Source organism: Comamonas sp. 26, assembly GCF_002754475.1.
Taxonomy (GTDB): Bacteria; Pseudomonadota; Gammaproteobacteria; order Burkholderiales; family Burkholderiaceae_C; genus Comamonas.
Genome location: NZ_PEFL01000003.1, coordinates 682,111 through 738,704 on the forward strand (window position 1 = coordinate 682,111; position 56,594 = coordinate 738,704).

The window sequence follows — 56,594 nt, forward strand, 5'->3', positions numbered from 1 at the left end:
TGTCGCTGAGCCATGAAAAACTGGTTGTGCTTGTGCTGCTGGCTGCACTGCCATCCGCCAGCAATGTCTCCTTGCTGACCGAGCGCTACGGCGCTCACAGCGGCCGCATCGCCAGAATCATCTTGGTCTCGACCAGCTTGGCTTTTCTGACCTTTTCTGCCGCTGTGGCCTTGATGATCTAGCAAAAACAATAGCGGCTTGCGCAAGTAACACCTGCGCAAGCCGCTGTTTTGACCTTTAACCTGAAATAACGCATGGCCCAGCAAAGAGGCAGCCAGCAAGAGCCGCCTCGCGGCAAAGGCTGCCGTCCCCTTGAGGGGGAGGCGCGCTAGCGCCTCAGGGGTGGGCTCAATACTCCCAGAACATCCGCTGCAGTTCCTGGGTGCTCGCGCCCTTGGTCAGCGCCAGCATGGTCAGCAGGCGGGCCTTTTCGGGGCGCATATCGTGGGCGACGACCCAGTCGTACTTGTCATCAGGCTGCTCGGCGTTGCGCAGTACAAAGCCATAAGGCACGCGCGATGAGCGAACGATGAGCGTGCCCTTGGCGCGCGCATCCTGCAGGGGCTTGACCATGCGGTCAGCCACCGAGCCATTGCCGGTACCTGCGTGAACAATGGCCTTGGAGCCTGCGGCCACCAGCGCATTCACCGCCGTGGGCTGCACGCTGCCGTAGGCGTAGACGATGTCGACCTGAGGCAGTTTGTCGATGTTGTCGATGTTGAACTCGGAGTTATTGGTGTGGCGCTTGACGGGCGCGCGGAACCAGTAGTTCTTGCCCTCGACTACCATGCCCAGCGGGCCCCACTGGCTCTTGAAGGCACCGGTCTGGATATTGATGTCCTTGTTCACATCGCGGGCGGTGTTGATCTCGTCATTCATGGTGACAAAGACGCCCTTTCCCTTGGCATCTTTGGAGCCCGCTATGCTGACGGCGTTGAGCAGATTCAGCGCACCGTCTGCAGACAGGGCCGTGCCCGGGCGCATGCTGCCGACTACGGCGATGGGTTTGTCGGTGTGCACGGTCAGGCTCAGGAAGTAGGCGGTCTCGGCCAGCGTGTCCGTGCCGTGGGTGATGACGATGCCGTCTACATCGGCCTGCTTGGAAAGCTGCGAGACGCGCTTGGCCAGGGTCAGCAGGTTGTCGTTGGTAAAGCTTTCAGAGGCGATCTGGAAGACCTGCTCGCCGCGCACATTGGCGACTTGCGCCAGCTCTGGCAGGCCGGCCAGCAACTTGTCCACAGGTACCTTGGCAGCGGTATAGGTGGCGCTGTTGACGGTGGAAGCACCTGCTCCTGCAATGGTGCCGCCTGTGGCCAGCACTACCACATTGGGCTTGGCTGTCTGGGCTTTGGCGGCCTGCATGGCTGCAGGAGAGGCATCCTGGGCCAGCGCTGCGCCGGGTGCAGACAGAACGCCGAGAACGGCAATGGTGGCGGCCAGCAGTGTCTGGCGGAAGGCTTGTTTTTGCATGAAGTAGTGCTCCGTGATTGAATGAAACGGCCTCTTGTGGAGCCGAGCTTCACACCATGCAATAGCCATACCGGCTTGCCCATTCGCGCAAATCCCGATGGATTTGCCAAGCACCTGTAATTTATATAAATTGATAGCTGTAAGTGCTTATAGGTAAAGGGCTTAAGACTTAAAACCCTTAAATTTCTAGAGGCATTTAAATGCTGAGCGGATCCACATCCACCAGCCAGCGTACCAGCGGCCTGTGCTCTGGCAGTCCGCGCAGCCAGTGCATATATTGCTGCCATGCGTTCAGAAAGCGCAGCAGGGCGCTGCGGTTGGTGGCTTCCAGCAACATCTGGGCGCGCTCCACATTGGCCACACGCTGCACGGCCATGGGGATGGGGGGTAGATGAAAACTTCGTCCAGATAGGGCAGGTTTGCATCGCGTGCCACCTGCGTGGCGGCCAGCAGAAAGGCCTGCGCAGCTTCCTGCGTGCGGGCGTCGGCGCGCACTATGGCTTGAAAGGCATAGGGCGGCATGCCGGCATCCAGCCGCTCTTGGAGCTGCTGCTTGGCAAAGGCCGGGTAGTCGTGTTTGCGCAGCGCGGCGTAGACGGCGTTTTGCGCGTCGTGGCTTTGAATCCACATCTCAGGGTGGCTGTCCTGCGCCGTCACATATTGCGCATCGCGCCCGGCGCGGCCAGCAGCTTGCATGAGCAGGCAAAACAGCCGCTCTGGCGCGCGGTAGTCGCTTGAGTACAGGGCGCTGTCGGGCTGCACGGCGGCGACCAGTGTGATGCGCCTGAAGTCATGGCCCTTGGCCACCATTTGCGTGCCGACCAGTACATCCACATCGCCGGCATGTACCTGGGCCAGTTGCTGTTCCAGGCTGCCCTTGGCCTTGGTGGTGTCGGCATCAATGCGGCCCACGCGGGCAGGGTTGCCATCGGGGCGCTGCACATTGCGCAGCAGGCGTTCCAGCTCTTCCTGAAGCTGCTCCGTGCCTTTGCCCAGCGGCATGATGTCAGGGTTGCCGCAGCTGGGGCAGGCAAAGGGTACGCGCTGCGTAAAGCCGCAGTGGTGGCAACGCAGGGTGCGGTCGCCTTTGTGAAAGACCTGATGCGCGCTGCAATGCGGGCAGTCGCTCTTCCAGCTGCAGTCTGCGCAAAACAGCACGGGCGCAAAGCCACGGCGGTTGAGCAGAATCAGGCTTTGTTCGCCGCGCTTCACGCGCTCGGTAATCGCGTCCAGCAGCGGTGGGGAGAACACCGCACGCTTGGGCTGCTGGGTCATGTCAACCATGCGCACCCTGGGCAGGCTGGCCGAGCCAATGCGGCTTGGCATATTGAGACGCAGGTAGCGGCCCACTTCGGGCGTGCTGGCATGCCAGCTCTCAAGCGATGGCGTGGCGCTGCCCAGAATTACCTTGGCACCCACCGCGCGACCACGCCACAGGGCCAAGTCGCGGGCGGAGTAACGCGCGCCTTCTTGTTGCTTGTAGCTGGCGTCATGCTCCTCATCGACGACGATCAATGCCAGCTGCGGTACGCTGGCAAAGATGGCCATACGCGTGCCCAGCACAATGCGCGCGCGGCCGGTGTGGGCGGCCAGCCAGCTTTTCAGGCGCTGCGGGTTGGTCATGCCGCTGTGCATGCTGACCACGGCATCTTTGCCATATTGCGGCGTGAAGCGGGCGACAAAGCGCTCTTCCAGCTGGGGCGTGAGATTGATCTCGGGCACCATCACCAGCGCCTGCGCTTGGGGGTTGGCATCCAGAACGGCCTGCACGGCGCGCAGGTAGACCTCGGTCTTGCCACTGCCGGTGCTGCCGTAGAGCAAAAATGGGCCAGATTGCTGCTCGATTTGCTCAAAAACCAAGGCCTGCTCGGCGCTAAGTGCTACCAAAGAGATAGTGGCTGTTGTGGCGACCACCTCGGCAACGGCCACGGTGGTTTCTTCTATGGTTTCGGCCTGCGCCTTTTGGTTGCGGCTTTTGGGGTTTGTGGCTTTGGTTTTTGCGGCCTTGGGCGGAGCCAGCCGCCGCGCCAGCTGCTCGGGCGTCATGTCGCGCAAATGGGGCGGCAGGGCGGATACGGCAATCTCGCCCACGCTGCGCTGGTAGTAGTGGGCGGCAAAGGCCACCAGCCGTCGCCAGTCCTGGCTCAGCGGTGCAATGCCTTCCAGCACCCCGGCAATGCCGCGCAGCTCAATGCCTTCGGGAATGGGCTCTGCGCTAGCGGGCTGATCCCAGACTACGCCCAGCATCTCTCGCTTGCCCAGCGGCACGCGCACCAGCGTGCCGGGTGTCAGCTCCTCATCGCTGCGGTAGCTGAGCAGATCGCCAACGGCACTGTGGGCAGGAGTCTGGACGGCGACGTGAACGATGTGGGACATGGGCGGGAAGAAGGGTTGGGGGTCACCGGTCTGGCCGATGTTCTCAGAGCTATAGCAGATTTTGAGGCCTGCAAAGGCTTTTCAGTCTGTGGATAACTTTGTGAGGAAAAATAGGCCGAAGGCGATGCTCAGAACTTAGAAGTCGGAATTTAGTCAATCTGCAACAAATCCGGTGAATTTAAAAATATATATAAAACAAACACTTATGTTGATTTTTGGCGTTGCTTAAATCTTTGGTGGGCCAAGCGCTTACAAGAAGTCTGCTTTGCCACATCTGTGCATAAATCAGGCTTGGCGCTGCTGTCAACCGAGAAGCTCCCTAAACCTAAATGTGTGCAAACTCCTGCGCAAAGTCTGCAACTCCTTAATAAATAGCACTAATCCAAGCCCTTGCAAGGGGTCGTACCGCTTTTTGCGCGATGCGTGTGGATAACTTTTATCTATCAAGCAAGAGCTACAAGAAAAAATAAAAAAGCGCCAAACCTTGTTGGCGCTTCATTTTTCAGGGTTTGAAATTTAATTCTTTTAAATCAAAGACTTGCTTGGATTTTGTTGTGTTGGGAGCAGGTGATTGTCGCGCAATAACCTTTTGGCTGACTGCGTCGTTAGTCCGGGAAAATCGGGCCAATAGCTCAGAAAGTTAGCAACAAGTGTCATTTCGCGATACACGTAGGCACTTGTTGCTGGTTGGGTTTAGCCCTGTGTGCGCAGCAGGCGCGAGTGGCTATGCACTGCCTCGACCAGTGCGGCCACATGCTCAGGCGGGGTGAACTGGCTGATGCCATGACCCAGATTGAAGATGTGGGTGGGGCCGGTAGTGCTGCGGTCTGTGTGGGGCTTGCCAAAGCTATCGAGCACGGCGCGGGCCTGCGCGGCGACTTGCTCTGGGGCTGCAAACAGCACGTTGGGGTCGATATTGCCCTGCAGTGCCTTGCCGGGGCCGCCGACCTGGCCGCCGACGATGGCGCGGGCCTTGCCCAGATTGGCAGTCCAGTCCAGACCCAGCACTTCGCAGTCCAGATCCTTCATGTCATCCAGCCAGATGCCGCCGCCCTTGGTGAAGACCAGACGGGGCACATCTGTGCCGTCAACGCCAGTGCGCTTGAGCTGGGCCAGCACGCGCTTGGTGTAAGTCAGGCTGAATTCCTGGAAGGCGCCGTCGGCCAGCACGCCGCCCCAGCTGTCAAAAATCATCACGGCCTGAGCGCCTGCGTCGATCTGGGCATTCAGGTACTGGGCCACGCTGTCGGCGTTGACTTCCAGAATGCGGTGCATCAGGTCGGGGCGCGAGTACATCATGGACTTGACGGTGCGGTAGTCGTCGCTGCCTTTGCCTTCGGTCATATAGCAGGCCAGAGTCCAGGGGCTGCCCGAGAAACCGATCAGTGGAACGCGGCCATTCAGCGCCTTGCGGATGCTGGTGACGGCATCGAACACATAGCGCAGCTTGTCCATATCGGGCACGGCCAGTGCGGCCACGGCGGCCTCGTCGCGCACGACCTTGGCAAAGCGCGGGCCTTCGCCTTCGGCAAACGTCAGGCCCAGGCCCATGGCGTCAGGCACCGTGAGGATGTCGCTGAACAGAATGGCGGCATCAAGCGGGAAGCGCTCCAGCGGCTGCAGCGTCACTTCAGTGGCGTAGTCCACATTGGTGGCCAGGCCCATGAAGCTGCCTGCCTTGGCTCTGGTGGCCTTGTACTCGGGCAGGTAACGTCCCGCCTGGCGCATCAGCCACAGGGGCGTGTAGTCAGTAGCCTGGCGACGGCATGCGCGCAGGAAGGTGTCATTGGTCAGGGGGGCGAAGCTCATGACTCGATTGTCGCCCACTCTGGCTTTTCTATTCACCACATTCCCGAGCAGCAATCCTCACCTCTGGGTGATGCAGCGTTTTCAGACCCGCGAACACAAGCCTTGATTCGTCGTTGCTTCGCCTGCCCGTACTTTTGTACTGTCTGCGGCTTCACGGATCTCAGGAGTTTTCACGCAAACGTCATGCAACTGCCATGCAGGCTTCATCTGCGTTTTTCACAATGAGGGCACGCAGACATACCGTGTGGCACAGGCAGGCCGCCGACTGCGTCCAACATTGAGAGGTAAGCAGGCATGAGGCATCCCGAGATACTTGAGGCGATTACCACATCCCAGGCTTCGGCATCGAGATCGCCGCTTGCTTCTCTGCCCAGTCCCGCGAATGCTGCAGCGCCCGCTTTGCGCTTGCAGGTGCGCTGGGCTAGACATCTGGATGAAGTGAGGCAGGCCCAGCGCCTGCGCTACCAGGTCTTTGCCGAGGAAATGGGCGCTGTGCTGCAGACGCCTGTGGCTGGCCACGATGTCGATTTTTACGACGACTTTTGCGAGCACCTGATGATCTGCGATGAAGTGCAGAACAAGGTGATTGGCACTTACCGGCTGCTGACGCCCGCTCAGGCCCGACGTGCCGGTGGTCTGTACAGCGATCAGGAATTCGATCTGACCCCCATCAACGCTTGGCGTGACCAGATGGTGGAACTGGGCCGCAGCTGCGTACATGCTGAGCACCGTCAGGGCGGCGTGATTCTGGCGTTGTGGGGGGCTCTGGCAGAGTTCATGCAGCGTAACCAGCTCGAAGCCATGGTGGGCTGTGCCAGCATTCCCATGCAGTACCCGGGCCTGGCCCATGGTGAAGGCCCGGCACGTATCTGGCAGCAACTGCGCCAGACCCATCTGGCCGAGGCTGGGCTACAGGTTCGCCCGCGTGTGGCCCTGCCTGAAGAGCTGGCGCACATCAGTGATGTGTCGGTCGATGCTTTGAAGGTTGAGCCGCCGGCGCTGATTCAAGGCTATCTGCGTACTGGCGCCAAGGTGCTGGGGGCTCCGGCCTGGGATTGCGACTTCAACACGGCAGACTTGCCCATCATGATGCGCATGCAGGATTTGCCATCGCGCTATCGCCGCCTGTTTGGCCGCAACCAGAACTGAGAGCAGTTTTGAATCAAAACAAGCCTGCGGAAGTCACCGCAGGCTTGTTGGTTCAGACGCCGTTGATTTCAGGCCGCAGGGCTTTTCTCATCCTCCATGCCTTCTGACAGCTGGCCTAGGGAGCTGATCACCAGCCCCAGCATCAGGAAGGCATAGGCCGCAATCGCCAGCAGCAGGCTCATGCTGAAGCCCCATTGCAGAACGGAACAGGCCCATTCCCATGACTCGTACAGTGTGGTGCACTGGTTGCTGGCGGGCATGTGTACGTACCAGGTGATGGCAATCCACATCAGCACCAGCATCAGCACCACGGTGCGCAGCTTGTGGCTAGGCGTCTGCTGCAGGCTGTGCAGCAAGACCAGAGGAATGGCTGCGCCCCAGACAAACATCATCAGCCAGCTGGTTGCAGGCATTTGTTCAAGCATCTGCTGCAGCCAGTGCATCTTGGGCATGCTGTTGATGGCGGCAAGAAAGTCCCAGACAAACGGCAAGGCGATGCCCGCGATGGCCAGACTCGCCAGCGCCAGAGCGCGCAGCAGGCATTGGCGTTGATGGGGCGACGAATGGAGCAGACTGAGATGCATGGCTGACCTCCTGTGCAGTTCAGGCGGGCCGCAGTGGACAAAGCATGCAGGGCTAGCAGAGGCTGGAAACTGCGGTTGAGCCTGGCTTGTGGGCAACTCCAGTCTAAAGCGTTTACCCTGTTTGTGCCATAGGGCTGCTGCGCTTGAGGCAGCCTGCAGCGTGCGGCCGATGTGCGCAGTCGTAAAGTTGATTGCACCCAGTTCATTCGCCGGGCTGGCTCTGGTGCCTGCGCAAAGCCGGGGCTAAGCTTGGCTTGCTCGGCTCAGGGCCATGATCCCGCAGCGCTGGGCAAAGGAGCATTTATGCTGAGCCATTCCGCTGTGACGACGATGCTGCCGGTCATCGATATGGTGCGCGCCCGCGCTTTTTACGAAGAGTGTCTGGGGCTGCAACCGGGGGCGCTGCGACCCGATGGGAAGTTTGTCTATCAGGTTGGCGGCAGTGCCCTGGCCCTGTTCCATAAGCCGGGCGGCACCAAGGCCGAGCACACGGCCATCAGCTTCCAAGTCCCCGATATCGCTGCGAGCATTGAGGCGCTGAAAGGCCGGGGTGTGGTCTTTGAGGACTACGACTTCCCGGATTTCAAGACCGTCAACCATGTTTGTGTGCTGGGGTCCGAGAAGGCAGCCTGGTTCAAGGACACGGAGGGAAATTATCTCTGCCTGCACGAGGAACTGGTGCAGGCCTGAGAAGGCCGGCTGGCTAGATTTTCTGCAGTGCGTCCAGCACCTCGCTCTTGGACAGAAGCTCGCTCATCACCACGGGCGGCTTGCCCGGTACATACAGCACATAGACCGGTACGCCGCTACGGCCCAGCGCATGCAGAGCCTGGGTAATGGCCGGGTCCTGTCGCGTCCAGTCGGCGCGCAGCAGCTGCACCTTGTGCTGCTCAAACGCGGCCAGTACATCCGCATGGCTGAGCGTGGTGCGCTTGTTGACCTGACAGGTCACGCACCATGCGGCGGTGAAGTCCACAAACACTGGCTGGCTGGCCGCTTGCAGAGACTGAAACTTGTCAGCCGACCACGGCTGCCATAGCTCCCCTTCGCCGCTTTGCGCCTGTGCTTGCTCGGTCTGCGGCGCGGTGATCAGCGGGGCTGCGTAATAGCCCACACCAGCCACCAGCAGCAAGGCGATGGCGCTGAGTGCCAGGCGACTTTTGCCGCTCAGGCCCAGTGCCCAGATCAGCGCGGCCAGCACCAGCAGCAGGGCCAGCAGGGCGGCTGCTGCGTCCATGCCGCTCTGGTGGCCCAGCACCCATACCAGCCAGACCACGGTCGCAAACATGGGGAAGGCCATGGCGCGGCGGAAAGTCTCCATCCACGCGCCGGGTCGGGGCAGCCAACTGACGACGGCGGGCGCAAAACTGGCTAGCAGGTAAGGCAGAGCCATGCCAACGCCCAGGGCGGCAAATACCGTCAGCGCCTGTGCGGCGGGCATATCAATCGCAAAACCCAGAGAGGCACCCATGAACGGGGCTGTGCAGGGCGATGCAATGGCCACGGCCAGCACGCCAGAGAGGAAAGAGTCCAGCACCGGGTTGCGTGCCTGCGCACTGGCGATATGGCTTGGCAGCAGGTTGCCGAACTCAAAAAGCCCTGCCAGATTCAGCCCCAGCACGGTGAACAGCGTCGCCAGCAGAGACACGACGATGGGCGACTGCAGCTGAAAGCCCCAGCCCAGCTGCTGGCCCGCAGCGCGCAGACCCAGCAGCAGCGCGCCCAGCGCCATAAATGACAGCACCACACCCGCGGTATAGGCCAGGCCGCTTATTTTTTGAGCACGGCGATTCTGGCCGTGGCCCGCAAAACCCAGCACCTTGATGGCCAGCACGGGAAACACGCAGGGCATGAGGTTGAGAATCAGCCCGCCAATCAAGCCGCCCAGCAGTGCGGCCCAGATACCGGTGTTGCTGGTAGAGGCCGGTGCAGAAGCCACATTTTTGTTGGCTTCAAGCGCTGCGGCCAGCGCGGGGGAGACGCTGGCCAGCGTGGCAGGCGTCCATTGCCCTGCTACATCCAGAGTGCTGCGCCAGGCAATGGGCTCGCCCTTGTCCATCGCTGTGGCGCGGTCCTTGTCGGCTAGCGCGATGACGATGGCCAGTTGCTTGGGCGTTTCGCCACGCATGTCAGACAGCGGCATACCCTCTGCCACCCACACATTGCCATCCCAGCGCTGCTGCCAGTCCTTGCCGGACTCGGCGGCGTGGTTGAAGGTTTCGGCGTTTTCGGGGTAGAACTCCAGCGCCTTGCCCTGAATGGCGGCTGGAAGGCCTGTGACGCGCAGGCTGATGCGGTCGTCCAGCACCGTGCTCTTGGCTGCATTGGCATCGGCTTGAATGCTGGCCTTGCCGCTATCGCTGAGCGCTACAGGTTGCTGGGCTTGCGCTTTGAAGAAGTCTTCACTATGGGTGGCGGTGGTGCCGCCCACGGGAATCTGCAGCGCGAACTCGCCGCTTTCGGGAATGCATTCCACGCGGCAGATCAGCCAGCTGGCGGACAGGCGTACCTCCACCATGCCGGATTCAGGGGCCTTGAAGTCGCTGGCAACCTTGACCGGGATGGGCAGCAGCACGGTGTTTTCATAGCCGTAATTGACCAGCGGGCCTACGCGCAGGGCATGGGGCGTGGGCCAGTCAATGGCTCCGGCGCTCAGGCCAGCGGGCAGTTGCCACTGCAGCTCGGTGGGCAAGCCGGAGTCACCAGCGTTCTTCCAGTAGGTATGCCAGTCGGGCTCATGCGCCAGCTTGAGGCCCAGCCAGAAGGTCTGGCCTGCGGCAATGCCATCGGGCGCTTGCGCCACTATTTCGGCGCGCACGCGTGGCGTCTGCACCACGGCGGCCGAGGTGCTGGTTTTGCTGCTGGATAAACCCAGGTTGATTTGTGCTTTGGCGCTTATGGGTAAAGCGCTGGCAGCTATCAAAATCAATGCAAAAAACCACAGTGCAAACGGGCTGAGTCTGGGGCTGAGATTGAGGCGGCGGAGGATTGGAAGAGACGACATGACCTGTGTTTGGAGCTGGGTTGCGCTATTTGGTTCCAGTCGGGCAGTATGCGCCGCCAAGGTGAAGGCTGTATGAGCAGATTAAGAGCGACTCATACAACCCTTGATACGTCGCTGCTTCGCCTTGTCTCATACGCAAACCTCTGGTTTGCTGGGTAGTGTTAGCCGCTTTAAGACTTCGCCTGATTGGCTACCGGCCCGGGCGGCTGGCCAGCGACCTCGGCAGGAATGGCCACGCTGTCGCTGGCGGGGGACTGCGCTAGCAGCGCATCGCAGTTCACGGCATGGGTTTCATCTGGCTGAGTTGCTGGCTGTGCAGTGGTCACCATTGCTGTACGAGGCAGCATCTCGGCTTTGCGCCAGTTGCCCCAGCGGTAGTAGGCCAGAATCATGATGACCGAAGCGGCTGAGCTGATGGGGAAGCTCCACCACAGTGCGTCCACACCCAGCACGGGCTGCAGAAACCGGGCCGCTGGCACGCGAATGCCCCACATGGCAATGCCCAGAATGAGCATGGGGGCCAGCACCGCACCCGTGGCACGCACCACGCCAGACAGCACAAAGGTCACGCCAAAGAACAGGAAAGAGCCGATCGCAATGTGGTTGAGGTGGCGCGCCACCTCCAGCGATGGACTGCCGGTGGGCAGAAACCAGCCCAGCACATAGCGATCCAGCAGCACGATGAGGACGATGAGCCCGCCCGTCAGCAGAATGTTGGTCAGCATGCCTGCGCGAGCCGTGGCATCCACGCGCTTCCACAGGCCCGCACCCACGTTCTGCGCGGCCATGGATGAGCAGGCGGCGCCAATGGCCATGGCCGGCATTTGTACATAGGTCCACAGCTGCAGCGCGGCGCTGTAGGCTGAGGCCGTCTGCACGCCATGCTCGTTGACCATGGAAATCATGGCGATCATGGCCAACGAGATCATCACGATTTGCACGCCCATGGGCAGGCCCTTGACAACCAGAGTGCGCACGATCGTCAGGTCGGGCTTGAACAGGCCCAGCTGCCTGCGGCCTATCCACAGCGGGTGACGGCGAAAGCGCAGCCAGCCCAGCAGGGCAAAAAAGCTCACCCCGTTGGCAATCAGCGTGGCCACTGCCGAGCCCTGAATGCCCATGCGCGGTACGGGCCCCCAGCCAAAGATCAGCAGGGGGTTGAGAGCCATGTCCAGCACCACGACGATGAGCAGAAACCAGAACGGCGTCTTGGTGTCCCCCGCGCCGCGCAAAGCGGCCGTCACAAAGCTGAACATGAACAGCAGGGGAATTGCCAGAAAGATGACCTGCAGATAGGCCTCGGCCAGCGGCAGGGCGGCTTCGGGCGTGCTCATCCACTGCATGAGGTGGCGCGACAGCGGCCAGCCCAGCAAGGCGATCAGCAGCGAAACCACCCCGAAAAACGTAGCGCTGGTGCCCAGCACGCGCTTGGCCTGGCCGATGTTGTGGGCTCCCATGCTCTGGGCGATCAGGATGTTGGTCGCCATGCTGATGCCGAACACCGCACCGATCAGCGCGAACATCACATTGTTGGCATTGGCGGTGGCCGTCAGGGCGGCCTCGCCCAGATGGCCGCCGACCCAGATGGCATTGACCGAACCATTGAGCGACTGCAGCACATTGCCCGCGAGTATGGGCAGGGCAAAGACCAGCAAGGTGCTGGCAATGGGACCCTGGGTCAAATCACGGGTTTGCGGTCTGGCCGCTGCCCGGGATGTGTCTGTGGATGTGTTCTGGCGCTGCGCGCTGGTTGTGGCTTCAGGCATCGGATGATTGTGAAGGAGGTCGCCCCGCCGTGCTTGCCGGACTGCAGCCCGAGCGCTGACCCCGCCGTAAGCGGCTGGCGCAGCTACGATGGGGGTATGAGCAATATTCCGTCTTCTTCTGCACGCTGGCCCTCACGCTTTTGGGCGCAGGCATCTGCCTACGACTTTGCCCAGGCACAGACCAGCGGGCTGGCCGCAGACACCGTGGCCGTGCTGCCTGTGGGCGCGGTGGAGCAGCATGGCCCGCACCTGCCGCTGTCGGTGGATGCCAGCCTGATTGATGGCGTGATTGCCCATGCACTGCCGCTGTTGCCTGCAGACTTGCCCGTGCTGTTTTTGCCGCCGCAGAACATCGGTTTTTCCGTCGAGCACACCAATTACGCCGGCACTTTGACGCTGCAGCCCGCCACACTGATCGCGCTGTGGACGGAACTGGGCGCTTGCGTGGCACGCGCCGGGGTCAGAAAGCTTTTGCTGCTTAACGGCCATGGCGGGCAGGTCAGCGTGATGGATGTGGTGGCCCGCGAGCTGCGCATCAAGCACGGCCTGCTGGTCTACAGCGCCAGCTGGTTCGGGTTGGTGGACGATGCCGCCAACCAGCAGTTCTGCGCGCATGAGCATCGTTTTGGCGTTCATGGCGGCGAGGTGGAAACATCGATGATGCTGCACCTCGCGCCCGAGACCGTGCACATGGAGAGGGCGCAGAACTTTGCCTCCACCTCTGAAGTGCGGGCCGGAAAATATCACTTTATCGGCAATGGCCGCAGCGCCAAGCTGGGCTGGGCGATGGAGGATTACAACCCCGCCGGTGCCGCAGGCAACGCTATCGCCGCAACGGTAGAGCGCGGCGCGGCCATGGTGCAGTCATCGGCTGAGGGCTTGGTGAAGTTGTTGGGCGAGATTCACGATCTGCCCTTGAGCACGGTTGAAAACAAGCCGCAGCCCATTTAATAAATGAGTGCCTTACGTAAAAACAGCCTGCATTTGCAGGCTGTTTTGTATTGAAATTCCATTTATTCAGGCGCTAGCTGCTCCTGAAAGCATAGTTACTGCTTAGGGATACGAGCGGTAGTGATGACATCGCCCCAGCGTTTGATTTCGGATTGCAGCAGTTTGGCGGTCTGCTCGGGCGTGCTGGCCTGGGCCTGCACATTCAGCTCGCGCAGCTTTTTGCTCACTTCGGGGCTGTTCACCGCCGCTGTGATTTCTTTGCTCAGGCGCGCAATCACAGCGGCTGGAGTCTTGGAAGGCGCAGCCAGCGCATTCCATGAAGAAGCCACAAAGCCTTTGACGCCAGATTCTTGCGCCGTAGGCACGGATGGCAACAGGGGCGAGCGCTTCTCCCCTGTCACCGCCAGCAGATTCACGGCCTTGGAATTGATCTGGCCCATGATGGGCGTGAGGATTTCCACCGCCGCATCCACCTGCTTGCCGCGCAGGGCGGTCACGACCGCTGGTGTGCCGTTGAAGGGCACGATCTGCGCATCAATGCCGGCAGTGTTTTTGAACAGCTCGGCAGCCAGATTCTGGGTGCTGCCCACATTGATGCTGCCCAGGTTCAGTTTGCCGGGGTTGGCCTTGGCGTAGCTCACCAGCTCGCCCAGGTTTTTGAAGGGCGACTTGGCATCGGTAATCACGCCAATGTCAAAGTAGCCGAGGGTGGACACGGGCGTAAAGTCCTTGACCATGTCGAACGGCAAGTTGTTGAACAGATTGACCGTGACGGCGCTGCCGTTGGACATGAGGAACAGGGTGTGGCCGTCTGGCGCGGACTTGGCCACGGTATCCGCCGCCACAATGCCGCCCGCGCTGGGCTTGTTGTCAATTACCACCGGCTGGCCCAGCTGGGTAGAGAGCCGCTGCGCGACCACGCGGGCCGTCACATCGGCCACACCGCCTGCGCCAAAGGGCACAACGATGCGAATGGGGCGGTTGGAGAGGCCTTCGGCCTGGGTGCTGGCGGCAAACCCGGTCAGCAAGGCCGCCCCCGCTGCGGCGTTGATCAGGGATTGGGTAAAACTGCGGCGTTTCATGCTTGTCCTTCTGTCTGAAACTGGATGGACACAGTGTGCCGCTGAAACCTACCGTCAGGCAGTCACAAGCTGTTCTGCCTGCTATGCCGCAATGGAATGTGAGCTGTCTCAGAGGGGTTGAAAAGAGGGCAGAGCGGCTCAGCGGTTAAGCGCTGGTAATCCAGCTGCGATGCTCTGGGGTGTCCAGATGATTGAGCGTGTTGAAGGTTTGCAGCATCAGTCGCTTGGGGCTGATGGTGAACTCCGTCACGGCAATATTGCGCAGCCGCATATTCAGGGCAATCGTCACCTCGGGCGATGTGCCCAGCACCTGACCCACTGCCGTAGAGATGGGGCCGCCGCTGCTGACCAGCAGCACGTTCTGGCCGCTGTGCTCGTGGCGTATCTCTTCCAGCACCTGATGCACCCCGTCTGAAAAGCCGTTCCAGTCCGGCATGCTTTCTGGGCTGATGGTGCCGCCCATCCACTGCGCCAGTGCGTCGCACAGCAGGCGAAAGTGATGGCGGTACAGCTCGGGCGTATCTGGCCTGGGCAGCGGTGCGGGGTGAATGGCGCGCAGCAGGGCTTCGCTGTCGTATTCATTGAGGCCGGGCCTGCTCTGAGTCGCCGGGATGGCGCCGCCCAGCCCTTGCACAATACCGGCCAGCGTCTGCTGGTGGCGTTTGAGCGTGCCGGCATAGACGGCGTCAAACGTCAGACCTCGTTCGCGCCAGTACTCTCCAAGGCGCAGCGCTTGCGCCTGGCCTCGCTCGCTGAGCTGGTCGTAATCATTCGCGCCAAACGAGGCCTGGCCGTGGCGCACAAGGTAGAGGGTTCCCATGGGGCGGATGTTGGGCCTTGGCCGCTGGCGGCGCTGTCATGCCTGCGACCTGCTGGCGCTTGGGCGACAGCGCGTAGACGGAGTGGTGCGCATTACCGCATCAACCAACCGGGTTGAGAGGCAAGGGCGAAGCCTCCACTCGGTTAAGATGGATGCGAGCGATTCTCAAAAGCATAAAAACACGCTCCGCTTTCGGTACTGGTTCATGGCCCTCTTGCACTTAGCTGGCAGGAGGCCTTGGGGTTCTGAAGCGGAGCGTGTTTTTTTGTGTCTGCTGCTTTCACCCTCTGGAGCCTTCCATGTTTCGACGCCCCCTGTTTGCACTGGCCGCCGTTGCCAGCCTGTGCGCCCCTGCGCTGTCCGCTCATGCTGAGGACATCACGCTCTACACCACACGCGAGCCCGCGCTGATTCAGCCGCTGCTGGCTGCCTTCACCGCCCAGACCAAGGTGGGCGTGAAGACCGTTTTCGTCAAAGACGGCCTGCTGGAGCGGGTCAAGGCCGAGGGCGAGCGTTCGCCAGCCGATGTGCTGATGACGGTGGACATTGGCAATTTACTGGATCTGGTTGACGGCGGCGTGACCCAGCCCGTCAAGTCGGCTGCGCTGGAGTCGGCCATTCCCGCCCAGTTGCGCGATGCGGGCAACCAGTGGTTTGCGCTGTCCATGCGTGCCCGTGTGCTGTATGCCGACAAGGACATGAAGACCGGCAATTTCCGCTATGAAGATCTGGCCAAGCCTCAGTTCAAGGGCAAGGTCTGCTCGCGTGCCGGCCAGCACCCCTACAGCACCGCGCTGACGGCGGCCATGATTGCCCATGACGGCGAGGCCAAGACCGAGCAGTGGCTCAAGGGTGTCAAGGCCAATCTGGCACGCAAGGCCACAGGCGGCGATCGCGACATTGCCCGCGACATTCTGGGCGGCATCTGTGATGTGGGTCTGGGCAACACCTACTACGTTGGCCATATGAAGGCGGCGAAGGAAGGTACGGATGCACGCAAGTGGGGCGATTCCATCAAGGTCATCAAGCCTACTTTCAACGACCCCAAGAGCGGCACGCATGTCAATATCAGCGGTGCATCGGTAGCCAAGCATGCGCCTAACCGCGCCAATGCGGTGAAGCTGCTGGAGTTCCTGGTGTCTGAACCGGCGCAGAACATGTACGCACAGGCCAATTACGAGCACCCCGTGCGCAAGGGCGTGGCGCTGGACCCCGTCGTGGCCCAGAGCATTGGCGAGATCAAGATCGACCCGCTGCCATTGGCTGAAATTGCCAAGCACCGCAAGGCAGCTAGCTTGCTGGTCGACAAGGTCGGGTTTGATAAGTAATCACCCCTGAGCGGCGGAGCCGCTTCCCCCCTCTCTACGCGCTGCGCGCTAGGGGAGGGGGCGACAGCCTCGCTGCGGGGCGGCCCTTGCTGGCTGTCGCTTTGGCGGTGTGTGCTTCATCAAGTGCTGCGTCCTTTGCATGGGGCGCAGCCTTTTGGCTTTTTGGGTGCTGAAGTTCCTTCGTAATTGATGTTTTCTTTTCTTCGTTCAGGGCTGAGGCCCGTCGGGCCGGTGTGGCAGTGCGCAAGCTGGTTGATTGCGCTGGGGGTGTTCGCGCCCATTGCTTCGCTGGCGTGGCTGGCGCTGGGGGCTGATTTTGCGCACTGGCAGAACCTGCTGCGCTATGTGCTGCCCGATGCCGCCATCAACACGGCCTTGCTGCTGACGGGAGTGGGCCTGCTGGTGCTGCTGGTGGGCACGGGCTGCGCCTGGCTGGTGACGGCCTATGATTTTCCGGGGCGGCGCTGGCTGCACTGGGCGCTGCTGCTGCCGCTGGCCATGCCTGCGTATATCGTTGCGTTTTCTTACCTAGATTTGCTGCACCCCATCGGTCCGGTGCAGGGTGCGCTGCGCTGGGTGCTGGGCTATGACAGCCCGCGTCAATGGCGTCTGCCGGATCTGCGCTCCATGGGCGGCGCGATCTTTGTGCTGGGTTTCACGCTCTATCCCTATGTGTATATGACGGCGCGGGCCATGTTCATGACCCAGCCCGCGCATTTGATGGAAGCCGCACGTTCGCTGGGTGAAACCCGCTGGGGTGCTTTCTGGCGCGTAGCCCTGCCCATGGCGCGGCCTGCGCTGGCCGTGGGCCTGAGTCTGGCGCTGCTGGAGACGCTGAACGACATTGGTGCATCGGAATTTCTGGGCGTGCACACACTCACCGTGTCGGTCTATACGACCTGGATTACGCGCTCAGACCTGGCCGGCGCGGCGCAGATTGCCTGCTCCATGCTACTGGCCGTGGTGGCGCTGGTCTGGCTGGAGCGCAAAGGCCGCAGCCGCCAGCGTTTTGGTTCAGCCCAACGCATGCGCGGCATTGAATCGCATCGCCTGCCAGGCTACAGCGCATGGCTGGCCACGCTGGCCTGCAGCGTGCCTGTGCTGATTGGCTTTGTGGCCCCTGCAGCCTATCTGGCTTGGGAAAGCGGCAAGCGCTTTGCGCAGGGCAGCGGAATTTCTGACGGTCTGGTGTCCAGCCTGCTCAATACGCTGGGGCTGGCGCTGGGCGTGACCGTGATTGCCGTGGCTGCTGGTCTGGTGGTTGCATGGTCCACACGCACCGGCATCAGCACCCGTGCGCCATCGCGCTGGCCTGCGCAGGTGGCGGCTCTGGGCTATGCCGTGCCGGGCACCGTGCTGGCCATTGGCCTGCTGACGCCCGCACTGGCGCTGGATGCAGGGCTTGCCAGCCTGTTTGGCGCTGAAGGCCTGCCGCTGATGGGGCTGGGCGTGGTGCTGGTGGTGGCCTGCGTGATTCGATTTCTTGTCATGCCCGTGGGCGGCATTGAGGCCGGGCTGGCACGTATACCGCCCACGCTGGAGCAGGCCTCGCGCCTGCTAGGTGAAGGGCGGCTTGCCACATTGCGCCGCGTGCACCTGCCGCTGCTGCGCCCGGCCATGGCCACCAGCGCCATGCTGGTGTTTGTCGATGCCATGAAAGAGCTGCCTGCCACCTTGCTGCTGCGCCCGGCGGACTTTGACACCCTGGCCACCTGGCTCTATGCCGAGGCCGCACGCGGCACCTATGAGGAAGGCGCGATTGCGGCGCTGTGTATCGTGGTGGCGGGGCTGATCCCTGTCATGCTGCTGGCGCGCTCGCAGCTGTCGAATGTGCAGCGATGAATCTGCATGAAACTGGCCTCAAGCGCTTATGTAAATTGCGCAAGCAGCTATTGAAATTGAAGTAACAGCATGACCGCCTCACTACATATTGCACAGCTGCATCTGGGCTATGAAGCACCCAAGGGTCTGCACACCGTGCTGCAGGGCTTTGACCTGCAGGTGCCTGCCGGCCATATCGCCAGCCTGCTTGGCCCCTCGGGTTGCGGCAAGACATCGGTTCTGCGCGCCATTGCGGGGTTTGAACCCGTGCGTGCGGGCAGCATTCATCTGGGCGAGCGGCTGCTCTCCGGCCCCAGAACCCATCTGCCGCCCGAGCAGCGCCATGTAGGCATGATGTTTCAGGAGTACGGCCTGTTCCCTCACCTGAGCGCCGTGCAGAACGTGGGTTTTGGCCTGCGCCGCAGCAGCAAGGGCGAGCGCGAAAAGCGTGTGAATGAGTTGCTGGCCGTGGTGGGGCTGGCCGATGCCGGGGCCAAGTTCCCGCATGAGCTGTCTGGCGGTCAGCAGCAGCGCGTGGCCCTGGCAAGAGCCCTGGCACCGGCACCGGCCTTGCTGCTGCTCGATGAGCCATTTTCCAATCTCGACGCCGCCACGCGCGAGCGCCTGACGCTGGAGGTACGCGACATTCTGCGTGCCGCAGGCCAGACCGCCATTCTGGTCACACACAACGCGCAGGAGGCCGAAACCATGGCCGACCAGATCTGCGTGATGACGCCTTTTTCAAAAAGTTAGCAAATACTTCTGCTGAGCGGGCACGTACTGGGCTTCACTGGGGGAAGGTTCACCACACTTGTTCCGGTATCCACGCGATTCTGTAAAGAACCAAAAAATGCCATGCTACGCTGTCGGCCTTGCTGCACGGCTTCGCTGTGCGGCACCCTTACAAACTGCCATGGCGCCCTGCCGGTGCCGGTGCATTGCCCTCATGCCTTCTGGAAGGAATCGTCCCGTGTCCACCTCTGCCACCAAGTTCAAGCTGACTGCTTCAAGCCACCCACGCAGCGCCGAAGCGCGCGACAAGATTCTTGAGAAGCCGGGTTTTGGCCTGCACTTTACCGATCACATGGTTGCGGTGCGCTGGGAAAAGGAAGCCGGCTGGCATGATGCCGAAGTGATGCCCTATGGCCCCATCTCGCTGGATCCCGCCGCTGCCGTGCTCCACTACGGCCAGGAAATTTTTGAAGGAATCAAGGCCTACCGTCACGCCGACGGCTCCATCTGGACCTTCCGCCCCACGGCCAATGCCCAGCGCATGCAGCGTTCGGCCAAGCGTCTGGCGCTGCCTGAGCTGCCTGTGGATATCTTTGTCGAATCGCTCAAGCAAATCATTGCGGTGGACAAGGACTGGGTGCCCGGCGGTGAAGAAGCCAGCCTGTACCTGCGCCCCTTCATTATTGGCGACGAAGTCTTTCTGGGCGTACGCAGCGCGCACAAGGCCAGCTACTACGTCATCGCCAGCCCTGCAGGCCCTTACTTTGCCAAGGGAGTGGCCCCTGTGGCGATCTGGCTGTCGACCGACTTTGCCCGCGCGGCCAAGGGCGGCACGGGCGCGGCCAAGTGCGGCGGCAACTATGCCGCATCCTTGCTGCCCCAAGAGCAAGCCTATGAAAACGGCTGCTCGCAAGTGCTGTTCCTGGACCCTGCCGAAGGCAAGTATCTGGAAGAGCTGGGTGGCATGAACGTATTCCTGGTCTACGGCAAAGAGAACAAGCTGGTGACCCCTGCGCTGTCGGGCAGCATTCTGGAAGGCATCACACGCGACTCCATCCTGCAACTGGCGCGCGACCGCGGCATGATCGTGGAAGAGCGCAAGGTCTCGGCCGATGAATGGAAGCAAGGCGTGGCCAGCGGCGAGATCACCGAAGTGTTTGCCTGCGGCACGGCTGCCGTCATCACCCCCATCGGCCAACTCAAGGGCAAGGATTTCTCCGTGGGCGACTTGAATGCTCCCGCTGGCGAGATCACTCTGGCGCTGCGCAAGGAACTGACCGACATTCAATACGGCCGCGCCGCAGACCGCCACGGCTGGCTGGTGCGTCTGGACGCTTAATCAGTCCGCAACGCCAAAAAAGCCAGACACCCGAAAGGTGGCTGGCTTTTTCTTTGAGGGGTGCTGATCTCAGAGCAATACCGCGCCATTGACGACGGTGACCGTGTGGCCACCCACCCAGAGCTTGCCATTGCTGCCGGTCTGTACATGGACTTGGCCGTCACGACCTACGCACACGCCCTGGGCGGCGATATAGGGCGTTTGCAGCAGGCCCTCGCCCGTCAGCCACTGGGCCAGCGCAGCGTTCAGGCTGCCGGTCACCGGGTCTTCGCTGGTGGTTTCGCCAATCAGGGCGCGCACTTCCAGGCTGGGCGATATGGCTGAAGGCTTGCCCTGCGCTGCTTCTTCGGCTTGTTTGGCAAAAGCCCGCGCTTCGCGGCTGGAACGGCCGATCAGCGGGGCATCTTCTTCGGCTTCGTAGATCGCGGCCAGACCGGCTTTGGCATTCAGTTTCTTGAGTGCCGCAAAGTCTGGCTCCACACCCAGCACGGTGTCCGGGTGATCGAGCAGCAAGCCCAGCCACGGCGAGCCGTTATAGAGGCGGCGTGCCATCAGCAGCTGTTCGCGCGCCAGGCCCAGCGCCTGCAGTATGGGTGTCAGTTCTTCTTCGGAAACCGCTTGCGAGTCCAGCGAAGGTGCTTCAAAAAACAGAGCGCCTTGCGCGCTTGCAGTAATGGGTACAAGCCCTTTTTTGCATTCCTGTAACACCTGCTCAGGGTTGCGCGGCTGGCCGCCCTGGGCCAGCCAGGCGTGGCAGCTGCCCAGCGTGGGGTGGCCGGCAAACGCCAGCTCGCCCGCTGGCGTGAAGATGCGCAGCAGATAGTCCGCGCCAGCAGCTTGGCCTTCGGCGCTTGGCTGCATCACAAATGTGGTTTCGGACAGATTGGTCCAGCAGGCAAAAGCCTGCATCTGTGCATCGCTCAGTCCGTCCGCATTCAGCACCACGGCCACGGGATTGCCGAGCAGCGCGGTTTGCGTGAATACGTCCACAGTCATATAGGGACGCGAAGAAGGTGCAATAAGGGCTGGGGCAGACATGGACAGGGATTGTCAGCAAAAAGAAAAACCGGCGCAGGGCCGGTTGATGAGGCATTGCGCATGCCACGGGGTATCAGAGACAGCGAGCAAGAGCCGCCTCGCGGCGAAGCTGTCGTCCCCCTCCCAAAGAGAGAGGAGCGCCTCAGGGGGTGTTATGCATAAGCCTTGATCGCTTCAGCCAGGGCTGCAATGCCTTGGTTGATCTGCTCGGGCGACACGGTCACATAGGACAGGCGCAGCGTATTGGTCTGTGCATCATCCGCGTAGAAGGGGGCTCCTGGCACAAAGGCCATGTGGCGTTCCACGGCCTTGGCCAGCAGCACCTGCGCGTCCATGTTCTTGGGAAGGGTCAGCCACAGGAACATGCCGCCCACGGGGCGAGTCCACTTCACGCCCAAGCCGGCCATTTCGCGCTCCAGCGCCATCAGCATCACGTCGCGCTGCACCTTGTACATGGCACGGATGGTGGGCACATGGCGGTTCAGGAAGCCGTCTTTGATGACTTCGGCCACCACGCGCTGGTTAAAGCTGGGGGTGTGAAGGTCAGCGGCTTGCTTGGCTTGCGTGAGCTTGCCGTAGACGGACTTGGGCGCGACGATAAAGCCGATGCGCAGGCCGGGGGCCAGCACCTTGGAGAACGAACCCATGTAGATCACGCCCTCGGGGTTGCGTGCAGCCAGGGGCAAAGGGGGTTCTTCTTCGTACCAGAGGTCGCCGTAGGGGTTGTCCTCGACCAGGGGAATATTCAGCTCTTTGGCCTTTTCCACCAGTGCCTGACGGCGCGCGTCGCTCATGGTGCGGCCCGTGGGGTTCTGGAAGTTGGGCAGCACATAGGCCAGACGGGCCTTGTCCGCGCCGCTGCCCGCTTGCTTTTCGAAATTTGTAATCAGCATGCCTTCGTCATCGCTGTCCACGCCCACGGCCACAGGCTCCATGGGGGTGAAGGCTTGCAGAGCGCCCAGGTACGTGGGCTTTTCTACCAGCACGCGGCTGCCTTTGTCGAAGAAGATCTTGCCGATCAGGTCCAGCGCCTGCTGGCTGCCGGTGGTGATCAGCACTTGCTCGGGGTCCACATTCCAGGGCAGGAAGTCGGCAATCGCCTGGCGCAGTGGTGCAAAACCTTCGGTGGTGGAGTACTGCAGGGCGGCAGCGCCGTCACGCTGCATCACCGTCTGGCAGGCGACGGTGAAGGCATCCAGAGGGAAGGCCTTGGGGGAAGGCAGGCCGCCAGCCATGCTGATGATGCCGGGGCGGTCGGTCAGCTTCAGGATCTCGCGGATGGCGGAGGAATTCATCTTGGCAGTGCGTTCTGCCAGTGTCCATGTTGTCGTCATAAACAGGTCTCGATCTCTACGGTGCTAACCCCCTGCGGGGCTGGCCAGTGTGTGGTTTCACGCCGTGGTAGGGCATGTGCTGGCGGGAGCTTGGGGCTTTTTGCGCCACAGCGGGGGCGCGGGTAGCGCGGCCGCTGAGCACCAGCAGGTGGTTTTTTATGTCGCGCGACGCTTGCCTGTGGGGCTGGGCGGGCATTGCGACAGGGTAGCCATAGCCCTGTGTAGAGGGCGGCCAAGCAAAATTGATGAAATCAATATACGCCTGAGACCATTACAGTTCCAATACAGACAGCCCCGCAATTATTGCTTCTGTATTGGTGTTTGCATCAATACAGTCCACCGCCTTAAAACCATGTCCATTTCCTTGTCGCGCCAAGCAGCGCTGACCCTGACCCAGCAACTGGCCGAGCGCCTGGCTGAGCGAATCCGCATGCGCCTGCTGCCTGCGGGCGCGCGTCTGCCATCGGTGCGCGAGTGTGCGCGCCAGCAGAATGTGAGCCCCTATACCGTGGTGGCCGCCTATGACTTGCTGCAGGCGCAAGGCCTGGTAGAGGCCAGACCGCAGCGCGGCTTCTTTGTTCGAGACTTTGCGCAAAATCCGCTTCAAACCCAGGAGAGGCAAGCGCTGGAAGCTATCAATGGAAGAGCGCTAGACACCCCGGTCGGTATTGCCTCCGGTACCCGCATCAATGCCACCATGCTGATACGCGGCATGTTTGTGGAAAGCGTGGCCGGCAAACCCCAGCCCGGCGCAGGTGTGCTGCCGGCTGAATGGCTGGATGCAGGCTTTCTGGTGGCAGCCATGCGCAAGGTCACCAGTGGGCCGGCGCTGCGCGAATCTCTGGTGCGCTATGGCGACCCCATGGGCGACAGCAGCCTGCGTGAAGCCTTGGCACGGCGCATGCAGCGCATAGGCATTGCGGCTGCGCCTAGCCAGATTATCACTACCATGGGCGCCACCCAGGCGCTCGACATCGTCAGCCGCGCCCTGCTGCAGCCGGGCGACCCGGTGATGGTGGAAGAGCCCGGTTGGGCCGTGGAATATGCGCGCCTGGCTGCCATGGGTATGCGCGTGCTTCCCGTGCCGCGCGGGCCGGAGGGGCCGGACATGGCGGTCATGCAGCGCTATTGCGAAACCATGGCGCCCAAGCTCTATGTCAGCGTCAGTGTGCTGCACAACCCCACGGGTTACAGCCTGAGCGCCGCCAGCGCTCACGAGGTGTTGCAGATGTCCCAGCGTTACGGCTTTTATGTGGTGGAAGACGATAGCTACTGCCACATCGCCCCAGACCATGCCTCGCGCGTGACGGTGCTGGACCGCCTGCAGCGCAGCATTTATATCAGCGGCTTTGCCAAGGTGCTGGTGCCCAACTGGCGTCTGGGCTATCTGGCCGCGCCGCCTGATCTGGTGGAGAGGTTGCTGGATACCAAGCTGCTCTCCACCTTATCGACTCCTACCCCCATGGAGCAAGCTCTGGCCCTGTGCATGGAGCAAGGCCAACTGCGCCGCCATGCCGAGCGGCTGCGCCAGCATCTGGCCAAGGCCCGCACCCGCAGCGTTGCGCTGGCCCAAGCAGCCGGTTGTCGCTTTGTGGCCGAGCCCGCTGGCATGTTTGGCTGGGTCGATACCGGGGTCGATACCGAAGTGCTGACCCAGCACCTGCTGGATGAGGGCTACATGATTGCGCCGGGCGCCATGTTTCACGCCAGCCGGGGATCGAGTACCTGCATGCGCATCAATTTTGCGACCACGCAGGATGCCGCCTTCTGGCGTGTGTTTGAGCGGGTGGTGGCAAAGATGCGCCAGCAGATTTAAAAAGCTTTTAGAGCGCTTTTACAGGGCCTTGGTGAATACGGCAGTCATTGCGCTGCAGCAGCGCGCCAAAGGCGTCGGACATCAGGTATTCAAATTCCACGGGGCGCTGCTGGCCAATGGCATCGCCTTCGACGATTCCGCTGGCCGGGTGGCACATCAGCAAGCCGCCTTCGGCCATGTGCGGTAGCCAGTTGGCCATTTGCGCGCCATAGGTGGTGGCATCGGGGGCGTCAAAGCCGTAAACACCGCCAAAACCCTTGTTGATGGGAACGCCTGCCTTGCGCAGCCGCCGGGTTGCGGCCCAGCCGCCCAGCAGCGCAATGATGGCGGCTTTGGGGCTGCGCCATAGCCCGGCGGCGGGCGCGGTGGAGCGCACCCATGGCATCTCGTTTGTCGCGTAGCGGGACTGCATTTCTTCAAGCATGGCGTTGCGCAGGCCCGGTAACTGGTGCACATGCTGGTGGCCGTCGATAAAGTCCGGCGGTGTGCCCATGCCTTGCTCAAAGGCATCCAGCTGCTCGCGCCATGCCGCACGCATTTGCACTGGCGACATTTGATGGCAATAGGCCTGGCGGATGACCTGGCCCAGCGCCTGCGCCGTGTGCTGGCCGCCATGATCTTCGGTCAGGTTGAAGTGCAGACCGACAGAGAGCATGGGGCGCATGGGCTTCAAGGCCGGGGCGGCTTGCTGCCAGTGCGGTGATGTGGTCATGCAACTGGTGGCAGACAGGCGGCCCGCGCGGGCCAGTTGCTGCACGGCGTCATCAACCAGCGGGTGCAGGGCGTAATCATCCGCGCACAGCAAGATGGCGCGAAAGTTAGAGGGCGTGTGGCTCATGTGCTGCTGCGTGCCCGGAAGGCCCAGAATTTACTCATGACAAACGTGCCGATGGCGACCAGTACCAGCACGACGGCCAGGCTCCAGAAGTAATGCCAGTGCAGCCAGTGCAGGGCGATGTAGTAGAGCAACTCATTGGCGGCAAAAGACAGGCAGGCCACGGCAAAGAATTTGGCCACGACCGCCCAGCCTCTCACTTGTGCTGATGAAAAAGTGAGCAGTGCGTGGCCGTTGTAGCTGACCACAAAGGCAATCAGAAAGGCCAGCACATTGGCATGCAGCGGTGCCAACCCTGCGAACGCAACAAGCAAGCCGACCACGGCCAGATGCGTGGCCGCCGCTGCGCCGCCCACCAGTACAAACTGAATCAGCTGCGGCAGGCTGCGCAGCTTCTGGAGCAAGGCATTCATCAGGGTTTTTCGCGCAGCGGGCTGCGGTCTTCGTCGTGGGCCACCAGATAGATGGGGCGGCGTTTGACCTCTTCATAGATGCGCCCAATGTATTCGCCCAGAATGCCAATAGACAGCAGTTGCACGCCTGAGAACAGCATGATGCTGGCGGCCAGTGTGGGCCAGCCCCTTAAAGGGTTGCCAAAGAACAGCGCCTCTACAGCAATCCACAGACCATAGGCCAGTGCCAGCAGCGAAATGCTGGCACCCACCATACTCCAGATGCGCAGGGGCAGGGTGGTGAACGAGGTCAGTCCTAGCAGAGCCAGCGAGCCAAGGCGGCGCAGATTGAAGCTGGAATTGCCAGCGGCACGGTCTTTAGGCACAAAAGGCAGGGCCACAGTCTTAAAGCCAACCCAGGCGTACAGACCTTTCATGAAGCGGTTGTTTTCAGGCAAGGCCTTGAGGGCGTCGACCACCTTGCGGTCCATCCAGCGGAAGTCGCCCGCATTGGGCGGCAGCTTGACCGCGCTGCCCGAGTTCATCACGCTGTAGAACAGATTGGTGCCTATGCGCTTGGCACCACTTTCTGCGCCACGGTCGGCAATCACACCATAGACCATCTCGTAGCCGGCTTGCCACAGTGCGTGCATCTCGCTCAGCATCTCAAGCGGGTGTTGAAAGTCGGCGTCAATCAGCAGCACGGCATTGCCGCGTGCGTGGTCGATGCCGGCAGACAAAGCGGCTTCTTTGCCAAAGTTGCGCGACAGGGCCAGATAGCGCAGCGGCAGCTCCTGCGACAGGCGCATGGACAGCTCGTGCGTGCTGTCACGGCTGCCGTCGTTGACGACGACAATCTCGAAATCCGGGGTCAGGGCCTGCACGGTCTGAGCCAGAGCGCGCAGAAACCCGTCGATATTGGCTTGTTCGTTATAGGCCGGCACCACGCAGCTCAGCCGGAGGGGCTGACGCGGCAACTGGGCGGGGGGGGCTGCTGGTGCGTATTCGGCGTGAAAGTCGGTCATGGGCTGATTTTCGCCATTCTTCGGCAGGTTCTTGGGCCGGTAACGGTTTGTGTCGCACAAAAAACCCGTCGCTATACTCACGGCCCTGATTACGTTCTCTGCAATTTTGCCTGTGCCCTTTTCTTTGTAATTGTCTGATGACTGCTGCGCAACGCAAATCCCTTGTTCTTTCTGGCCGGGCTGTGACGGCTCTACTGGTCATCTATGGCGTGATCTGGCTTGGCATCCATTGGGTCACGGCACTGGCTGCACCTGGGGATAACGTGGAGCAGCTGATCTGGATTCGCTCGCTGGAGCTGGGTTACTTCAAGCACCCGCCTATGCCTACCTGGATTGCGGCTGCTGTAGCGGCTGTTGTCGGCCCCTCCATTGGGCTGACTTATGTACTGGGTGGCGTTGTCACTCTGGGCTCACTGGCTATTTTCTGGCGGCTGCTGTGCGGCATGCGCGGCAAGGCTTATGCCACGGTGGCACTGCTGGCAGCCTTGTGCATCACCTTCTATTGTGGGCGGCTGTATTACTACAACCACAACGTGGTGATGATGCTGTGGATCTCCATTGCCGTCGCCCTGACCTGGCGCGTGACGCTGAAGCCATCACTGGCTGGCTGGGCGCTGCTGGGATTGGTCTCGGGCCTGGCCATGCTGAGTAAATACCAGTATGTGCTGGCTCTGGGGGTGATTGGCCTTTGGTGGCTGCGCATTGGCGCTTGGCGTAACCCGGTGCATGTAAAGGGTGCAATGCTGGCCACGGTGACGGGTCTGCTGACGCTGGCCCCTCATCTGTACTGGCTTACGACCCATGACTGGATGCCCATGCGCTATGCAGGGCGCACTTCTTTAGGTCTGCATCTGGATGCGACAGCTCGTATGCAGATGTCCTTGATGTTTGCAGTGGACTGGATCTTCAACCGCTGCATGCCTGCATGGGTAGTGCTCGGTGTAGCCCTTTGGTGGGGTCGCTGTAGTAAAGACAAGGCCGCACCGAAGGCGACGCATGAGCATGTGAGAACAACTGAAGACAAGATGCTGCGCGAGTTCTGGCTGCTTTGGGGGCTGGTTCCGCTGCTCTCCATCCTGGCGCTGTGCCTGTTTACGGGCTCCTACCTGCACTTGCAGTGGGGTACCGCTTTCATGTTCCTGTGCGTGCCTGCAGCGATGGAGTTGGTGAAGTCTCCGGCTACTCAGTGGAGCAGTCCTGCCCGATTGCGTGCTGCGTGGGTGACGTTCGGTGTTTTGCAGGCCTTGTTGCTGGCGCAATTCTGGCTGGCATCACCCATGGGCTTGCCGGGCTACAAGAGCAGCCACCAGAACCATATCCCTGTGGATAAGATCGTGGAGGGACTGGCTCCTGCGGCGCACAAGGCGCTGGGCGGCCCGATCGACATCATCATAGGTCCGCAGGCGCTGGCTGGTCGTATTTCCATGGAGCTGCCAGAGCGCCCGCGTGTGTTTGTGGAGCGCAATCTGCAGTACAGCCCATGGATTCACAAGGAAGAGCTGGCAACAGCCCGAATCATCGAGGTGTTTGTCGAGGCAGATCCGCTGCCCGAAGGTGCTGTACGTGCCTACGAGCGTTGGTCGTGGCGACCTGTGAAGATCAAGCCAGGTGAGTACTGAAAAGAGTACTGGAACAAGAAAGGCGGACTTGAACATCCGCCTTTTTCATGGGTGCCGAGGATTGGCGTTCAGCTAGCCGCGTGATAAATGCGTGCACGGCCAGACTGCGAGGCTCCGCGCAGGCTGCTTACATAAGTGCTGTCGTCGGCTGTGGGAACCAGCGCTTGCGCGCGGCGCTGGTTGAGCACGGTCAAGCGGGCCAACTGATCACGCATGAGTGTGATTTCAGCATTCAGGTGCTGGGCGCGATCGAGCATCGCGGGCGTCCAGTCTTCAGAGGGAAAACGTTTGACGAGCTGGGAGACGGCCACCATGGCGTCCCGCAGTCGAGTGCTGGATTGCTCCAGCGCAGAGGCATCTGAAGATTGCAGTGATGCCGATACGGTCTGAACCACCGCATCCAGCGAATCGAGCATTTCCTGCAAAGTCATTGTGTCAGCCTCAGTTCAATCGCTCAGGCGCGGGCGTGAACCAGAAATTCTTCGGCGTTGCTCAGCAGCTTGTCTGCGATGGCATCGGCGTTGATGCGGAAGCTGCCATTTGAAATGGCTTCGCGCATGGCCTTGACGCGGTCGGCATCAAAGTCGGTGTTGGTGCGGTTCTGGCTGTCCAGGGCGCGGGCCGAGGACGAGAAGGACACGGGCACACCGGCGGCACGCTCGGGAAGACCTTTGGTCGATTCTTCTGCGGCCACCGTGGTTGCGGACTTGGGAGTCTGCTTGGCTGCCGCGGCTTGCGGCAGCTCCGGCTTGTTACCTATCTTCATGCTGGTTCTCCAATCGCCCTGTATCGGCGTAGGGCGCTGTAGCCTTGCTTTCGGCAAGGGCGCGTGAAACTTGAGGAATTTTTGACATGGATCCAGAAAAGTGAGTCATTGCTCTCAATTTACTGAACGTAAACCACGCCATTGGCATTGACCGTGCCTGTCACAAGACGGCCATTATCCATGCGAACCCGAACTTGCTGGCCTTCTCCGGCAGCGGCCATTGCCTTGCCTGAAGAGGAAACACTGAAGCTGCCGCCGTTGACCATGACCTGCACGGGCGAGCCGGCGCTGAACAGCGAAGGCGGGCGCACCATGTTCTGGCGCAGCGCCTGGCCGGAGGTCAATTGGCGAGCTGCCACCATGCCAATAAAGTCTTGTGCATTGGCAAAGACCGGGGCGCTGTCTTCGGCCCAGTCCACTTCGGCGGGGACTGCATCTTCAGCGCTCAAGGTTTTGCCCGCGGGAATATTGCCCTGCACCACCCAGGCCTGGCCATAGGCGCGCACGGTGATAGGTAGAAACACATTCCAGGGCACGCTGCCTTGCACGCAGCGCAGGCCCAGCCGGGTGCGACCCCAGAGGCGGCTGCCCGCAGGCAGATAAGGCTCTACCCGCGCACAGGCCGCCAAGCGCAGGCGTGAATCGAGCTGGCCCATCTGCACTTCCATGCGCAAGGGGCTGCCGTTGCTGGCTTGAGGCGCGTCAGCAGCGGGCTGGTGCAGTGCCGTGTCGATAAACCGCTGCCCGATCTGGCTGAGCTGGGCAACGCCATCTTGTGCCTGCACGCCTGTAGCCAGCAGCAAAGTGCCCAGGCACCATGCCGCAGCCACGCCTTGCATGGGGCGAAGTGTGAGGTGTTGGGCGAGGCGGGCAGGCATGCATCAATCCTTGGGAGCAATCTACAGACACAAAAGCTGCAGACCTTGGCCGCAAATATAGGTGCAGGCGTGCTTTGGTAATGGGCCGAAGTAGAAGCGCAATACAGCTTTCTTCACGCTTTAGTTTTGCGGTGTGATTTTCATAATCCTCGCATGCCGCAGTCTGTGCGACTACGGCGCATTGAATTTCTGAAAGCGAGGCCGCAATGCTGAACAAAATGACTGAACGACTGGACTTCCAGAGCGAGGCGCTGCTGCTGCGTGCCGAGCGCCAGCGAGCCATTGCCAGCAACATCGCCAATGCCGACACCCCCGGCTATACGGCGCGCGACTTCAATTTCCGTGAAGCCTTGATGGCTGCCACCAGCGGCCCCAAGCCTTTGACACAGGCCAGTACCACGGCTGCAGGGCATATCCCCTTGCAGGCTCAGACCTCGGATGAGGCGCTCAAAGCCAAGCTGGGTTACTCGGTCAACTCCCAGCCCAGTCTGGACAACAACACCGTAGATCTGGACCGCGAGCGTGCCAGTTTTGTGGACAACGCCGTGCGCTACGAAGCGACGCTGCGATTCATCAACGGTCAGTCCAAGACCATGCTCAGCGCCATTCAAGGCCAGTAAGCCCAGGAGCTAAACCATGTCGATGTTTTCCATCTTCAATATCTCGGGCAGCGCGGTCAGCGCCCAGTCGCAGCGACTGAACGTCGTGGCCTCGAATCTGGCCAACGTCGATGCCGTGGCTGGCCCAGACGGCAGCGTCTACAAGGCACGTCAGGTGGTGTTTCAGACCGTGCCCATGGGGGGGATGGCAGTGCTGGCGTCAAAGTCAACGCCATCAGCGAAGACAGCACGCCTGGTCGCCGCATTCACGACCCCAGCCATCCGCTGGCTGACGGTGAGGGTTATGTCACCCACTCCAACGTGAGCGCCGTGGACGAGATGGTCAACATGATTTCGGCCTCGCGCTCCTACCAGAACAACGTGGAAGTCATGAACACGGCCAAGACGCTGCTGCTCAAGACTTTGCAAATGGGCCAATAAGCCCGGGAACACACACATGATCAACGGCACAAGCGGTGTGGACGGCACCACGACAACCACCACAGGCAACACCAAGAGCTCGGTATCTGACGCCAATGAAGCGCAGGATCGTTTTCTCAAGCTGCTGGTGGCGCAGCTCAACAATCAAGATCCCATGAATCCCATGGACAACGCGCAGATGACCTCGCAGATGGCGCAGATCAATACGGTGACCGGGATTCAGCAACTGAACCAGACCATGCAGTCCATGTCCAGTCAGTTCGTATCCATGCAGATGCTGCAGGGCACGTCCATGATCGGCCGCACTGTGCTGACCGAGGGCAACACACTGGGCACAGCCGCTGATGGCACGCACACTGCGGCTTTTGACCTGGAAGGCAAGGCAGCCAGTGTCAAGGTTCAGATCACTACCGCCAGCGGCGAGCTGGTGGACACCATTGACCTGGGCGCAGGCGCCACAGGTCGCAACTACTTCACCTGGGACGGTGCCGACAAGTACAGCGGCGACAAATCCCAGCTGCGCTACTCGGTGCAGGCCACCAATGGCGCTACTGCTGTGGCATCCACGCCCCTGTCACCCCACGCTGTCATCGCCGCTAGTGCCAGCAATGGACAGCTGATGCTGGAGCTGGACGACGGCAGTAGCCTGGCCCACTCTGCCGTCAAGGCTGTGTACTGACCCTTTCAATATCAACGTTCTGCAGGAGAACACCATGAGCTTCCAACAAGCCCTGTCGGGTCTGAACGCCGCAGCCAAGAATCTGGATGTCATCGGCCACAATATTGCCAACTCTGGAACCGCTGGCTTCAAGAGCTCGCGCACAGAATTCGCCGAAGCCATGGCCAGTGCTGCCGGCTCCGCCAGCGGTCAAACCGTGGGCATCGGCGTGGACGTTGGTGCCGTTAGCCAGCAATTCAAGCAAGGCAACATCAACGCCACCGGCAATAACCTGGATGTCGCCATCAATGGAGACGGGTTTTTCGTACTGAGGCAGCCAGACGGCAGCATGGCCTATAGCCGCGCAGGCAACTTCCAGCTCGACAAGCAGGGAAATCTGGTCACCATTGCGCGCGACCAGGTGATGGGCTATCCGGTAGACCCGGCCACAGGCAAGGTGCAAACCGGCGTGCAGCCTGTTCCCATGAGCTTTCCATCGGGTCAGCCTATTGCCGCCCGTGCCACGGCCAAGGTTGAGGTCGACCTGAACCTTGATGCCCGGGCCCACGATGCCGTTGGCGACCCCAATGCCACCCCGCCTGTTCCTGCCACACCGCGTGCTACCTATGGCACGTCACTCACTGTCTACGACAGCCAGGGCATCGGCACGCCCATGTCCATGTACTTCGAGAAAAACGGCGCCAACAGCTGGGATGTCTATGACGGTCTGGGTGATCCTAGCGCTACGCCCCCTGTGGTTGCCAACAAGCTCACCACCCTGGTGTTCGATGCGGCGGGCAAACTGGTCAGCGGCAGCCCGGTTACCAATGCAACCATCCAAACCAACAACCCCAACTCGCCCACGCCGGGCTCCATTACCGGCATGAACATCGATTTTTCGGGCGTGACACAGTTCGGCACCAAGTTCGCTGTCTCCGACCTCAAGCAGGACGGCTACACGGCAGGTGTCATGACAGGTATCAATATTGGCGGCGATGGCTCCATCGTGGCCTCCTACTCGAACGGCGTGTCGCGTGCAGAAGGCATGCTCACCCTGGCCTCGTTCCGCAACCCGCAAGGACTGGCTGCCACGGGTGGTAACAAATGGGTGGAGACATCCGACTCGGGCCTGGCCGTCAGCGGCCTGCCGAAGACGGGAACGCTAGGCACGCTGCAGGCCGGCGCGCTGGAAGACTCGAACGTGGACCTGACCGCTGAGCTCGTGAACATGATGACCGCCCAGCGCGCTTACCAGTCCAGCGCCCAGGCCATCAAGACGCAAGACCAGGTGTTCTCCACCCTGGTGAATCTGCGCTAAGCCAAGCGCTGGCGTGAACTAAGTACCGAGCAGAAAAAGGAAGTCTGGCATGGATCGCATCATTTACACCTCGATGACGGGCGCCAACGCGGCGGCCCAGCGTCAGGCTGTGCTGGCGCACAACCTGGCCAATGCGGGCACCAATGGTTTTCGTGCCGAGATGTCTACCTTCCGCTCGGTCCCTGTTCAAGGCAGTGGTGCGAGTACACGCGTGTTTGCGCTGGAAGCGACTTCTGGCTATCAAGACACGCCCGGCCCGGCCCAGCGCACCGGCCGCGCGCTGGATGCCATGGCCATGGGGCGCGCCTGGTTTGCCGTGCAGGGCATGGATGGGCAGGAGGCCTATACCCGCAACGGCATCTTCGAGGTCTCGCCTGAAGGGCAACTGGTCAACAGCAATGGTCAGGCCGTGCTGTCCGATGGTGGTGCGCCGATTGATATTCCGCCAGAGTCCTCAATTTCGCTGGGCTCGGACGGCACGCTGACGGCCAAGACCGGCAACCAGCTGCCCGTGGCTGTGGCACGCGTCAAACTGGTTACGCCACCCGTCGATGAGCCGCTGGTGCGCGGTGATGACGGCTTTTTCCGCGCAGCCCAGGGTGATGCTTTGCCCAATGACGAAACGGCGCGACTGCTGTCGGGCTCTATCGAAGGCTCGAACGTCAATACCGTCGAGACCATGGTCGGCATGATCGCTGCCTCGCGCCAGTTCGAGCAGCAGATGAAGTTGCTGCAGACCGCTGAAACCAATGACAAGTCTGCCAGCCAGTTGCTGAGCTTGAACGGCTGATAGCCAAAGGAATTCCCCATGATTAATTCGCTGTTCATCGCCAAGACCGGTATGGAAGCCCAGCAGACCCAGCTGGACGTCATCTCGCACAACCTGGCCAACGTTTCGACCACCGGTTACAAGCGTGCCAACGCGGTGTTTGAAGATCTGATTTATCAAAATCTGCGCCAGGTCGGTTCGCAGACAACCGAACAAAACCAGCTGCCCACAGGCCTGCATCTGGGTCTGGGTGTGCGCACCGTGGCGACCTCGCGCAATTTTTTGCAGGGCAGTCTGCAGCAGTCCAGCAATGCGCTGGATGTGGCCATCAATGGCAACGGTTTCTTTGAAGTCAATATGCCCGACGGCACCATTGCCTATACCCGCGATGGCTCGTTTGAGGTCGATGCGCAGGGCCAGCTGGTGACCTCCAGCGGCCTGCCTGTGGCCAATGGCATCACCATTCCTCAAGGCGCTACCAAGATTTCGATTAGTCATGACGGCGTGGTCAGTGCCACCATGCCCGGTCAGACTGCACCGCAGCAGGTTGGCAATATTGCGATGAGCCAGTTCATCAATGCAGCCGGTCTGGAGCCGCGAGGCCAGAACCTCTATGTGGAAACAGCCGCATCGGGTCAGCCCCAGCAGGGCACACCCGGTACCAACGGCCTGGGCACGATTCAGCAAGGCTATCTGGAGGCATCGAACGTGAACGTGGTGCAGGAACTGGTGACCATGATCCAGACCCAGCGTGCATACGAGATGAATTCCAAAGCCATTCAGACTTCCGACCAGATGCTGGCCAAGCTGGCACAGCTCTGATTGATCACTATGCATTAAGGAGCTGCTTGCGCTTGCTGTGTTTGATTTTTGAATGAAATCATTATTCAAACCCATAAAAGACAAGCGCTAGAAGCTCTGCTTTCAATAGCGTGCATCGCGCACGCCAAGGGCAAAAGGGCCAAGCACCTGACTGCCAAGGACTTGTTGCCATGTTCAAAGCCACTGTTTCAAATCTCTCCACCGCAAGCGCCATCGCAATGGCATTGCTGGCGTCCGGCTGTGCTCTTTCGCCCAACGCGCCGCCGCCGGTGGATATGCCTGTGGCCACCACGCCGCCCGTGCTGCAGCCGCGCGATCAGGTCGCGCAAGCGCCTTCTGGCAGTCTGTTCAATGCCTCGCGCTATCGCCCGGCGTTTGAAGACCGGCGTGCGCGCATCGTTGGTGATCTGGTGACGGTGCAGATTGTGGAGAGCGTGACGGCGCGCCAGAATCAGGACTCTGGTGTGGCGCGCAAGAACAGTCTGGGTGCAGGGGTCTCTGCGCTGCCTTTCTTCAAAGGTGGTGCAACTCAAACGATCAAAGACAGCCTCAATGCAGAGCTGAGCAGCGATGCAAGCTTTAGCGGAAAAGGCTCTACCAGCAACGTCAATACCTTCAGCGGCACCATCAGCACCACGGTGGTCGATGTGTTGCCCAACGGCCATCTGGTCGTTGCGGGTGAGAAACAAGTGGGCGTGAACCAGAACGTGGATGTACTGCGCTTTACGGGCACGGTGGACCCGCGCTCGCTGCGCCCTGGCAGCATGGTTGCATCCAATCAGGTGGCCAACGTTCGGGTGGAATCACGCGGGCGTGGACAGGGTAGTGAAGCCCAGTCAATTGGCTGGTTGTCACGGTTCTTTTTGAACGTTATGCCGTTCTGATTCTTCCGAGAATGGGCGGTATGAAAGTACTGTCCACGCTCCTGTCACTGCGCTCGGCACGCACTACCCTGATGGTGGTTGCCGTCCTGGGTGCTTGCGGGCTCACCCTGCCTGCACATGCCACACGCATCAAAGAGGTTGCAGCCATCCAGGGCGTGCGCAGCAACCAGTTGACGGGCTATGGCTTGGTCGTTGGCCTTGATGGCACGGGCGATCAGACCACGCAGATGCCCTATACCAAGCAGGCGCTGGCTAACTATCTTGAACAAATGGGCATCTCGCTGCCCGCTTCAGGCAACGCTGCGCAGCTGCAGCTGAAGAACGTTGCCGCGGTCATCATCACCGGCGAGTTGCCTGCCTTTGCCCAGCCGGGCCAGTCCATCGACATCAATGTTTCATCCATGGGCAATGCCAAGTCGCTCAAGGGCGGCACCTTGGTTGCCACGCCACTGCGTGGTGCGGATGGTGAGATTTACGCGCTGGCACAGGGCAATGTGGTGGTCGGCGGCGCAGGCGCTGCAGCCGGAGGTTCCAAGGTTCAGGTCAATCACCTGAGTGCGGGTCGCGTGCCAAGGGGCGCGCAGGTCGAGCGTTCGGTACCTAGCCCCATCAATGAAGGCAACAGCATCACGTTGGGGCTCAATCAAACGGATTTCCAGACGGCTGACAAGGTGGTCCGCGCCATTAATCAGCGCATGGGATCGGGCACCGCTACGGCGCTGGATGGACGCACGGTGCAGGTCAATGCGCCGGCAGACCCCGGTTCGCGCGTGCGCATGATTGCCGAAATTCAGGAAATGCCCATCGAGGTATCGAAGCCTGCGGCCAAGGTCGTCATCAATGCGCGCACCGGCTCCATCGTGCTCAATCAAGCGGTGACACTGGGCCCCTGCGCCATTGCGCACGGCAATCTGTCCATCACCATCAGCACCACACCGGTTATCAGCCAGCCTGCACCGTTCTCGCAAGGGCAGACTGTGGTGGCGCAGAGGTCTGATATTCAGGTCAAGCAAGAGCCTGGCCAAGTTATCAACATGCCTAACTCGCCCCAGTTGACGGATGTGGTGCGGGCGCTGAATTCTCTGGGCGCTACGCCCCAGGATTTGCTGGCAATCTTGCAGGCCATCAAGGCTGCAGGTGCCATGGATGCCGAGCTGGAGGTGATATGAGCACGTCTTTATCTCAATCCTCATCTTTGGCTGCGAATAATGCGCTGGCCGTTGATGCACGCTCGCTCAATGCTCTTAAAACTGCAGCAGGCGAGAACAACCCGCAGGCGGTGCGCGAGACGGCCAAGCAGCTTGAATCGCTGTTCATGCGCGAGATGATCAAGAGCATGCGCGAGGCGACCATGAAGTCCGGCTTGCTTGATAGCGCGCAGGGCAATCTCAGCACCGACCTGCTCGATCAGCAGCTTTCCGTGGCCATGGCCGGCCAGCCCGGTGGGCTGACGGACGCGATCAGCAAACAGCTGGCACGCACCATGGGTGTAGAGGCGGCGGATGATGCGGAAATCGCTGTCCCCTCGACCCTGAGCATGAGTCGCAGTGCCTGGCGCAATGTGGGCAGCAACGGCGCATGGAGCGGTAGCCGTGCACAGGCCACGCAGTCCGTGAACGCCTATGCACCAGCGCCCAAGGGGCGCGATAACTTTGTGACGGCGCACAACAGCGCCGCGCAGCGCATTGCCAGTGAAAGCGGCATTCCTGCCCATTACATGATTGGTCAGGCCGGACATGAAACCGGCTGGGGCAAGAGCGAAATCCGCAACAAGGATGGCAGCAACTCCTTCAACCTGTTTGGCATCAAGGCCGGGGGCAGCTGGACGGGCAAGGTGGCCGAGGTCACGACTACCGAATACATCAACGGTGCGCCCAAAAAGATCACGGCCAAGTTTCGCGCCTATGACTCGTTTGAAGAGTCGTTCCGTGACTACGCACGCCTGATCGGCAGCAGCCCGCGCTATGAAAAAGCCATGGCCCAGACGGGCTCTGCACAGGCTTACGCCAGCGAGCTGCAAAAAGCCGGCTACGCCACCGACCCGGCTTACGCACAAAAGCTCAGCCGCGCCATTCAGAGCGTGCAGCAGGTCAATGTCGCTGCAGCCAATAGCAATGTGAACAGCGCTGCCCAAGTTGCCAGCCGCAGTAGCGTCGGCATTGGTGGCAATCGCGCTGCTCCGATCAACAAGATCAACGAGAACCAGTCATGAGTCTTCTGAATGTGGGCGCGCGCGCCCTGATGGCCAACCAGCTTGCCCTGCAGACAGCAGGAAACAATATTGCCAACGTCAATACCGCAGGCTACTCGCGTCAGACGGTGGCGTTTCAGACAGCGGTCGGCCAAAACATGGGCAATGGCTATATCGGCAATGGTGCCGATATAGCCACCGTCATGCGCAACTTCAGCGAGCTGCTGAATCGTCAGGCCACGGCTGCCAAGGCGGTAGGCGCTGCTGATACGGCTCGTTCGCAGTCGCTTAACCAGCTGCAGGAAGTGTTCTCAGGCGGTAGCAATGGTCTGGGCGCAGCGATTAACGGCATGATGAATGCGTTCGCCGATGTGAGCAGCGCCCCCACCGATTCATCGGCGCGCCAGGTCGTGCTGACACGAATGAACGAGCTGGCCGCACGCTTTCGCTCGGCATCAGCCCAGCTCGATGAGATGGACTACAGCACGCGCCAGCAGATGAGCAATGACGTGAATGTGGTCAACAGCCTGTCCGAGCAGGTGGCGACCCTGAACGGGCAGATAAGTCGTGCCATGGCCACAGGCCACACGCCCAACGATTTGCTGGATCAGCGTGACCAGTTGGTGCGCGATATCAACAAATATGTGCAGACCTCGCAGGTCGACGGGGGCGATGGCTCCATCAGCCTGTTTGTGGGCGGCAGCCAGCCGCTGGTGCTGGGGCTGGATTCCGCCAAGCTCAGCATGCAGGAGTCGACCCAGTACCCGGGCAGCGGCAAGATGAGCCTGTACTTTCAGCAGCAGGGCGGCCAGCCGGTAGAGCTGACGCCTGCCATGACCGGTGGCGGTGAAATTTCGGGTCTGCTGCAGTTTCAGAACAACGATCTGGCCGAGGGCCGCAACCTGCTGGGCCGCATGGCGATTGCCATTGGCGATACGCTCAATACGCAAAATCAGCTGGGTTTGACCTTGTCTGGAAAGCCGGGTGGGGCGCTGTTCAATATTCCGATGACGACGACGGGTGCCACCACGGGTGCTCAGTGGGAGCAGCCCAATACGCCCACGGTCACGGTCAAGGACTCTAGCCAGCTCAAGGCGTCTGATTACAAAATCGCGTTTGGTGCCGATGCGCCCAAGGGTCAGGTCGTAAGACTGTCCGATGGACAGTCCACTGCCTTCAACGATCTGGCTGACCTCAAGAGCAAGAGCATTGATGGTTTGCAGTTTGACCTCAAAAATGAAGGTCTGGCTGGTCAGTCCGTGCTGTTCAGCCCCGTGGCAAAGGCTGCGCATGATATTCAGTCGGTGGTGCACTCCGGCAATGATCTGGCCGCGGCCAACCCCGTGTCGGCCAAGATCAATTCGCTGGGGGATGCAGCATTGCGCATGTCCAGCCTGACGGTGGAAAAAGGCTTTTCAGGCGCTCTGCCGACAGGCACGACCCTGTCTTTCTCTGCTGGTGCCAATGGCTCGGTCACTTACACCATCAGTCCAGCACCGACAGGTGTGGCGGCCACTGGCACTTATGTGTCGGGTCAGGCGATTGCGCTGGCACCGGGTCTCAAGGTCACGCTTAGCGGAACCCCGGCTATCGACGGCTCCAGCAGCGACAGCGTGAGTTTTGCGCCCAATACCTTCTACAGCTCGGACACCGGCAACGCCAGCTCCTTCCTGTCCTTGCGCGATGTCGTGATTTTTGATGGTGCCACGACGCTCAGTGATGGCTTCTCGACCACCATGGCGCAGATTGGTACGCGCACACAAAGCGCGGCCTATGCCGCCAAGTTGTCGGAAACCATTGCCAAGAATCTGGAAAGTGACCGAACAGCGGTATCGGGCGTCAATCTCGATGAAGAGGCCGCCAAGCTGCTGCAGTTTCAGCAGGCCTATCAGGCCTCGGCCAAGATGCTGCAGGTGGCCCAGGGCATTTTTGACAGCGTGATTCAGGCCGTTGGCCGTTAACCCATGACCACTGGAGAACAGGCATGAGCATTAACCGCATTGGCACGGCCAATATGTATGACAGCACCATCAGCAACCTGGGCTCGCGTCAAAGCAGTCTGGTCGATCTGATGGAAAAGACAACGGCTGGCAAGCGCGTGCTGCGCGCCAGCGATGACCCTGTTGCAGCAGCACAGGCTGAGCGTGCGCGCACCCGCATCACCCGCTCTGAAAACGAGCAGCGCGTGCTGGGTTCCCAGCGTGACGTGATTGCTCAGGGCGAATCTGAGCTGGGCAAGGCCCATGGTGCCTTGCAGGACTTTCGGGATCTGCTGCTTCAGGCCGGTAACGGCTCTTACGATCAGGTGGCCCGTGATGCGCTGGTGCAGCAGATGGAAAGCCTGCGCGATCAGATTCTGGGCTACGCCAACGCCAAGGACTCCAATGGGTTGCCCATCTTCCGTGGGCTGGGCAGCTCCGATACACCTTTGCAAAGCGTTCCACCGGGCGCACAAAGCTCGCTCAACCCCGGACAGAACACCGGCAGTGACAATGGCCTTCCTATTTCGCTGGACGGCCATGCTGTATGGCTCAACGTACCTACGGGTAACGGCGTTTTTGAAGTCGGTAGCGGCGCATCCAACGCTGGCAAGGCCTGGGCGGATGCGGGATCGATCACCGACCCAAGCAAGGTGACGGGCGACAGCTATACGCTGGTGTTCACCAAGGATCCCACGTCTGGAGCGGTCAGCTATGTGATCAATTCCAGCGCTGGTACGTCCACACCTTCGGCCGCCTACAAAGCGGGTGAGGCGATCACCATCAATGGTCAGCAAATCGTTCTCAAGGGCGAGCCCGCCAATGGCGACAGCTTCACCATGGCACCCAGCAAGCGCACCGATATCTTCACGGTGCTTGATCAGGCTATCAGCACAGTCAAGAGCGGTACCAACGGATCTGCAGCGCTGCAGCAGGGTCTGGGGCGCGCCATGAGCGAGCTGGACTCTGGCATGAACCGCGTGCAGGCTGTTCGCAGCTATGCGGGCGATCAGCTCAAGCGTGCGGATCGACTTGAGTCGGACATGAAAGATCAGGCGCTGACGCAAGAAGGAGCACGCTCACGTGCAGAAGATATCGATATGATCACTGCGCTGTCGGATGTGGAGACGCAAAAGGTGGGCCTGCAAGCCGCCTTGCAGTCTTATGCGCAGATGCAGAAGCTCTCTCTTTTCAACTACATCAGCTGATCGCGGCGGGCCTGGCCCGTCTTGATGGCTTGCATGTCACCAGCCCACGCGTTTCATGGTCCAGTCTGCTCTCAGTTCTTTGACACTTGGCTACCGGCCGCTCTGGGGTCGTGCGCGGCGTCTGGCGGGGATTCAGCTTTATGTGCATGAAGACCCCGGCACCAGCGCCGATCTGGCGCACTTTCTGCGCAGCGTGGATGAAATCTGGAGCCGGCAAGCGCCGCCGCTGCTGATATCGCCTCAGTCCCGCCAAGTTTTGTGCAATCTGCTCGAGCATGCGCCGCAGGGCAGTCCGTGGATTGAGGTGCGCGGCGACTGGCTGGCGCAAGATGAAGGCATTTACGCGTTGGTGCAAAAAGCCAAGGCCCGTGGGCTGATGCTGGTCTGGGCTGGCGGTCTGGCCGATGTGCCCGATGCCGATGCCGCCCGCTGTTTTGCCAGCAGCTTGCTGAGCCTGCCGCCTGAGGGTGCCAGCGGCATTGCCAATAGCGTGAGAGAAGCTTCTGCCCAGGCATCGCTGCCCGTCAAAACTGCAGACAAGCCACAAGCGGCTCCATTTTTTGCGAGCCCGCCGCTGAATCTGCTCAATGGGCAGATGTATGAGGGGCTGCAGAGTCTGGCGCTGGCGCAAGCCTGCCTTGATGACTATGAAGCCGCTGCCGTGGCGGGCTGGCCTGTGGCTGACACCATGCAGGCCTATCGCCTGCAGCAGCCCCAGCCGTCGCGCGATGCGCTGTTCAGGCTGATGAAAGCCATCGACAAAGAGCAGTCGCTTGATGTGATGGAAGAAATTCTGGGCTCAGACCCGGTGCTGGCCTATCGTTTTTTGCTCTATACCAACTCGGCCGCTCTGGGCCTGCGCCGCGGCGTGGATTCGCTGCGCCGTGGGCTGGTCATGCTGGGACTGGGCACACTGGAGCGCTGGCTGGCAGACCAGTTGCCCCATGCCTGTGTGGAGCAAGACCTGGTGCCGCTGCGCACCCAGGTGGTGCTGCGCGCCAAGCTGGCCGAGGAGCTGATTGAAGCCGGGGTGAGTCTGGACCTGCAGCGTGAGATGTATCTGTGCAGCCTGTTCTCGCAGCTGGATTTGATGCTGCACGAGCCGGTTGCCAACATCCTGCGCCGCACGCCGCTGAACGAGCGCATTTTTGATGCCATCGTCACGCGCTCCGGCCCTTATGCCGCCGTGCTGCAGATGAGTCAGGCGCTGGAAGGGCGCGACCCGGCCCCCATTCGCCAGTTGCGCGAGCAAGAAGGCTGGGAGGCTGAAGACCTCAATCGCATGCTGCTGCGCATGCTCAGCGCGCTGAAGCTGGGCATGCCCCAACTTCAGTCTTAAGAAAATTTTGTATAAAAGAAGGCTCTAGCCTTTAAGAATAAAGCGCAAGCAGCTATCAAAAACGATAGCTCCGCTTGCGCTTTAGTCGCGCATAAACAGGGCTTGGCTGCCGCTTATCCGCGCATTGCACGGGCGCCAGATTCGGACAATCTGGCTATCCCATCCGTCCGTGCGCCATGTCCGAATCCCAAGACAAAAATCTACCCGCTACCGAGCGCAAGCTGCAGAAAACGCGAGAAGACGGTCAGGGTGCGCGTTCGCGCGATCTCTCGCATCTGGCGATTCTGGGTACTGGTGCATTGCTGATGCTGATGGGCACGCAGCCCCTGATCAATTACATGCGCGAAGCCGTGGCCAAGCAACTGGTGTTCAACGCCGCAGCGGCGAAGACGCCCGCCATGATGCTGGAGCGTATGCAGCCCATGCTGCTGCTGGGCCTGAGCGTGGCTGTGATTTTTGCGCTGGTGACCACCGGCGCATCGGTGCTGTCGGGTGTGGCCGCAGGCGGCTGGATCTTCAGCTTCAAGCCCATCGAGCCTAAATTCAGCAAGCTCAGCCCCTTGTCGGGCCTCAAAAATCTGTTTTCCAAGCAGCAGATGACCACCGTGGTCAAGATGGTGCTGATGACCATTGTTCTGAGCTTTGTGGCCTGGAAGTACATGAGCGCGAACATTGCCGAAATTGCGTCGGTATCGGCCCAGCCATCGCCCATGGCACTGTCCATGGTGGGCTCCTGGCTCAGCACCGGCGTCACGCTGCTGCTGGTCGTGGTGCTGCTTGTGGCGGTGATTGACGTGCCGCTGCAGGCCTTTCTGTTCAAGTCGCGTCTGAAGATGAGCCATGAGGAAGTCAAGCAGGAACACAAGGAATCTGACGGCAACCCTCAGCTCAAGGGCAAGCTGCGCCAGAAGCAGCGCGAGATTGCCGATCGCGCCAGTGTTTCCGCCGTGCCTCGTGCTGACTTTGTGGTCACCAACCCCACGCACTACGCCGTAGCGCTGCGCTATGACGACGCCACCATGGCCGCACCGCAGGTGATTGCCAAGGGCACAGATCTGGTGGCGCTCAAGATTCGTGAAATTGCGGGCACGCACAAGATTCCCGTGCTGGAGTCGCCCATGCTGGCGCGTGCGCTCTATGCCCATGCCGATCTGGATCAGGCCATTCCCTCCGGTCTCTACACGGCGGTGGCGCAAGTGCTGGCCTATGTCTATCGCCTCAAGGCCGCATTGAGCGGCCAAGGCCCCATGCCTGAAGAGTTGGGCGAGCCCCCGGTGCCGGTGGAGCTGGATCCGCAGCGCGGTCGAACCCAGTCCGCAGATGCGGCTGCGCAGCAAGAAGGTAATGTGTGATGAAGTCCAATCCTCTGCAAATTTTTCAGAAATGGTCTGGCAACAATGCCGGCGCTCTGCAAGGGCTGACGGCTCCTCTTCTGGTCGTGGCCATCCTCGGCCTGATGGTGCTGCCGGTTCCCCCGTGGATGCTGGACACCTTCTTTACCCTCAACATCGCCGTGGCGTTGATGGTGATGATGGTGGCGGCCTACATGATCAAGCCGCTGGATTTTGCGGCCTTCCCATCGGTGCTGCTGCTGACCACGCTGATGCGCCTGTCGCTCAACGTGGCCTCCACCCGTGTGGTGCTGATGGAGGGTCACACCGGCCCCGGCGCTGCGGGCGCGGTGATTGAGGCGTTTGGTCACTTTCTGATTGGTGGCAACTTTGCCGTGGGTCTGATCGTGTTCAGTATTCTGGTGGTGATCAACTTTGTGGTGATTACCAAGGGCGCTGAGCGTATTGCTGAAGTCTCGGCCCGCTTTACGCTGGACGCTATGCCCGGCAAGCAGATGGCTGTAGATGCCGATCTGAACGCCGGCCTGATCGACGAAAAAGAAGCCAAGCGTCGCCGTGCCGAGGTGGGTGAGGAAGCCAATTTCTTCGGCTCCATGGACGGTGCCAGCAAGTTTGTGCGCGGCGATGCGATTGCCGGCATCTTGATTCTGGTGATTAACGTGATTGGTGGCCTGATCATCGGCATGGTGCAGCACGGCCTGTCAGCCGAGCAAGCGGCAAACAGCTACATTCTGCTGGCCGTGGGAGATGCGCTGGTGGCGCAGATTCCGGGTCTGCTGATCTCGGTGGCGTCGGCTATGGTGATCTCGCGCGTGGGCAAAGATGCAGATATGGGCCGCCAGATCGTGCAGCAGCTTTTCATGTCGCCCAAGGTGCTGGGCATTACAGCGGGCGTGATGATTATGTTGGGCCTGATCCCTGGCATGCCGCACACGGTGTTTCTGCTCATGGGCGCACTGCTGGGCTGGGGCGCATGGTCGCTCGATAAAAAAGAAAAAGCCCGAGTGGCTGAGCAAAGCAGCGCCCCCGCGCCGCAGCAGCAACAGGCGCAGGCCGATGGTGAAGCCACCTGGGACGATCTGCAGCCCGTGGACCTGCTGGGGCTGGAGCTGGGCTACCGTCTGATTGCGCTGGTGGACAAAAGCCGTCAAGGCGACTTGCTGACCCGTATCAAGGGTGTGCGCCGCAAGTTTGCGCAGGAGGTGGGATTTTTACCGCCCGCCGTCCATGTGCGTGACAACCTCGAACTCAAGCCCAGCGCTTACCGCATGACCCTGCGCGGCGTGATGGTGGGCGAGGGCGAGGCCTTCCCCGGCATGTTTCTTGCGATCAACCCCGGTGGCATCACCACTCCGTTGATCGGCACAGCCACGACTGATCCGGCGTTCGGCTTGCCAGCCCATTGGATCGATGAACGGCAAAAGGAAGCGGCACAAATGGCCGGTTTTACCGTCGTTGATTCGGAAACTGTGATGGCCACGCATTTGTCACACTTGATGCAAGTGCACGCGGCCAAGTTGCTGTCTCGTACCGAGACGCAGCAACTGGTCGATCACGTGGCCAAGCTCGCTCCCAAACTCATTGAAGAAGTCATCCCGAAAATGGTGCCCATCACAACGTTCCAGAAAGTCCTCCAGCTGCTGCTGGAGGACTCTGTGCACATTCGTGATATCCGCACCATCATCGAGACGCTGGCCGAAAACGCCACGCAGACGACCGACCCGGTGGAGCTGGCGCGTCGCGTGCGCATTGCGCTGTCGCCTGCCATCGTGCAGCAGATCTACGGCCCCACTCGTGAGCTCAATGTGATTGCCATCGAGCCCGGTCTGGAGCGCCTGCTGGTGCAGGCACTGTCGAATCCCAATGCCCCATCGCTGGACCCCGGCGTGGCGGAAATTCTCACACAAAAAGCGGTCGATGTCGCCAACCAACAGGAAGAGCTGGGCCTGCCCGCCTGCCTGCTGGTACCAGACGCGATCCGCAACTCTCTTTCTAAGCTGCTGCGCCGTGTGGCGCCGCGTCTGCAGGTGCTCGCACACAGCGAGATTCCCGAGACGCACACCATTCGCATCGGCCCGATTCTTAAAGGTGCATCCGCATGAACATCAAACGCTTTTACGCCCCTACCGCCCGTGAGGCACTGGCCAAGGCGCGCATGGTTTTTGGCGATGGCACCCTGATTCTCTCCAACCGTCAGACGCCTGATGGAGTGGAAGTCATGGCCACGGCTGAAGAAACGCTGAAGGACATGGATGCAGGTCTTGAGAGCAGCTCTCCCCTGCAGCAAGCATTGGAGCGCCGTGCTGCCGATGAAAGCATGGGCTTGCGCAAAGAGCGTGCGCCCAAGCGCGCCGAAGGCCGCAGCGAAGGTATGAGCACGCTAGACCATGTGTTGGCTCGCCAAACTGCGAAGGAAGAGCAGGCCCGCGAAATGAAAAGCCAGGTGCAGAGCCAGGCCGCGCCAGTCAAACCCATCAAGGAGCTGGCCCAGCATTCCGTGCAGGACGATGTGGAAGAGCTCTCCATGAGCACGCTGACCTTCCAGGACTATGTGCGCGAACGTATGCTGCGCCGCCGCCATGAATCGTCGCTGGAGAGCAGTGATGCGCTGCCCACTTTCGCCCAGCGCGTGCAGGATCGCAACAGCGAACGCCCCGCCATGGCCACCAAGGCAGCGCCTGCCAACGTGGGTGTGGCACGCCACAACCCGATGCGCCCCGAGCCGATTCAGACCAAGGAAAGCATCACCAAGGCAGCGCCAGCAGCGGCTCCTCAGAACTTCATGGCTGAGATGCAGTCCATGAAGGACTTGATTGAAGAGCGCTTCAACACCCTGACCTGGCTGGGCCAGACGCGCCAGAACCCCATTCAGTCCAGCCTGATGCACAAGCTCATCCGCGCTGGCTACTCACCTGCACTCTCGCGCGCGCTGATTGAGCGCCTGCCTGCATCGTTGTCTGCGGGTGATGCTGTGCGCTGGCTCATGCAGGTGCTTGAGCGAAACCTGCGCACCGATGCTGCCCAGCCCGCTATTTACGATCAAGGCGGCGTGTTCGCACTGGTGGGTTCAACCGGCGTGGGCAAGACCACGACCACGGCCAAGCTGGCGGCGCTGTGCGCCGCCAAGCACGGCCCAGCATCTGTTGGCCTGATCACGCTTGACACCTACCGCATCGGCGGCCATGACCAACTGCGCACCTATGCACGCATGCTGGGCATGGTGGCCCACCAAGCCCACGACAAGGCCGCTCTGCAAGACCTTCTGGGTCTGCTGCAAAGCAAAAAAATGGTGCTGATCGACACCACAGGCGTGGCCCCACGCGACCCGCGTAAAGACGAAATCATGGATGTGCTTGCCATCGACGGCGTGCAGCAACTGCTGGCCGTCAACGCAGCGGCACAAGGCGATGCACAGGACGACGTCATGCAGGCCTTCAAGGCCCGTGGCTCGCATCAGGCCATCCTCACCAAGGTCGATGAAGCCGTGAAGATCGGCCCATCGGTCGACACCCTGATTCGCCACCAGATTCAGTTGCGCGGAGTGACCAACGGCCAGCGTGTGCCTGAAGACTGGGAGCGCGCTAGCGCCCAGTTGCTGGTATCGGCCTCCATGCGCTCAGCGGTCAAATCCGCATTTGATCCGCAGTCGCTGGATCTGGACTTCTTCTTCACCCCTTCGTCTGCCAACGGCATCGAGGCGGCTCATGCTTGAGCGACGCTCCCCCTTGCATCAGGGCATGGCCCTGCATGTCAGCGATGCGAGCACTGCCGGTCTGCGCGTGCTGGCCATGCTGCAAAGCGCCTCGGGTGCGGCGGCAGAGCAGGCTGTGCTCTGGCCGCTGTGCGCCCAGTTGCAGCGCCTTGGGCAAAAAGTACTGGTGATGGATGGCAGCCAGACAGAATCCCTGCATACGCCGGGCCTTGCGCAACTGCTGGTGCAGCACGCATGGCAGGCGCAGGCCGGTCTGCGCTCTACCGTTAGCGATACCCAGTCCGTAGCCAGCCTGCCGGCACGCCAAGGGCTTAAAAAGCTCAAGGCCACGGCCGATGAAATGGGCATGGATTTATTGACGGCGCTGCAAGCCTATGTGCGCGGCTACACCACGGTCATCATCTATGCGAGCAATGAGGCATTGACGCCTCTGTTGCAAGGCCAGGGCCTGCAACCGCTGCTGGTCGTGCCGCCCGATGCAGAGCATTTGATTGACAGCTATCGGCAGCTCAAGCACCTTGCCGTGTTTGCTGGCGTGGAGTGCACGATTGCCGCGCTTGAGGCTCCGCTTGCCGAAAGCGGCCCGCAAAAATATGACTGGAGCCGCCAGCAAAGCAGCGTGCTCACAGCCAAGCAAAATGCTCAGGCACGCTTGCAGCGCCTGAACGCTTTGCTACAGTGTTCGCAGCGCCACTTGGGCGATGCACCGGTGCTTATGCGCCTGCGCTGGCGCCAAGCCAGCGATCTGCATCAGCTCACACTGCACATGCTCAAGACGGCCTGCATCCTGCCCATGCACACCCAGTCCGCAGCAGCTGCTGCGCCTGAATCTCTTGTCTGGAGCCATTGACTGCCATGTACACCGCCAAAGGCCAACTCGACCGCGACGCGCTGATTCGTCAGCATGTACCGCTTGTGCGTCGGATTGCCCTGCACATGATCGCCAAACTGCCGCCGAATGTGGAACTGGATGACTTGATCCAGGTCGGCATGATCGGCCTGGCCGAAGCGCTGTCGCGCTTCGAGAGCGAGCAAGGCGTGCAATTCGACACTTTCGCCAGCCAGCGCATTCGCGGAGCCATGCTCGATGAGCTACGCGAAGGCGACTGGATGAGTCGTAGCTCTCGTAAAAGTCAGAAGGATATTGAGCATGCGCTGAACCGTCTGGAGCAGCGCCTCGGCCGCTCGCCTCAGGAGTCAGAAATCGCGGCCGAGCTAGGCATGGCGCTGGACGATTACCAGTCTCTGCTGGGCAAGGTGCGCGGCACCCAGCTCGTCTACCTGGAAGACATTGGTGGTAGCGACGCTGACGGCAGCGACGACTATCTGGATCGCCATGTCGCCGACGCGGGTGCGGATCCCTTTGCGCTGCTGCGCGATCAGCGTTTGCGCTTGGCTCTGGTCGATGCCATCAAGAACCTGCCCGAGCGCGAGCAGTACGTGATGGGCATGTACTACGAGCACGACATGAACCTCAAGGAGATCGCCGCCGTGCTCGGCGTGACTGAATCCCGTGTCTGCCAGCTGCACAGCCAGGCCATTGCCCGGTTGCGCACCAAGATGCGCGCGCATTGATTGCCTTGGTTCGCTGTTAGCGAACCACTTCAGAAACCAGCCGCTATGGTTGCAGATATGGATCTGTTAACCAGGCGGCTTTTCTTTGGTCAGTACTTTTAATTAATAGCGGCTATCGATTGATGGTATTGCGCTTGAGGCCAATATTCATCTGAATAAAGACTCAAAGAGAAAGCCCTGAGGCATTGCTGCAGCAGGGCTTTTTTGCGGGAGATCCGGTGGTCAGTGCATCACATGCGGCTGGCCGTCAAACATATGCTCAAAAGTGGCCAGCCAGGGCTCGGCCAGTACGCGAATCTGAGCATCGTTGCGCAAGATGCGTTGCATGATGCGCGCCTTTTCCTTGCGCAGATCAGGGGCCAGTTTTTCATCACGAGAGCGAAAGCGCAACTGCTCAATCAGCACGGCACAAGTGCCCTCATAACGCGCAACACCATCCCAGTCTTTGTCCTGAGCGGCCTGCAGCATCTTGGCACTGCTCTCCTCAATGGCGCGGTAGAAGTCGATCAAAGTGTGCTCCATATTTTTAAGCACTGGCTGGAGCCGGTGCATTTGTTATTTCAGTCCAGCCCTGTGCCACGGTTCCCACAAGGTTTGCCACTTCGTCCACCATGCGGGCATCGTTGCGGGCATTGGCTAATGTCAGCTGTGTCGTGCAGTACTCATAAAGCGAGGCCAGATTGCCGGCCAGCTCGCCGCCTTTTTCTTGGTCCAGAGCACCCAGCAGGCCTTCCTGCAAAATACGAATGGCCTTGCTGATATGGCGCACTTTCTCGCTGATATCGCCGCGCTCAATCGCGCCACGAGCGGCGTTGATAGATGCCAGCAGGCCATCAAACAGCATCTTGATCAACTGCTGAGGTGATGCGCTGTCCACCATGGATTGCACGCCCACCTGACGGTAAGCCGACATTGCGCGCGCATTAGCTGTGGAAAACATCACGACACTCCTTAGATGCAGTTTCTCAAATTACTGCTTTTGTTATCGGCAGACTCAGAGGGGAATTAAGTCCTATCTTTAGCCCTTGATAGTTCAGCTGCTGGACTTGTTCCAAGCGGCGACCTGCTGGGTAATATAGGTATCCAGCGCGGACAAGCTCGCCATCTGTGTATCTAGCCGTGTGTATTGGGCACGAAGGCGTGTTTCATACGCGGTAATGCGCGAGCTCTGACGTTCTTGGTCCGTGGAGTTGCGTTTGAGCGACTGTTTGAGCGACGCATCCTTGGTCGCAAAAGTTCCATCTACAGACAGCAACCCGAAGGTGAAGTCTTTCAATCGCACAGCCAAACCATCCTCGTTGGCATCTTCCACATCCACCGCAAAAAATTTGGACATGCTCTCAGGATCCTTGAGAGCCTTGTCCAGCTTTGTGTCGTCAATTTTCAGCGTTCCATCCGTTTGAAAAGCGATGCCTATCTCTGACAAACTGCCAAACGCACTGTCTGCTCCGCCAGGTCCCGACACGATACGGCGCATAGCCGATTGCAGATTCACAGCAGTAGAGTCGCCTTGCAGCGTACCTGCCGTCTTGGCATCCTTGTCATAAGCGGTCATCGTCGTGAGCGCGCTGCTCAAGGCGTTGTATGACTCCACGAAGTTCTTGAGTGCCGTCTTCGCTGTTCCGCTGTCATTGGCAATGGTGATGCGCACAGGCACGGCATCCGCCGCCATCTTTTGCGATACCGTCAGCGTCACGCCTTCCGCCAAATCGGTGAACGTGGAGGTGTGCGAAGCCATCTGGATACCGTTGACGGTGGCCAGCGTATCCTGTGCCTGCACTGAACGATTCATGCTGCCAGCAGCATTGCCGCCATCGTAGGCAAATCGCTGCAGGCCCGCGCCTTGCGCTTCTACCTGGAACGCCGAATTGACACCCGTCGTCTTCGACTGCAACACCAGACGCTCGCCCGTGTGATCCTTGAGCACCGTGGCACTCACATCACCCTTGGCCGCATTGATCTTGGCTGCAATCTTGGCCAGCGAATCATCTTCGGCGGTGATATCCACAGAAAAGCTGACATTTGCACCGTCTTTGGTATTGGCCTGAAATCCACTGGAAACGCCGGAATTGGTCGTACCCCATTGCCCCATGGTGATGGTCAGCTTGCCCGTGCCCAAGGCTGTACCACTGGGTACCAAACCTGAGCCCACCGTCTGGCCTGCGGCCATTTGCGAGACAAACAAGTCGTACGTCGCTTGTACTGCCCCCGACGTGGCTGTTCCGCTAACGGTGCCGGTATTCGACGACGTCAAGGTATTGCCCAGCCAAGTGTCTTTTTTTGTCAGTTTGGCAGCCTGCTCCTGCAGGTTGGCAATTTGCGATTTCAGCTGACTAAAAGCCGAAATTTGGGTATTGATGCCACTGGCTTTGGTCTGCAAAGTGGTAAGTGGCTTGGACTCCAGCGCCACCAGTTGCGTGACAATTTTTTCGACATCCAGGCCACTGCCGAGACCAATCGAGCTGATACCCATACAAATCTCCCTCGCCGCAAACGCGCATGCGCGCAGCACACATGGTTTGCGCCATTGAATTGGTGGGCGGACCTATGAATCCCGCCACCTGTGGACAATGCTGCACACGATGTATCGGCCAAAAACCGAGCCACTTGAGTGCAGAAATTCGCCCTGTGATCCGAATTAACCTTGAAGCAGCTTGAGCACTTGCTGGGGCAACTGGTTGGCTTGGGCCACCATCGCCGTGCCAGCCTGCTGCAGAATCTGCGTACGGCTCAGATTGGCGGTTTCAGCCGCAAAGTCTGCATCCATGATACGGCTGCGTGAAGCAGAGAGGTTCTCGGCGTTGACGCTCAAATTTTCGACCGTGGTTTCAAAGCGGCTCTGAATCGCGCCCAGATCGGCACGTGCTCCATTGATGGCGCGCAAGGCAGCGTCCATGGCCACAATGGCGTTGTCGGACTCTGCGGTGGAATTAACACTCAACGCTGCAAAACCCGTTTGGGGCGTTCCGGGTGTTGCGGCCTTGTTCGCTGCGGTCAATCCCGTTTGAGCCGTCAGCGCAGCAGCATCTGTTGTGCCCGCAACTGCAATATTGATATCACCCGTTCCACCAGTCGCTGTGAGCTTGAGCTTGCCGTTGTCGTTGCTGGCAGTAACCCCGCTGTTGTGGCTTTGCAAATTGATCGCCTTGACCAGGCTGGTCATTCGCTCGGCGGGTGTCGTTGCGCTATCGTCCACGCTGATGGCTTGGGCATTGATGGTGAAATCAACTTTGGCAAAAGTACCCGCTGGAGCAACACCGGTGACAGGTGTTGCCGGCGTCGGCACACTCGTCCACGACCCCAATTTCTCCACGCTGGCATCCGCAATGCCAGCGATATCAATGGTCTGCCCCTGATTGGCACCCACTTGAAACGCCATATTGGTAAACGTGCCATCCAGCAGCTTGGTACCGTTGAACGAGGTATCGCGCGAAATACGGCTGATTTCCGCCTTGAGCTGCTGTACTTCTGCATCCAGCGCCGAGCGATCTTCTTGCGAATTGGTGGCATTGCGCGACTGAACAGCCAGCTCGCGAATGCGTTGCAAATTGCTGCCCACGGAACTCAAAGCACCTTCTGCAGTCTGCGCCAGCGAGATGCCGTCATTGGCATTGCGCATGGCCACTGACAGGCCACGCACCTGCGTGGTCATGCGCTCCGCAATAGCCAGACCGGCAGCGTCATCCTTGGCGCTGTTGATGCGCAAACCCGAGGACAGCCGCTGCATGGAGGTCGCCAGCTGACTTTGGGATGAGCTCAGACTGCGCTGTGCATTGAGTGACTGAATATTCGTATTGATGATGGCTGCCATGGCATGTGCTCCTGTTTCAAGCCAGTAAACCGGCGACGTACTTAGCCGTTTTCACGGCCAGCGCGTTCGCTGGCCCACGTGACCGGAAACGTCGACAAAAGTCTGGTATTCCGGGTACGAAGATTGTTGAGGCAAGCCACCTTGCATATAAGACCGAAAAGCGCCGCAAATTCCTGCTATTTTTGGGATTGAGCCATTAGAAAAAAATCGCCAAGAGCGCAAAAATCTCAAACTCCAGACGCAAAAAAGGCCTCCGAAGAGACCTTTTTGACAACCGCTGACAGCGTACTGCCAAAGAGAGTTACACAATTAACGCAGCAGGGACAGCACGCCTTGTGGCAGCTGGTTAGCCTGGGCCACCATGGCCGTACCGGCTTGCTGCAGAATCTGCGAGCGGCTCAGGTTGGCTGTTTCCGAAGCGAAGTCAGCATCCATGATGCGGCTTTTGGAAGCGGACAGATTTTCGCTGTTCACACTCAGGTTGGACACTACCGATTCAAAGCGGTTCTGAATGGCACCGAGGTCAGCACGTGCCGAGTTCACGGCCTTGAGGGCACCGTCCATGGCCAGAATGGCATTATCAGCACCATCAATAGTGGAGATGTCTACTCCTGCGAATCCATTACGAGCTTGGCCGCCGGAAACCACAGTTTCAGTCAAAGTACCCAGAGCGGCACCTGTGATATTGGTGTGGCCAGATACCTTGACTTCAGAAGTGCGTGCAGTCACCGTCATCGCACCAGTAGCCGACATGGAGATGCCAGCCAGTGCCTGCGCATTCTCTGTCTTGCTAGCCGCCAGATCGAACGCAGCCTTCAGGGCTGTACCAGCATCTGCAGCATTGCGCCCAGTTTCCGCATCGATTTCAATCTTCACGCCATTGATATTGAGGCTGGCTTTTTCTGCAGGGTTGGTGAAGGTTGCATCCGTACCCGCTGCGTAAGCAAAGCTTTTGACTTCCTTGGTCTTCCACGAGCCCAGATCGGAAGTCTTGGCGCTGACAACGCTGTCAATATTGATGGTCTGGCCTTGGTTGGCACCCACCTGGAATGCCTTGCTGGTAAATGAGCCATCCAGCAAGTTGGTGCCGTTGAAGTTGGTCGTCGTTGCGACGCGGTCAATTTCACTGACCAGCTGGGACACTTCCTTTTGCAAGGCATCACGATCTTCTGTGGAGTTCGTAGCATTGCGGGATTGCACAGCCAGTTCACGGATACGCTGCAGATTGGTACCAATGGTGCTCAAGGAACCTTCAGCTGTTTGAGCGAGCGAGACGCCGTCATTGGCATTTCGGGCTGCTTGATTCAGGCCGGTGACCTGAGTGCCCATGCGGGTAGCAATCGCCAGGCCTGCCGCGTCATCCTTTGCGCTATTGATGCGCATGCCGGACGACAGGCGCTGCATGGAAGTGGACAGCGAGGATTGCGAAGCACCCAGATTGCGCTGAGCGTTGAGCGACTGGATATTGGTGTTGATGGTCATTGCCATGATGCGAACTCCTTGATGCGATCAAAACGTCGCCGCCACAGTGACCTGAAGCATTTCAGGGTGGGCGGCGGCGGCAGCCCAATCCAGCACCCCAGCCTGCAGTTCCTTCGATGTTTGCTGCTGTGGCTCGCTGGTTACAGGGCTTTGTTTCCCTGTTGATGTTGTTATCGGAGTCATCCCACAAAAACTTTAGAGAGTTCTGCAAATATTTTTTCTGGAAGTAACGGAGGCCGGACGTTGGGCATCGGTGTGTCGCTGTGCATCAGTGGCTGTTTGCGTCAGATTTCCCCTACATATCTCGCGCTAGCTGCCGATCTATCGTCCAAACGCCCAGCTTTTTGCGCCTATGGCGGCGGGCCAGCAACTCCACAATCGGCACCTATGCTTGTTCTCATCGGTTATATCGTCGCCTTCGGCTGCATCTTTGGCATGTATGTGCTGCATGGCGGCAGCGTAGGCGTTCTTGTCAAGGCACTGCCGTTTGAGATGGTGACCATTGGTGGCGGCGCTCTGGGCGCTTTTATCGTCAGCAATCAGCCCAAGGTGCTCAAGGCTACGCTCAAGGCCATACCGGCTGCGCTCAAACCTTCGCGCTTCACCAAGGCGCGGTATATGGAGATCATGGCGCTCTTATATGAGTTGCTGCAGAAGGCCCGCAAGGAGGGGCTGATGTCCATTGAGGCCGATGTGGAAGATCCGCAGGCATCGACCGTGTTTCAGAATTACCCGCAGTTGATGGCGGACCATCATGTGATGGAGTTTCTGACCGACTATCTGCGCATGATGGTCTCGGGCAATCTGAACTCTCACGAGATTGAAGCGCTGATGGACAGCGAAATTGAAGCTCATCATGCCGAGGCCCATGGCCCGGTGATGGCGCTGAACCGCCTGGCAGGCGCTTTGCCTGCCTTCGGTATTATTGCGGCCGTGCTGGGGGTGGTGAACACCATGGCCTTTGTGGGCCAGCCGCCTGCAGTACTGGGCGGCATGATTGCCTCGGCGCTGGTAGGAACCTTTCTGGGTATTTTGCTGGCCTATGGACTGGTCGAGCCCATGGCAGCCCTGCTGGAGCAGCGTGTGCAGGATGCGGCCAAGGAATTTGAATGTATCAAGGCCACCTTGCTGGCCAGCATGCAGGGCTATAACCCGGGCACGGCCATTGAGTTTGGCCGAAAGGTACTGTTCTCGACTGAGCGCCCCAGCTTTCTGGAGCTGGAAAACCACGTCAAGGGCAAGAAATGATGAGCAGTCACTTGCATTGCTGCTCTGATCTGGAGCGACTCCATGGCTGACAAGAAGCTACAGCCTATCATCATCAAGCGCGTGAAGAAGGCGGCCCATGTCCACCATGGTGGCGCCTGGAAGATTGCCTATGCCGACTTTGTGACGGCGATGATGGCGTTCTTCTTGCTGATGTGGCTGCTGGGATCGACCGCTCAGGGCGAGCTGCAAGGCATTGCGGCGTATTTCAATTCACCGCTGAAGGTGGCCATGTCGGGCGGCAGTGGAGCAGGCAATAGCTCCAGCATCGTGCCCGGTGGCGGCAACGACTTATCCAAGGTTCACGGCCAGGTGCGTCGCTCGGAAGCGGATGACAACGCCAACCGACGCTCCAGCCAGGCTATGGGGCGCGCTGATGAGTCCAAGCGGGATGCCCAGCGCCTGCATGCGCTCAAGGCCAAAGTGGAGGCGATGATTGCCAGCAATTCCAAGCTCAACGAATACCGCTCGCAAATCCGCACCGAGATCACCCAGGACGGACTGATGATCCAGATCGTTGACGAGCAAAACCGTCCCATGTTCGACAGCGGCAGCGCCTTGGTCAAACCTTATATGCGCGACATTCTTCGAGAAATTGGCGCAGCCATGGGTAATGCGGAGAACAGCATCAGTCTCTCTGGCCACACCGATGCAGCGCCCTACGGCAATGCCGACCGTGGCTATAGCAACTGGGAGTTGTCCGCCGACCGTGCCAATGCGTCGCGCCGCGAACTGGTGGCCGCAGGCATGCCTATGGACAAGCTGGCGCGCGTGGTGGGCATGGCCAGCAGCGACCCCTTGCTGCCCGAGGAAACGCGCGCCGCGCAGAACCGCCGCATCACGATTACTGTGCTGACCAAGGAAGCCGAGCGCCGCATGCTGGGTCAGGACAAGGATCGCAACACGGAGCAGGTAGCCAGCGCCGAAGAGGCTGCCAGCACTATCAACAAGACCAAGGCAAGACCTGCTGCACCCAGCTCGGTCGCCCAGCAGTCTTTGGGGCCCAAGGAAGAGTTTGTTGTAACAAGCCCTGAAGTTGCCCCGGAGGCTGTCGAAAAGCCTGACAATGCACGCCCATCGCCATGAAGTTGACAAATTGTTACCATCACGGCTGAAGATTTGTTCCCACGCACCTATTCCGACCGAAAGGGCCTCTCGTGGCTAATGCCCTGCGATTTTTGATTGTTGACGACTTCTCCACCATGCGCCGTATCGTGCGCAACCTGCTCAAGGAGAGTGGCTTTGCCGATGCCG

General features: G+C 60.2%; 51 protein-coding genes and 1 pseudogene (2 of these 52 only partly in view). 30 read left to right on the forward strand and 22 right to left on the reverse strand.

The window, feature by feature from the left end; all coding sequences use genetic code 11:
• A protein-coding gene (locus CLU84_RS21325) for an AEC family transporter (RefSeq protein ID WP_099740105.1) crosses the window boundary here: on the forward strand, nucleotides 1–182 show its 3' end. It extends 769 nt beyond the left edge of the window; the window shows 182 of its 951 coding nt (coding positions 770–951); the start codon falls outside the window, past its left edge; it ends in the stop codon at nucleotides 180–182.
• A gap of 166 nt (nucleotides 183–348) precedes the next feature.
• On the opposite strand, the gene CLU84_RS21330 is transcribed toward CLU84_RS21325, so the two are convergent.
• The 4 genes from CLU84_RS21330 to hemE form a co-directional block, all read right to left on the reverse strand.
• Nucleotides 349–1,470, reverse strand: coding sequence for a type II asparaginase (locus CLU84_RS21330; protein ID WP_099739967.1), 1,122 nt, complete (start codon nucleotides 1,468–1,470; stop codon nucleotides 349–351).
• Nucleotides 1,471–1,666: 196 nt separating this feature from the next.
• Nucleotides 1,667–1,807: a hypothetical protein gene (locus CLU84_RS22720; RefSeq protein WP_369826895.1), complete on the reverse strand. Its 141-nt coding sequence runs from the start codon at nucleotides 1,805–1,807 to the stop codon at nucleotides 1,667–1,669.
• On the reverse strand, nucleotides 1,762–3,846 hold the full coding sequence (gene priA, locus CLU84_RS21335) for a primosomal protein N' (protein ID WP_369826896.1): 2,085 nt from the start codon (nucleotides 3,844–3,846) through the stop codon (nucleotides 1,762–1,764). Before priA ends, CLU84_RS22720 begins: the two co-directional genes overlap by 46 nt.
• 693 nt (nucleotides 3,847–4,539) lie before the next feature.
• The gene (hemE, locus tag CLU84_RS21340) at nucleotides 4,540–5,655 is read right to left on the reverse strand and encodes a uroporphyrinogen decarboxylase (RefSeq protein WP_099739968.1); all 1,116 of its coding nucleotides are present in this window, start codon (nucleotides 5,653–5,655) and stop codon (nucleotides 4,540–4,542) included.
• 294 nt (nucleotides 5,656–5,949) lie between these two features.
• On the opposite strand from hemE, the gene CLU84_RS21345 reads away from it, so the two are divergent.
• Nucleotides 5,950–6,804 (forward strand): GNAT family N-acetyltransferase, encoded by an 855-nt coding sequence (locus CLU84_RS21345; protein WP_099739969.1) that lies wholly within the window; start codon nucleotides 5,950–5,952, stop codon nucleotides 6,802–6,804.
• Nucleotides 6,805–6,872: 68 nt separating this feature from the next.
• On the opposite strand, the gene CLU84_RS21350 is transcribed toward CLU84_RS21345, so the two are convergent.
• Nucleotides 6,873–7,388 (reverse strand): hypothetical protein, encoded by a 516-nt coding sequence (locus CLU84_RS21350; RefSeq protein WP_099739970.1) that lies wholly within the window; start codon nucleotides 7,386–7,388, stop codon nucleotides 6,873–6,875.
• A 303-nt stretch (nucleotides 7,389–7,691) separates the two neighbouring features.
• Between CLU84_RS21350 and CLU84_RS21355 the strand changes: the two genes are divergently transcribed.
• Entirely contained in the window at nucleotides 7,692–8,078 is a 387-nt protein-coding gene (locus tag CLU84_RS21355; protein WP_099740106.1) for a VOC family protein, read from the forward strand.
• Nucleotides 8,079–8,091: 13 nt separating this feature from the next.
• Here CLU84_RS21355 and CLU84_RS21360 read toward each other — a convergent pair whose 3' ends face one another.
• Nucleotides 8,092–10,392 carry a protein-disulfide reductase DsbD gene (locus CLU84_RS21360; protein WP_099739971.1) on the reverse strand — a complete coding sequence of 767 codons (2,301 nt, stop codon included), beginning with the start codon at nucleotides 10,390–10,392 and terminating at the stop codon, nucleotides 8,092–8,094.
• Nucleotides 10,393–10,562: 170 nt separating this feature from the next.
• On the reverse strand, nucleotides 10,563–12,158 hold the full coding sequence (locus CLU84_RS21365) for an MATE family efflux transporter (protein ID WP_099739972.1): 1,596 nt from the start codon (nucleotides 12,156–12,158) through the stop codon (nucleotides 10,563–10,565).
• A gap of 96 nt (nucleotides 12,159–12,254) precedes the next feature.
• Here CLU84_RS21365 and CLU84_RS21370 point away from each other — a divergent pair, with 96 nt between their 5' ends.
• Nucleotides 12,255–13,109: a creatininase family protein gene (locus CLU84_RS21370; RefSeq protein ID WP_099740107.1), complete on the forward strand. Its 855-nt coding sequence runs from the start codon at nucleotides 12,255–12,257 to the stop codon at nucleotides 13,107–13,109.
• 95 nt (nucleotides 13,110–13,204) lie between these two features.
• On the opposite strand, the gene CLU84_RS21375 is transcribed toward CLU84_RS21370, so the two are convergent.
• Entirely contained in the window at nucleotides 13,205–14,191 is a 987-nt protein-coding gene (locus tag CLU84_RS21375) for a tripartite tricarboxylate transporter substrate binding protein (protein ID WP_099739973.1), read from the reverse strand.
• A 145-nt stretch (nucleotides 14,192–14,336) separates the two neighbouring features.
• The gene (locus tag CLU84_RS21380; protein ID WP_099739974.1) at nucleotides 14,337–15,011 is read right to left on the reverse strand and encodes a histidine phosphatase family protein; all 675 of its coding nucleotides are present in this window, start codon (nucleotides 15,009–15,011) and stop codon (nucleotides 14,337–14,339) included.
• Nucleotides 15,012–15,310: 299 nt separating this feature from the next.
• Between CLU84_RS21380 and CLU84_RS21385 the strand changes: the two genes are divergently transcribed.
• From CLU84_RS21385 to CLU84_RS21400, 4 genes are all read left to right on the forward strand, one after another.
• Nucleotides 15,311–16,339, forward strand: a complete 1,029-nt coding sequence (locus tag CLU84_RS21385; protein ID WP_099739975.1) for an extracellular solute-binding protein — start codon at nucleotides 15,311–15,313, stop codon at nucleotides 16,337–16,339.
• A 189-nt stretch (nucleotides 16,340–16,528) separates the two neighbouring features.
• A complete protein-coding gene (locus CLU84_RS21390; RefSeq protein WP_099739976.1) occupies nucleotides 16,529–18,181 on the forward strand; it encodes an iron ABC transporter permease in 1,653 nt (550 codons plus the stop codon).
• A 69-nt stretch (nucleotides 18,182–18,250) separates the two neighbouring features.
• The gene (locus tag CLU84_RS21395; protein WP_099739977.1) at nucleotides 18,251–18,913 is read left to right on the forward strand and encodes an ABC transporter ATP-binding protein; all 663 of its coding nucleotides are present in this window, start codon (nucleotides 18,251–18,253) and stop codon (nucleotides 18,911–18,913) included.
• A gap of 217 nt (nucleotides 18,914–19,130) precedes the next feature.
• Nucleotides 19,131–20,231, forward strand: a complete 1,101-nt coding sequence (locus CLU84_RS21400) for a branched-chain amino acid aminotransferase (RefSeq protein ID WP_233210332.1) — start codon at nucleotides 19,131–19,133, stop codon at nucleotides 20,229–20,231.
• Nucleotides 20,232–20,300: 69 nt separating this feature from the next.
• Here the strand turns inward: CLU84_RS21400 and CLU84_RS21405 are convergent, their stop codons facing one another.
• Together CLU84_RS21405 and CLU84_RS21410 are read right to left on the reverse strand one after the other, a co-directional pair.
• On the reverse strand, nucleotides 20,301–21,227 hold the full coding sequence (locus tag CLU84_RS21405) for a PhzF family phenazine biosynthesis protein (RefSeq protein ID WP_099739979.1): 927 nt from the start codon (nucleotides 21,225–21,227) through the stop codon (nucleotides 20,301–20,303).
• A gap of 194 nt (nucleotides 21,228–21,421) precedes the next feature.
• Nucleotides 21,422–22,603, reverse strand: coding sequence for a PLP-dependent aminotransferase family protein (locus CLU84_RS21410; protein WP_099739980.1), 1,182 nt, complete (start codon nucleotides 22,601–22,603; stop codon nucleotides 21,422–21,424).
• 352 nt (nucleotides 22,604–22,955) lie between these two features.
• Between CLU84_RS21410 and CLU84_RS21415 the strand changes: the two genes are divergently transcribed.
• Nucleotides 22,956–24,419 carry a PLP-dependent aminotransferase family protein gene (locus CLU84_RS21415; RefSeq protein ID WP_099739981.1) on the forward strand — a complete coding sequence of 488 codons (1,464 nt, stop codon included), beginning with the start codon at nucleotides 22,956–22,958 and terminating at the stop codon, nucleotides 24,417–24,419.
• Between the two features lie 7 nt (nucleotides 24,420–24,426).
• Here CLU84_RS21415 and CLU84_RS21420 read toward each other — a convergent pair whose 3' ends face one another.
• The 3 genes from CLU84_RS21420 to CLU84_RS21430 are packed head-to-tail and all read right to left on the reverse strand — an operon-like array spanning nucleotide 24,427 to nucleotide 26,671.
• Nucleotides 24,427–25,257, reverse strand: coding sequence for a ChbG/HpnK family deacetylase (locus CLU84_RS21420; protein ID WP_099739982.1), 831 nt, complete (start codon nucleotides 25,255–25,257; stop codon nucleotides 24,427–24,429).
• Entirely contained in the window at nucleotides 25,254–25,667 is a 414-nt protein-coding gene (locus tag CLU84_RS21425; protein ID WP_099739983.1) for a GtrA family protein, read from the reverse strand. Before CLU84_RS21425 ends, CLU84_RS21420 begins: the two co-directional genes overlap by 4 nt.
• On the reverse strand, nucleotides 25,667–26,671 hold the full coding sequence (locus CLU84_RS21430) for a glycosyltransferase family 2 protein (RefSeq protein WP_099740108.1): 1,005 nt from the start codon (nucleotides 26,669–26,671) through the stop codon (nucleotides 25,667–25,669). The genes CLU84_RS21425 and CLU84_RS21430 overlap by 1 nt, the downstream gene beginning before the upstream one ends.
• A 137-nt stretch (nucleotides 26,672–26,808) precedes the next feature.
• On the opposite strand from CLU84_RS21430, the gene CLU84_RS21435 reads away from it, so the two are divergent.
• Entirely contained in the window at nucleotides 26,809–28,290 is a 1,482-nt protein-coding gene (locus CLU84_RS21435) for a glycosyltransferase family 39 protein (RefSeq protein ID WP_099739984.1), read from the forward strand.
• Between the two features lie 68 nt (nucleotides 28,291–28,358).
• Here the strand turns inward: CLU84_RS21435 and CLU84_RS21440 are convergent, their stop codons facing one another.
• The 3 genes from CLU84_RS21440 to flgA all read right to left on the reverse strand — a co-directional run bounded on the left by CLU84_RS21440 (nucleotide 28,359) and on the right by flgA (nucleotide 29,934).
• On the reverse strand, nucleotides 28,359–28,721 hold the full coding sequence (locus CLU84_RS21440; protein WP_099739985.1) for a hypothetical protein: 363 nt from the start codon (nucleotides 28,719–28,721) through the stop codon (nucleotides 28,359–28,361).
• Between the two features lie 23 nt (nucleotides 28,722–28,744).
• Entirely contained in the window at nucleotides 28,745–29,056 is a 312-nt protein-coding gene (gene flgM / locus CLU84_RS21445; RefSeq protein ID WP_099739986.1) for a flagellar biosynthesis anti-sigma factor FlgM, read from the reverse strand.
• Between the two features lie 119 nt (nucleotides 29,057–29,175).
• Nucleotides 29,176–29,934, reverse strand: a complete 759-nt coding sequence (flgA, locus tag CLU84_RS21450) for a flagellar basal body P-ring formation chaperone FlgA (RefSeq protein ID WP_099739987.1) — start codon at nucleotides 29,932–29,934, stop codon at nucleotides 29,176–29,178.
• Nucleotides 29,935–30,140: 206 nt separating this feature from the next.
• On the opposite strand from flgA, the gene flgB reads away from it, so the two are divergent.
• The 17 genes and pseudogenes from flgB (at nucleotide 30,141) to CLU84_RS21535 (ending at nucleotide 48,781) form a co-directional block, all read left to right on the forward strand.
• The gene (gene flgB, locus CLU84_RS21455) at nucleotides 30,141–30,554 is read left to right on the forward strand and encodes a flagellar basal body rod protein FlgB (protein WP_099739988.1); all 414 of its coding nucleotides are present in this window, start codon (nucleotides 30,141–30,143) and stop codon (nucleotides 30,552–30,554) included.
• A gap of 16 nt (nucleotides 30,555–30,570) precedes the next feature.
• A pseudogene (flgC, locus tag CLU84_RS21460) lies at nucleotides 30,571–30,974 on the forward strand (flagellar basal body rod protein FlgC).
• A gap of 16 nt (nucleotides 30,975–30,990) precedes the next feature.
• On the forward strand, nucleotides 30,991–31,653 hold the full coding sequence (locus CLU84_RS21465) for a flagellar hook assembly protein FlgD (protein ID WP_099739989.1): 663 nt from the start codon (nucleotides 30,991–30,993) through the stop codon (nucleotides 31,651–31,653).
• Nucleotides 31,654–31,687: 34 nt separating this feature from the next.
• Nucleotides 31,688–32,950: a flagellar hook protein FlgE gene (gene flgE, locus CLU84_RS21470; protein ID WP_099739990.1), complete on the forward strand. Its 1,263-nt coding sequence runs from the start codon at nucleotides 31,688–31,690 to the stop codon at nucleotides 32,948–32,950.
• Nucleotides 32,951–32,999: 49 nt separating this feature from the next.
• Nucleotides 33,000–33,740 carry a flagellar basal body rod protein FlgF gene (locus CLU84_RS21475; protein ID WP_099739991.1) on the forward strand — a complete coding sequence of 247 codons (741 nt, stop codon included), beginning with the start codon at nucleotides 33,000–33,002 and terminating at the stop codon, nucleotides 33,738–33,740.
• A gap of 18 nt (nucleotides 33,741–33,758) precedes the next feature.
• On the forward strand, nucleotides 33,759–34,541 hold the full coding sequence (gene flgG / locus CLU84_RS21480) for a flagellar basal-body rod protein FlgG (RefSeq protein WP_099739992.1): 783 nt from the start codon (nucleotides 33,759–33,761) through the stop codon (nucleotides 34,539–34,541).
• A gap of 170 nt (nucleotides 34,542–34,711) precedes the next feature.
• On the forward strand, nucleotides 34,712–35,425 hold the full coding sequence (locus CLU84_RS21485; RefSeq protein ID WP_099739993.1) for a flagellar basal body L-ring protein FlgH: 714 nt from the start codon (nucleotides 34,712–34,714) through the stop codon (nucleotides 35,423–35,425).
• A 20-nt stretch (nucleotides 35,426–35,445) separates the two neighbouring features.
• Entirely contained in the window at nucleotides 35,446–36,594 is a 1,149-nt protein-coding gene (locus CLU84_RS21490) for a flagellar basal body P-ring protein FlgI (protein ID WP_099740109.1), read from the forward strand.
• A complete protein-coding gene (gene flgJ, locus CLU84_RS21495) occupies nucleotides 36,591–37,637 on the forward strand; it encodes a flagellar assembly peptidoglycan hydrolase FlgJ (protein WP_099739994.1) in 1,047 nt (348 codons plus the stop codon). Before CLU84_RS21490 ends, flgJ begins: the two co-directional genes overlap by 4 nt.
• Complete coding sequence (gene flgK, locus CLU84_RS21500; protein WP_099739995.1) at nucleotides 37,634–39,577, forward strand: flagellar hook-associated protein FlgK; 1,944 nt, start codon at nucleotides 37,634–37,636, stop codon at nucleotides 39,575–39,577. The genes flgJ and flgK overlap by 4 nt, the downstream gene beginning before the upstream one ends.
• 23 nt (nucleotides 39,578–39,600) lie before the next feature.
• Nucleotides 39,601–40,803 carry a flagellar hook-associated protein FlgL gene (gene flgL, locus CLU84_RS21505; protein WP_099739996.1) on the forward strand — a complete coding sequence of 401 codons (1,203 nt, stop codon included), beginning with the start codon at nucleotides 39,601–39,603 and terminating at the stop codon, nucleotides 40,801–40,803.
• 55 nt (nucleotides 40,804–40,858) lie between these two features.
• Nucleotides 40,859–42,142, forward strand: coding sequence for an HDOD domain-containing protein (locus tag CLU84_RS21510; protein WP_233210334.1), 1,284 nt, complete (start codon nucleotides 40,859–40,861; stop codon nucleotides 42,140–42,142).
• Nucleotides 42,143–42,318: 176 nt separating this feature from the next.
• Entirely contained in the window at nucleotides 42,319–43,494 is a 1,176-nt protein-coding gene (locus CLU84_RS21515; protein WP_099739997.1) for a flagellar biosynthesis protein FlhB, read from the forward strand.
• Nucleotides 43,494–45,596: a flagellar biosynthesis protein FlhA gene (flhA, locus tag CLU84_RS21520; RefSeq protein ID WP_099739998.1), complete on the forward strand. Its 2,103-nt coding sequence runs from the start codon at nucleotides 43,494–43,496 to the stop codon at nucleotides 45,594–45,596. Before CLU84_RS21515 ends, flhA begins: the two co-directional genes overlap by 1 nt.
• On the forward strand, nucleotides 45,593–47,206 hold the full coding sequence (gene flhF, locus CLU84_RS21525; protein WP_099739999.1) for a flagellar biosynthesis protein FlhF: 1,614 nt from the start codon (nucleotides 45,593–45,595) through the stop codon (nucleotides 47,204–47,206). Before flhA ends, flhF begins: the two co-directional genes overlap by 4 nt.
• Nucleotides 47,199–48,056 carry a hypothetical protein gene (locus CLU84_RS21530; protein WP_099740000.1) on the forward strand — a complete coding sequence of 286 codons (858 nt, stop codon included), beginning with the start codon at nucleotides 47,199–47,201 and terminating at the stop codon, nucleotides 48,054–48,056. The genes flhF and CLU84_RS21530 overlap by 8 nt, the downstream gene beginning before the upstream one ends.
• 5 nt (nucleotides 48,057–48,061) lie before the next feature.
• A complete protein-coding gene (locus tag CLU84_RS21535) occupies nucleotides 48,062–48,781 on the forward strand; it encodes an RNA polymerase sigma factor FliA (protein ID WP_099740001.1) in 720 nt (239 codons plus the stop codon).
• Nucleotides 48,782–49,003: 222 nt separating this feature from the next.
• Here CLU84_RS21535 and CLU84_RS21540 read toward each other — a convergent pair whose 3' ends face one another.
• The 5 genes from CLU84_RS21540 to CLU84_RS21560 all read right to left on the reverse strand — a co-directional run bounded on the left by CLU84_RS21540 (nucleotide 49,004) and on the right by CLU84_RS21560 (nucleotide 54,080).
• The gene (locus CLU84_RS21540; RefSeq protein ID WP_099740002.1) at nucleotides 49,004–49,303 is read right to left on the reverse strand and encodes a flagellar protein FliT; all 300 of its coding nucleotides are present in this window, start codon (nucleotides 49,301–49,303) and stop codon (nucleotides 49,004–49,006) included.
• A gap of 4 nt (nucleotides 49,304–49,307) precedes the next feature.
• Nucleotides 49,308–49,721: a flagellar export chaperone FliS gene (gene fliS, locus CLU84_RS21545; protein ID WP_099740003.1), complete on the reverse strand. Its 414-nt coding sequence runs from the start codon at nucleotides 49,719–49,721 to the stop codon at nucleotides 49,308–49,310.
• A 93-nt stretch (nucleotides 49,722–49,814) separates the two neighbouring features.
• Entirely contained in the window at nucleotides 49,815–51,254 is a 1,440-nt protein-coding gene (fliD, locus tag CLU84_RS21550; protein ID WP_099740004.1) for a flagellar filament capping protein FliD, read from the reverse strand.
• Between the two features lie 165 nt (nucleotides 51,255–51,419).
• Entirely contained in the window at nucleotides 51,420–52,592 is a 1,173-nt protein-coding gene (locus CLU84_RS21555; RefSeq protein WP_099740005.1) for a flagellin, read from the reverse strand.
• Nucleotides 52,593–52,901: 309 nt separating this feature from the next.
• Nucleotides 52,902–54,080 (reverse strand): flagellin, encoded by a 1,179-nt coding sequence (locus CLU84_RS21560; protein WP_099740006.1) that lies wholly within the window; start codon nucleotides 54,078–54,080, stop codon nucleotides 52,902–52,904.
• A 381-nt stretch (nucleotides 54,081–54,461) separates the two neighbouring features.
• Here CLU84_RS21560 and motA point away from each other — a divergent pair, with 381 nt between their 5' ends.
• From motA to cheY, 3 genes are all read left to right on the forward strand, one after another.
• Nucleotides 54,462–55,322 (forward strand): flagellar motor stator protein MotA, encoded by an 861-nt coding sequence (motA, locus tag CLU84_RS21565; RefSeq protein WP_099740007.1) that lies wholly within the window; start codon nucleotides 54,462–54,464, stop codon nucleotides 55,320–55,322.
• Between the two features lie 42 nt (nucleotides 55,323–55,364).
• Nucleotides 55,365–56,426, forward strand: a complete 1,062-nt coding sequence (gene motB / locus CLU84_RS21570; RefSeq protein WP_099740008.1) for a flagellar motor protein MotB — start codon at nucleotides 55,365–55,367, stop codon at nucleotides 56,424–56,426.
• Nucleotides 56,427–56,497: 71 nt separating this feature from the next.
• Nucleotides 56,498–56,594, forward strand: the 5' end (the start) of a protein-coding gene (cheY, locus tag CLU84_RS21575; protein WP_099740009.1) for a chemotaxis response regulator CheY. 290 nt of this gene lie beyond the right edge of the window; the window shows 97 of its 387 coding nt (coding positions 1–97); its start codon is at nucleotides 56,498–56,500; its stop codon lies off the right edge, out of view.

Coding starts and splice junctions, on each gene's coding strand:
- CLU84_RS21330 (WP_099739967.1), bottom strand. CDS start 1,470: ATGCAAAAACAAGCCTTCCGCCAGACACTGCTGGCCGCCACCATTGCC.
- CLU84_RS22720 (WP_369826895.1), bottom strand. CDS start 1,807: ATGTTGCTGGAAGCCACCAACCGCAGCGCCCTGCTGCGCTTTCTGAAC.
- priA (WP_369826896.1), bottom strand. CDS start 3,846: ATGTCCCACATCGTTCACGTCGCCGTCCAGACTCCTGCCCACAGTGCC.
- hemE (WP_099739968.1), bottom strand. CDS start 5,655: ATGAGCTTCGCCCCCCTGACCAATGACACCTTCCTGCGCGCATGCCGT.
- CLU84_RS21345 (WP_099739969.1), top strand. CDS start 5,950: ATGAGGCATCCCGAGATACTTGAGGCGATTACCACATCCCAGGCTTCG.
- CLU84_RS21350 (WP_099739970.1), bottom strand. CDS start 7,388: ATGCATCTCAGTCTGCTCCATTCGTCGCCCCATCAACGCCAATGCCTG.
- CLU84_RS21355 (WP_099740106.1), top strand. CDS start 7,692: ATGCTGAGCCATTCCGCTGTGACGACGATGCTGCCGGTCATCGATATG.
- CLU84_RS21360 (WP_099739971.1), bottom strand. CDS start 10,392: ATGTCGTCTCTTCCAATCCTCCGCCGCCTCAATCTCAGCCCCAGACTC.
- CLU84_RS21365 (WP_099739972.1), bottom strand. CDS start 12,158: ATGCCTGAAGCCACAACCAGCGCGCAGCGCCAGAACACATCCACAGAC.
- CLU84_RS21370 (WP_099740107.1), top strand. CDS start 12,255: ATGAGCAATATTCCGTCTTCTTCTGCACGCTGGCCCTCACGCTTTTGG.
- CLU84_RS21375 (WP_099739973.1), bottom strand. CDS start 14,191: ATGAAACGCCGCAGTTTTACCCAATCCCTGATCAACGCCGCAGCGGGG.
- CLU84_RS21380 (WP_099739974.1), bottom strand. CDS start 15,011: ATGGGAACCCTCTACCTTGTGCGCCACGGCCAGGCCTCGTTTGGCGCG.
- CLU84_RS21385 (WP_099739975.1), top strand. CDS start 15,311: ATGTTTCGACGCCCCCTGTTTGCACTGGCCGCCGTTGCCAGCCTGTGC.
- CLU84_RS21390 (WP_099739976.1), top strand. CDS start 16,529: ATGTTTTCTTTTCTTCGTTCAGGGCTGAGGCCCGTCGGGCCGGTGTGG.
- CLU84_RS21395 (WP_099739977.1), top strand. CDS start 18,251: ATGACCGCCTCACTACATATTGCACAGCTGCATCTGGGCTATGAAGCA.
- CLU84_RS21405 (WP_099739979.1), bottom strand. CDS start 21,227: ATGACTGTGGACGTATTCACGCAAACCGCGCTGCTCGGCAATCCCGTG.
- CLU84_RS21410 (WP_099739980.1), bottom strand. CDS start 22,603: ATGACGACAACATGGACACTGGCAGAACGCACTGCCAAGATGAATTCC.
- CLU84_RS21415 (WP_099739981.1), top strand. CDS start 22,956: ATGTCCATTTCCTTGTCGCGCCAAGCAGCGCTGACCCTGACCCAGCAA.
- CLU84_RS21420 (WP_099739982.1), bottom strand. CDS start 25,257: ATGAGCCACACGCCCTCTAACTTTCGCGCCATCTTGCTGTGCGCGGAT.
- CLU84_RS21425 (WP_099739983.1), bottom strand. CDS start 25,667: ATGAATGCCTTGCTCCAGAAGCTGCGCAGCCTGCCGCAGCTGATTCAG.
- CLU84_RS21430 (WP_099740108.1), bottom strand. CDS start 26,671: ATGACCGACTTTCACGCCGAATACGCACCAGCAGCCCCCCCCGCCCAG.
- CLU84_RS21435 (WP_099739984.1), top strand. CDS start 26,809: ATGACTGCTGCGCAACGCAAATCCCTTGTTCTTTCTGGCCGGGCTGTG.
- CLU84_RS21440 (WP_099739985.1), bottom strand. CDS start 28,721: ATGACTTTGCAGGAAATGCTCGATTCGCTGGATGCGGTGGTTCAGACC.
- flgM (WP_099739986.1), bottom strand. CDS start 29,056: ATGAAGATAGGTAACAAGCCGGAGCTGCCGCAAGCCGCGGCAGCCAAG.
- flgA (WP_099739987.1), bottom strand. CDS start 29,934: ATGCCTGCCCGCCTCGCCCAACACCTCACACTTCGCCCCATGCAAGGC.
- flgB (WP_099739988.1), top strand. CDS start 30,141: ATGCTGAACAAAATGACTGAACGACTGGACTTCCAGAGCGAGGCGCTG.
- CLU84_RS21465 (WP_099739989.1), top strand. CDS start 30,991: ATGATCAACGGCACAAGCGGTGTGGACGGCACCACGACAACCACCACA.
- flgE (WP_099739990.1), top strand. CDS start 31,688: ATGAGCTTCCAACAAGCCCTGTCGGGTCTGAACGCCGCAGCCAAGAAT.
- CLU84_RS21475 (WP_099739991.1), top strand. CDS start 33,000: ATGGATCGCATCATTTACACCTCGATGACGGGCGCCAACGCGGCGGCC.
- flgG (WP_099739992.1), top strand. CDS start 33,759: ATGATTAATTCGCTGTTCATCGCCAAGACCGGTATGGAAGCCCAGCAG.
- CLU84_RS21485 (WP_099739993.1), top strand. CDS start 34,712: ATGTTCAAAGCCACTGTTTCAAATCTCTCCACCGCAAGCGCCATCGCA.
- CLU84_RS21490 (WP_099740109.1), top strand. CDS start 35,446: ATGAAAGTACTGTCCACGCTCCTGTCACTGCGCTCGGCACGCACTACC.
- flgJ (WP_099739994.1), top strand. CDS start 36,591: ATGAGCACGTCTTTATCTCAATCCTCATCTTTGGCTGCGAATAATGCG.
- flgK (WP_099739995.1), top strand. CDS start 37,634: ATGAGTCTTCTGAATGTGGGCGCGCGCGCCCTGATGGCCAACCAGCTT.
- flgL (WP_099739996.1), top strand. CDS start 39,601: ATGAGCATTAACCGCATTGGCACGGCCAATATGTATGACAGCACCATC.
- CLU84_RS21510 (WP_233210334.1), top strand. CDS start 40,859: ATGGTCCAGTCTGCTCTCAGTTCTTTGACACTTGGCTACCGGCCGCTC.
- CLU84_RS21515 (WP_099739997.1), top strand. CDS start 42,319: ATGTCCGAATCCCAAGACAAAAATCTACCCGCTACCGAGCGCAAGCTG.
- flhA (WP_099739998.1), top strand. CDS start 43,494: ATGAAGTCCAATCCTCTGCAAATTTTTCAGAAATGGTCTGGCAACAAT.
- flhF (WP_099739999.1), top strand. CDS start 45,593: ATGAACATCAAACGCTTTTACGCCCCTACCGCCCGTGAGGCACTGGCC.
- CLU84_RS21530 (WP_099740000.1), top strand. CDS start 47,199: ATGCTTGAGCGACGCTCCCCCTTGCATCAGGGCATGGCCCTGCATGTC.
- CLU84_RS21535 (WP_099740001.1), top strand. CDS start 48,062: ATGTACACCGCCAAAGGCCAACTCGACCGCGACGCGCTGATTCGTCAG.
- CLU84_RS21540 (WP_099740002.1), bottom strand. CDS start 49,303: ATGGAGCACACTTTGATCGACTTCTACCGCGCCATTGAGGAGAGCAGT.
- fliS (WP_099740003.1), bottom strand. CDS start 49,721: ATGTTTTCCACAGCTAATGCGCGCGCAATGTCGGCTTACCGTCAGGTG.
- fliD (WP_099740004.1), bottom strand. CDS start 51,254: ATGGGTATCAGCTCGATTGGTCTCGGCAGTGGCCTGGATGTCGAAAAA.
- CLU84_RS21555 (WP_099740005.1), bottom strand. CDS start 52,592: ATGGCAGCCATCATCAATACGAATATTCAGTCACTCAATGCACAGCGC.
- CLU84_RS21560 (WP_099740006.1), bottom strand. CDS start 54,080: ATGGCAATGACCATCAACACCAATATCCAGTCGCTCAACGCTCAGCGC.
- motA (WP_099740007.1), top strand. CDS start 54,462: ATGCTTGTTCTCATCGGTTATATCGTCGCCTTCGGCTGCATCTTTGGC.
- motB (WP_099740008.1), top strand. CDS start 55,365: ATGGCTGACAAGAAGCTACAGCCTATCATCATCAAGCGCGTGAAGAAG.